This is a genomic window from Citrobacter sp. Cpo037 (genome assembly GCF_030332945.1).
In the GTDB taxonomy this organism is placed as follows: domain Bacteria; phylum Pseudomonadota; class Gammaproteobacteria; order Enterobacterales; family Enterobacteriaceae; genus Citrobacter; species Citrobacter portucalensis.
In genome coordinates this window covers 57,672-114,593 of sequence record NZ_JAOWGW010000063.1, presented here as the reverse complement: position 1 = coordinate 114,593, position 56,922 = coordinate 57,672, and the positions used below count along the sequence as shown (strand labels likewise).

At 50.6% G+C, this 56,922-nt stretch carries 59 protein-coding genes, 1 other RNA gene and 1 pseudogene (1 of these 61 cut by a window edge); 29 read left to right on the top strand and 32 right to left on the bottom strand.

The annotated features are described in order from the left end of the window. Both OGX94_RS13670 and mtr read left to right on the top strand, forming a co-directional pair. Positions 1–605 carry the end of a DEAD/DEAH family ATP-dependent RNA helicase gene (locus OGX94_RS13670; protein ID WP_003828643.1) on the top strand. 1,324 nt of this gene lie to the left of the window's left edge, so 605 of the gene's 1,929 nt are visible here — the last part of the coding sequence; its start codon lies beyond the left edge, outside the window; its stop codon occupies positions 603–605. Between the two features lie 146 nt (positions 606–751). Then, positions 752–1,996 (top strand): tryptophan permease, encoded by a 1,245-nt coding sequence (gene mtr / locus OGX94_RS13665; RefSeq protein ID WP_003828642.1) that lies wholly within the window; start codon positions 752–754, stop codon positions 1,994–1,996. 87 nt (positions 1,997–2,083) lie between these two features. Here the strand turns inward: mtr and OGX94_RS13660 are convergent, their stop codons facing one another. From OGX94_RS13660 to ubiU, 3 genes are all read right to left on the bottom strand, one after another. Beyond that, positions 2,084–3,091, bottom strand: coding sequence for a luciferase-like monooxygenase (locus OGX94_RS13660; protein ID WP_126956980.1), 1,008 nt, complete (start codon positions 3,089–3,091; stop codon positions 2,084–2,086). Between the two features lie 178 nt (positions 3,092–3,269). Next, positions 3,270–4,148 carry a U32 family peptidase gene (locus tag OGX94_RS13655; protein ID WP_412098584.1) on the bottom strand — a complete coding sequence of 293 codons (879 nt, stop codon included), beginning with the start codon at positions 4,146–4,148 and terminating at the stop codon, positions 3,270–3,272. 8 nt (positions 4,149–4,156) lie between these two features. After that, entirely contained in the window at positions 4,157–5,152 is a 996-nt protein-coding gene (ubiU, locus tag OGX94_RS13650) for a ubiquinone anaerobic biosynthesis protein UbiU (protein ID WP_003024971.1), read from the bottom strand. A 220-nt stretch (positions 5,153–5,372) separates the two neighbouring features. Here ubiU and ubiT point away from each other — a divergent pair, with 220 nt between their 5' ends. Next, positions 5,373–5,897: a ubiquinone anaerobic biosynthesis accessory factor UbiT gene (ubiT, locus tag OGX94_RS13645; RefSeq protein ID WP_003828637.1), complete on the top strand. Its 525-nt coding sequence runs from the start codon at positions 5,373–5,375 to the stop codon at positions 5,895–5,897. Continuing rightward, positions 5,891–6,394 carry a GNAT family N-acetyltransferase gene (locus OGX94_RS13640; protein ID WP_003024966.1) on the top strand — a complete coding sequence of 168 codons (504 nt, stop codon included), beginning with the start codon at positions 5,891–5,893 and terminating at the stop codon, positions 6,392–6,394. Before ubiT ends, OGX94_RS13640 begins: the two co-directional genes overlap by 7 nt. On the opposite strand, the gene OGX94_RS13635 is transcribed toward OGX94_RS13640, so the two are convergent. Further along, complete coding sequence (locus OGX94_RS13635; protein WP_003828636.1) at positions 6,381–6,680, bottom strand: GIY-YIG nuclease family protein; 300 nt, start codon at positions 6,678–6,680, stop codon at positions 6,381–6,383. The two genes, OGX94_RS13640 and OGX94_RS13635, sit on opposite strands and share 14 nt — an antisense overlap. Positions 6,681–6,732: 52 nt before the next feature. On the opposite strand from OGX94_RS13635, the gene OGX94_RS13630 reads away from it, so the two are divergent. Then, positions 6,733–7,161, top strand: coding sequence for a YhbP family protein (locus OGX94_RS13630; protein ID WP_003828634.1), 429 nt, complete (start codon positions 6,733–6,735; stop codon positions 7,159–7,161). A 37-nt stretch (positions 7,162–7,198) separates the two neighbouring features. Continuing rightward, positions 7,199–7,834 carry an NAD(P)H-binding protein gene (locus OGX94_RS13625; RefSeq protein ID WP_003828632.1) on the top strand — a complete coding sequence of 212 codons (636 nt, stop codon included), beginning with the start codon at positions 7,199–7,201 and terminating at the stop codon, positions 7,832–7,834. An 83-nt stretch (positions 7,835–7,917) separates the two neighbouring features. Here OGX94_RS13625 and dolP read toward each other — a convergent pair whose 3' ends face one another. The 4 genes from dolP to OGX94_RS13605 are packed head-to-tail and all read right to left on the bottom strand — an operon-like array spanning position 7,918 to position 11,532. Further along, positions 7,918–8,493, bottom strand: a complete 576-nt coding sequence (dolP, locus tag OGX94_RS13620) for a division/outer membrane stress-associated lipid-binding lipoprotein (protein WP_003024954.1) — start codon at positions 8,491–8,493, stop codon at positions 7,918–7,920. A 9-nt stretch (positions 8,494–8,502) separates the two neighbouring features. Further along, on the bottom strand, positions 8,503–9,093 hold the full coding sequence (gene diaA, locus OGX94_RS13615; RefSeq protein WP_003024948.1) for a DnaA initiator-associating protein DiaA: 591 nt from the start codon (positions 9,091–9,093) through the stop codon (positions 8,503–8,505). A 34-nt stretch (positions 9,094–9,127) separates the two neighbouring features. Next, a complete protein-coding gene (locus tag OGX94_RS13610) occupies positions 9,128–9,523 on the bottom strand; it encodes a YraN family protein (RefSeq protein ID WP_003828625.1) in 396 nt (131 codons plus the stop codon). After that, entirely contained in the window at positions 9,481–11,532 is a 2,052-nt protein-coding gene (locus OGX94_RS13605; RefSeq protein ID WP_197385473.1) for a penicillin-binding protein activator, read from the bottom strand. Before OGX94_RS13605 ends, OGX94_RS13610 begins: the two co-directional genes overlap by 43 nt. Before the next feature lie 63 nt (positions 11,533–11,595). Here OGX94_RS13605 and rsmI point away from each other — a divergent pair, with 63 nt between their 5' ends. The 3 genes and pseudogenes from rsmI to OGX94_RS13590 all read left to right on the top strand — a co-directional run bounded on the left by rsmI (position 11,596) and on the right by OGX94_RS13590 (position 12,819). Beyond that, positions 11,596–12,459: a 16S rRNA (cytidine(1402)-2'-O)-methyltransferase gene (gene rsmI / locus OGX94_RS13600; RefSeq protein WP_003024942.1), complete on the top strand. Its 864-nt coding sequence runs from the start codon at positions 11,596–11,598 to the stop codon at positions 12,457–12,459. A gap of 2 nt (positions 12,460–12,461) precedes the next feature. Next, positions 12,462–12,575 (top strand): annotated as a pseudogene (locus OGX94_RS24970) (Fic family protein); the annotation flags it as partial. A 52-nt stretch (positions 12,576–12,627) separates the two neighbouring features. Then, a complete protein-coding gene (locus OGX94_RS13590) occupies positions 12,628–12,819 on the top strand; it encodes a winged helix-turn-helix transcriptional regulator (protein WP_249420745.1) in 192 nt (63 codons plus the stop codon). Position 12,820: 1 nt separating this feature from the next. On the opposite strand, the gene OGX94_RS13585 is transcribed toward OGX94_RS13590, so the two are convergent. From OGX94_RS13585 to garD, 8 genes are all read right to left on the bottom strand, one after another. Further along, positions 12,821–13,594 (bottom strand): DeoR/GlpR family DNA-binding transcription regulator, encoded by a 774-nt coding sequence (locus OGX94_RS13585; RefSeq protein ID WP_003828620.1) that lies wholly within the window; start codon positions 13,592–13,594, stop codon positions 12,821–12,823. A gap of 111 nt (positions 13,595–13,705) precedes the next feature. After that, positions 13,706–14,749 (bottom strand): galactitol-1-phosphate 5-dehydrogenase, encoded by a 1,044-nt coding sequence (gatD, locus tag OGX94_RS13580; protein ID WP_003828619.1) that lies wholly within the window; start codon positions 14,747–14,749, stop codon positions 13,706–13,708. 44 nt (positions 14,750–14,793) lie between these two features. Next, on the bottom strand, positions 14,794–16,167 hold the full coding sequence (locus tag OGX94_RS13575; protein WP_003828618.1) for a galactitol-specific PTS transporter subunit IIC: 1,374 nt from the start codon (positions 16,165–16,167) through the stop codon (positions 14,794–14,796). Between the two features lie 4 nt (positions 16,168–16,171). Beyond that, positions 16,172–16,456 carry a PTS galactitol transporter subunit IIB gene (gatB, locus tag OGX94_RS13570; RefSeq protein WP_003828616.1) on the bottom strand — a complete coding sequence of 95 codons (285 nt, stop codon included), beginning with the start codon at positions 16,454–16,456 and terminating at the stop codon, positions 16,172–16,174. 29 nt (positions 16,457–16,485) lie between these two features. Further along, positions 16,486–16,950, bottom strand: a complete 465-nt coding sequence (gene gatA, locus OGX94_RS13565) for a PTS galactitol transporter subunit IIA (RefSeq protein ID WP_003828615.1) — start codon at positions 16,948–16,950, stop codon at positions 16,486–16,488. 14 nt (positions 16,951–16,964) lie between these two features. Then, on the bottom strand, positions 16,965–18,236 hold the full coding sequence (gene gatZ / locus OGX94_RS13560; RefSeq protein ID WP_003828612.1) for a tagatose-bisphosphate aldolase subunit GatZ: 1,272 nt from the start codon (positions 18,234–18,236) through the stop codon (positions 16,965–16,967). Between the two features lie 133 nt (positions 18,237–18,369). Then, on the bottom strand, positions 18,370–19,224 hold the full coding sequence (locus OGX94_RS13555; protein ID WP_257662132.1) for a tagatose bisphosphate family class II aldolase: 855 nt from the start codon (positions 19,222–19,224) through the stop codon (positions 18,370–18,372). Between the two features lie 177 nt (positions 19,225–19,401). After that, positions 19,402–20,973, bottom strand: a complete 1,572-nt coding sequence (garD, locus tag OGX94_RS13550) for a galactarate dehydratase (RefSeq protein ID WP_257662131.1) — start codon at positions 20,971–20,973, stop codon at positions 19,402–19,404. A 405-nt stretch (positions 20,974–21,378) separates the two neighbouring features. Here garD and garP point away from each other — a divergent pair, with 405 nt between their 5' ends. The 7 genes from garP (at position 21,379) to OGX94_RS13515 (ending at position 28,778) form a co-directional block, all read left to right on the top strand. Then, entirely contained in the window at positions 21,379–22,713 is a 1,335-nt protein-coding gene (gene garP / locus OGX94_RS13545; protein ID WP_003828604.1) for a galactarate/glucarate/glycerate transporter GarP, read from the top strand. A 15-nt stretch (positions 22,714–22,728) separates the two neighbouring features. Continuing rightward, complete coding sequence (gene garL / locus OGX94_RS13540) at positions 22,729–23,499, top strand: 2-dehydro-3-deoxyglucarate aldolase (protein WP_008785889.1); 771 nt, start codon at positions 22,729–22,731, stop codon at positions 23,497–23,499. A 30-nt stretch (positions 23,500–23,529) separates the two neighbouring features. After that, the gene (gene garR / locus OGX94_RS13535; protein WP_003828600.1) at positions 23,530–24,420 is read left to right on the top strand and encodes a 2-hydroxy-3-oxopropionate reductase; all 891 of its coding nucleotides are present in this window, start codon (positions 23,530–23,532) and stop codon (positions 24,418–24,420) included. A 65-nt stretch (positions 24,421–24,485) separates the two neighbouring features. Beyond that, positions 24,486–25,631 (top strand): glycerate 2-kinase, encoded by a 1,146-nt coding sequence (gene garK, locus OGX94_RS13530; RefSeq protein WP_032934186.1) that lies wholly within the window; start codon positions 24,486–24,488, stop codon positions 25,629–25,631. 32 nt (positions 25,632–25,663) lie between these two features. Then, positions 25,664–26,040: RNase P RNA component class A (rnpB, locus tag OGX94_RS13525), an RNA gene on the top strand. A gap of 289 nt (positions 26,041–26,329) precedes the next feature. Next, positions 26,330–27,724, top strand: a complete 1,395-nt coding sequence (locus OGX94_RS13520) for a tyrosine-type recombinase/integrase (RefSeq protein WP_230121644.1) — start codon at positions 26,330–26,332, stop codon at positions 27,722–27,724. Positions 27,725–28,079: 355 nt separating this feature from the next. Then, positions 28,080–28,778, top strand: coding sequence for a YagK/YfjJ domain-containing protein (locus OGX94_RS13515; protein ID WP_202633449.1), 699 nt, complete (start codon positions 28,080–28,082; stop codon positions 28,776–28,778). Positions 28,779–29,084: 306 nt separating this feature from the next. Here the strand turns inward: OGX94_RS13515 and OGX94_RS13510 are convergent, their stop codons facing one another. Beyond that, positions 29,085–29,663, bottom strand: coding sequence for a recombinase family protein (locus tag OGX94_RS13510; RefSeq protein ID WP_044701290.1), 579 nt, complete (start codon positions 29,661–29,663; stop codon positions 29,085–29,087). Between the two features lie 440 nt (positions 29,664–30,103). Here OGX94_RS13510 and OGX94_RS13505 point away from each other — a divergent pair, with 440 nt between their 5' ends. Both OGX94_RS13505 and OGX94_RS13500 read left to right on the top strand, forming a co-directional pair. Next, positions 30,104–31,624, top strand: coding sequence for a flagellin N-terminal helical domain-containing protein (locus OGX94_RS13505; RefSeq protein ID WP_161623116.1), 1,521 nt, complete (start codon positions 30,104–30,106; stop codon positions 31,622–31,624). Positions 31,625–31,704: 80 nt separating this feature from the next. Continuing rightward, positions 31,705–32,229: a phase 1 flagellin transcriptional repressor gene (locus OGX94_RS13500; RefSeq protein ID WP_161623115.1), complete on the top strand. Its 525-nt coding sequence runs from the start codon at positions 31,705–31,707 to the stop codon at positions 32,227–32,229. A 161-nt stretch (positions 32,230–32,390) separates the two neighbouring features. On the opposite strand, the gene OGX94_RS13495 is transcribed toward OGX94_RS13500, so the two are convergent. Together OGX94_RS13495 and OGX94_RS13490 are read right to left on the bottom strand one after the other, a co-directional pair. After that, the gene (locus OGX94_RS13495) at positions 32,391–33,026 is read right to left on the bottom strand and encodes a hypothetical protein (protein ID WP_237727468.1); all 636 of its coding nucleotides are present in this window, start codon (positions 33,024–33,026) and stop codon (positions 32,391–32,393) included. Positions 33,027–33,037: 11 nt separating this feature from the next. Then, positions 33,038–33,283, bottom strand: coding sequence for a hypothetical protein (locus tag OGX94_RS13490; protein WP_049016222.1), 246 nt, complete (start codon positions 33,281–33,283; stop codon positions 33,038–33,040). Between the two features lie 191 nt (positions 33,284–33,474). Between OGX94_RS13490 and OGX94_RS13485 the strand changes: the two genes are divergently transcribed. The 10 genes from OGX94_RS13485 (at position 33,475) to OGX94_RS13440 (ending at position 47,337) form a co-directional block, all read left to right on the top strand. Then, the gene (locus OGX94_RS13485) at positions 33,475–33,684 is read left to right on the top strand and encodes a hypothetical protein (protein ID WP_071941304.1); all 210 of its coding nucleotides are present in this window, start codon (positions 33,475–33,477) and stop codon (positions 33,682–33,684) included. A 1,191-nt stretch (positions 33,685–34,875) separates the two neighbouring features. Next, the gene (gene tdcA, locus OGX94_RS13480) at positions 34,876–35,814 is read left to right on the top strand and encodes a transcriptional regulator TdcA (protein ID WP_003828596.1); all 939 of its coding nucleotides are present in this window, start codon (positions 34,876–34,878) and stop codon (positions 35,812–35,814) included. 98 nt (positions 35,815–35,912) lie between these two features. Beyond that, complete coding sequence (gene tdcB / locus OGX94_RS13475; protein WP_003828594.1) at positions 35,913–36,902, top strand: bifunctional threonine ammonia-lyase/L-serine ammonia-lyase TdcB; 990 nt, start codon at positions 35,913–35,915, stop codon at positions 36,900–36,902. Between the two features lie 22 nt (positions 36,903–36,924). Next, positions 36,925–38,256 carry a threonine/serine transporter TdcC gene (tdcC, locus tag OGX94_RS13470; RefSeq protein ID WP_003828591.1) on the top strand — a complete coding sequence of 444 codons (1,332 nt, stop codon included), beginning with the start codon at positions 36,925–36,927 and terminating at the stop codon, positions 38,254–38,256. Positions 38,257–38,287: 31 nt separating this feature from the next. Beyond that, complete coding sequence (gene tdcD / locus OGX94_RS13465) at positions 38,288–39,496, top strand: propionate kinase (RefSeq protein WP_003828589.1); 1,209 nt, start codon at positions 38,288–38,290, stop codon at positions 39,494–39,496. Between the two features lie 28 nt (positions 39,497–39,524). Then, positions 39,525–41,819 carry a 2-ketobutyrate formate-lyase/pyruvate formate-lyase gene (gene tdcE, locus OGX94_RS13460; protein ID WP_003828587.1) on the top strand — a complete coding sequence of 765 codons (2,295 nt, stop codon included), beginning with the start codon at positions 39,525–39,527 and terminating at the stop codon, positions 41,817–41,819. A 13-nt stretch (positions 41,820–41,832) separates the two neighbouring features. Continuing rightward, a complete protein-coding gene (locus tag OGX94_RS13455) occupies positions 41,833–42,228 on the top strand; it encodes an enamine/imine deaminase (protein WP_003828585.1) in 396 nt (131 codons plus the stop codon). A gap of 87 nt (positions 42,229–42,315) precedes the next feature. Then, positions 42,316–43,680, top strand: a complete 1,365-nt coding sequence (tdcG, locus tag OGX94_RS13450) for an L-serine ammonia-lyase (RefSeq protein WP_063941817.1) — start codon at positions 42,316–42,318, stop codon at positions 43,678–43,680. A 990-nt stretch (positions 43,681–44,670) separates the two neighbouring features. Further along, positions 44,671–46,002: an SLC5/6 family protein gene (locus OGX94_RS13445; protein ID WP_003828582.1), complete on the top strand. Its 1,332-nt coding sequence runs from the start codon at positions 44,671–44,673 to the stop codon at positions 46,000–46,002. A gap of 24 nt (positions 46,003–46,026) precedes the next feature. Further along, positions 46,027–47,337 carry an L-cysteine desulfidase family protein gene (locus OGX94_RS13440; protein WP_063941816.1) on the top strand — a complete coding sequence of 437 codons (1,311 nt, stop codon included), beginning with the start codon at positions 46,027–46,029 and terminating at the stop codon, positions 47,335–47,337. Between the two features lie 54 nt (positions 47,338–47,391). Here the strand turns inward: OGX94_RS13440 and OGX94_RS13435 are convergent, their stop codons facing one another. After that, a complete protein-coding gene (locus OGX94_RS13435) occupies positions 47,392–47,541 on the bottom strand; it encodes a protein YhaL (protein ID WP_003828578.1) in 150 nt (49 codons plus the stop codon). Positions 47,542–47,567: 26 nt separating this feature from the next. Next, complete coding sequence (locus tag OGX94_RS13430) at positions 47,568–48,269, bottom strand: pirin family protein (RefSeq protein ID WP_003024860.1); 702 nt, start codon at positions 48,267–48,269, stop codon at positions 47,568–47,570. A 104-nt stretch (positions 48,270–48,373) separates the two neighbouring features. Between OGX94_RS13430 and yhaJ the strand changes: the two genes are divergently transcribed. Further along, positions 48,374–49,270, top strand: a complete 897-nt coding sequence (yhaJ, locus tag OGX94_RS13425) for a DNA-binding transcriptional regulator YhaJ (protein WP_003024855.1) — start codon at positions 48,374–48,376, stop codon at positions 49,268–49,270. 64 nt (positions 49,271–49,334) lie between these two features. Here yhaJ and OGX94_RS13420 read toward each other — a convergent pair whose 3' ends face one another. The 11 genes from OGX94_RS13420 to OGX94_RS13370 all read right to left on the bottom strand — a co-directional run bounded on the left by OGX94_RS13420 (position 49,335) and on the right by OGX94_RS13370 (position 56,614). Beyond that, a complete protein-coding gene (locus OGX94_RS13420) occupies positions 49,335–49,700 on the bottom strand; it encodes a DUF805 domain-containing protein (RefSeq protein WP_003828575.1) in 366 nt (121 codons plus the stop codon). A gap of 125 nt (positions 49,701–49,825) precedes the next feature. Then, the gene (gene yqjG / locus OGX94_RS13415) at positions 49,826–50,812 is read right to left on the bottom strand and encodes a glutathionyl-hydroquinone reductase YqjG (protein ID WP_257662130.1); all 987 of its coding nucleotides are present in this window, start codon (positions 50,810–50,812) and stop codon (positions 49,826–49,828) included. A 72-nt stretch (positions 50,813–50,884) separates the two neighbouring features. Next, positions 50,885–51,277, bottom strand: a complete 393-nt coding sequence (locus tag OGX94_RS13410; RefSeq protein WP_003024847.1) for a DoxX family protein — start codon at positions 51,275–51,277, stop codon at positions 50,885–50,887. 173 nt (positions 51,278–51,450) lie between these two features. Continuing rightward, the gene (locus tag OGX94_RS13405) at positions 51,451–51,750 is read right to left on the bottom strand and encodes a YqjK-like family protein (RefSeq protein ID WP_003828569.1); all 300 of its coding nucleotides are present in this window, start codon (positions 51,748–51,750) and stop codon (positions 51,451–51,453) included. Beyond that, positions 51,750–52,145, bottom strand: coding sequence for a phage holin family protein (locus OGX94_RS13400; protein ID WP_003828567.1), 396 nt, complete (start codon positions 52,143–52,145; stop codon positions 51,750–51,752). The genes OGX94_RS13405 and OGX94_RS13400 overlap by 1 nt, the downstream gene beginning before the upstream one ends. Positions 52,146–52,147: 2 nt before the next feature. Beyond that, the gene (locus OGX94_RS13395) at positions 52,148–52,453 is read right to left on the bottom strand and encodes an ElaB/YgaM/YqjD family protein (RefSeq protein ID WP_003024832.1); all 306 of its coding nucleotides are present in this window, start codon (positions 52,451–52,453) and stop codon (positions 52,148–52,150) included. Between the two features lie 33 nt (positions 52,454–52,486). After that, positions 52,487–52,855, bottom strand: a complete 369-nt coding sequence (locus OGX94_RS13390; RefSeq protein WP_032934183.1) for a DUF1090 domain-containing protein — start codon at positions 52,853–52,855, stop codon at positions 52,487–52,489. A 148-nt stretch (positions 52,856–53,003) separates the two neighbouring features. Next, a complete protein-coding gene (gene mzrA, locus OGX94_RS13385) occupies positions 53,004–53,372 on the bottom strand; it encodes an EnvZ/OmpR regulon moderator MzrA (RefSeq protein ID WP_162623447.1) in 369 nt (122 codons plus the stop codon). 18 nt (positions 53,373–53,390) lie between these two features. Continuing rightward, the gene (gene yqjA / locus OGX94_RS13380) at positions 53,391–54,053 is read right to left on the bottom strand and encodes a DedA family general envelope maintenance protein YqjA (protein ID WP_003828561.1); all 663 of its coding nucleotides are present in this window, start codon (positions 54,051–54,053) and stop codon (positions 53,391–53,393) included. A 348-nt stretch (positions 54,054–54,401) separates the two neighbouring features. After that, the gene (exuR, locus tag OGX94_RS13375) at positions 54,402–55,178 is read right to left on the bottom strand and encodes a transcriptional regulator ExuR (RefSeq protein WP_003828559.1); all 777 of its coding nucleotides are present in this window, start codon (positions 55,176–55,178) and stop codon (positions 54,402–54,404) included. 134 nt (positions 55,179–55,312) lie between these two features. Next, on the bottom strand, positions 55,313–56,614 hold the full coding sequence (locus OGX94_RS13370; protein ID WP_003828557.1) for an MFS transporter: 1,302 nt from the start codon (positions 56,612–56,614) through the stop codon (positions 55,313–55,315). Positions 56,615–56,922 lie beyond the last annotated feature (308 nt).

Sequence of the window (56,922 nt, the reverse complement as noted above, 5' to 3'; positions counted from 1 at the left end):
CGATGCGTCCGAAACGCGAATTCCGCGACCGTGATGACCGTGGTCCGCGTGACCGCAACGATCGTGGCCCTCGTGACCGTAATGACCGTGGTGGTGAAGACCGTCCGCGTCGTGAACGTCGTGACGTTGGTGACATGCAGCTGTACCGCATTGAAGTGGGCCGTGATGACGGTGTTGAAGTTCGTCATATCGTTGGTGCGATTGCTAACGAAGGTGATATCAGCAGCCGTTACATCGGTAACATCAAGCTGTTTGCTTCCCACTCCACCATCGAACTGCCGAAAGGTATGCCGGGCGACGTGCTGCAGCACTTTACCCGTACTCGCATCCTGAACAAGCCGATGAACATGCAGCTGGTTGGCGATGCAGTTCCGCACACCGGTGGTGAGCGTCGTGGCGGTGGTCGTTTCAGCGGTGAGCGTCGTGAAGGCGGTCGCGGTGAAGGTCGTAACTTTAGCGGTGAACGTCGTGAAGGCGGTCGTGGCGATGGTCGTCGTTTCAGCGGCGAACGTCGTGAAGGCAACCGTGGTCCGCGTCGTGACGATTCTTCTGCTCCGCGCCGTGATGACTCTGCTGGTCGTCGTCGTTTCGGCGGTGATGCATAAGCCTTTTAGCTTTATAGCTGTAAAGTAAAATATACGGCCCCGATCTCAACAATCGGGGCTTTTTTTATTTCAATTGTACTCGTGTACTGGTACAGTGCAGCACATTGAGATGTAGTCACAAGATAAATGACTGGAGAGATGGCTAAATGGCAACACTAACCACCACCCAAACGTCACCTTCGCTGCTCGGCGGCGTGGTGATCATCGGCGGCACCATTATTGGCGCGGGGATGTTTTCTCTGCCAGTGGTCATGTCCGGGGCGTGGTTCTTCTGGTCAATGGCGGCGCTGATCTTTACCTGGTTCTGCATGCTGCACTCCGGGCTGATGATCCTTGAAGCTAACCTCAATTACCGCATTGGCTCCAGTTTTGACACCATCACGAAAGATCTGCTGGGCAAAGGCTGGAACGTGGTGAACGGCATCTCGATTGCTTTCGTTCTCTATATTCTGACCTACGCGTATATCTCGGCGAGTGGATCAATCCTGCACCACACCTTCTCGGAGATGTCGTTGAACGTTCCTGCACGTGCGGCAGGTCTTGGTTTTGCGCTGCTGGTGGCGTTTGTGGTGTGGTTAAGCACCAAAGCGGTGAGCCGCATGACGGCGATTGTGCTGGGTGCGAAGGTAATTACCTTTTTCCTGACTTTCGGCAGTTTATTAGGGCACGTTCAGCCCACAACGTTGTTTAACGTGGCGGAAAGCAACGCTTCGTATACGCCGTACCTGCTGATGACGCTGCCGTTCTGTCTGGCCTCATTCGGCTATCACGGCAACGTCCCGAGCCTGATGAAGTACTACGGCAAAGATCCGAAGACCATCGTTAAGTGTCTGGTTTACGGCACGCTGCTGGCGCTGGTGCTGTATACCGTGTGGTTACTGGGGACGATGGGTAATATCCCGCGTCCGGAATTTATTGGTATTGCACAGCAAGGCGGTAACATTGATGTGCTGGTACAGGCGCTGAGCGGTGTGTTAAATAGCCGCAGTCTGGATCTGCTGCTGGTGGTGTTCTCCAACTTTGCGGTGGCGAGTTCATTCCTCGGTGTTACGCTCGGTCTGTTTGACTATCTGGCGGATCTGTTTGGCTTTGATGACTCGGCAATGGGACGTTTCAAAACGGCATTGCTGACGTTTGTCCCGCCAATTATCGGTGGCTTGCTATGGCCGAACGGTTTCCTGTACGCCATTGGCTATGCAGGACTCGCGGCAACCATCTGGGCCGCCATTGTTCCGGCGCTGCTGGCCCGTAAATCTCGCGAGCGTTTCGGTAGCCCGAAATTCCGTGTCTGGGGCGGTAAGCCGATGATTGCGCTGATCCTGGTATTCGGTATCGGCAACGCGGTTATCCATATTCTGTCGAGCGTTAATTTGTTACCGGTTTATCAGTAAAACCGTTGCCCGGTGGTGCTACGCTTACCGGGCCTACATCACCGTGTAGGCCGGATAAGGCGTAGCCGCCATCCGGCACAAATAGTACTATCCCAATAATTCCTGCTTCACATCCATCGCCAAATCAAACGAATGTAGACGTGCCTGATGATCAAAAATCTGGCCGTTAACCATAATCTCATCAGCCTGGGTTTCACGCAAAATGGCGTCGAGACCATGTCGCACTTTTGCCTTATCACCGACCAGCGACATGCTCAGCGCCTGTTGTACGCCGTACTGCTCAGAAGCGGACCACAGCTGATGCATATTCTCTACCGGCGGCGGTAGCTGGCCGGTTTCGCCACGACGCAGCTTCACAAATGCCTGCTGCATGGAGGTGAAAAGAAACTCGGCGTCGCGATTGCTGTCGGCGGCTATGATGTTGATGCACACCATCGCATACGGTTTTTCCAGCCGCACTGAGGGCTTGAATTGGCTGCGATACAGATGCAATGCCTGGTGCAGCATATCCGGAGCAAAGTGCGAGGCGAAGGCAAACGGCAGACCAAGCTGGGCCGCCAGTTGTGCGCTGTACAGGCTGGAGCCTAATAACCAGACGGGGATCTGCTCGCCGTAGCCGGGAACCGGGCGTACATGGGGATTAGGATCGCGGGCGTCGAACCAGTCCACCAGTTCAGCGACATCGCGTGGGAAGTTATCGATATCACCGCTCATATGGCGGCGCAGTGCGCGCATGGTTGGCTGATCGCTGCCCGGTGCGCGACCAAGCCCGAGATCGATTCGTCCCGGATACAGCGTATTCAGGGTACCGAACTGCTCGGCGATCACCAGCGGCGAATGGTTAGGCAGCATCACGCCGCCAGACCCGAGATGCAGCGTGGTGGTATTAGCAGCCAGATAACCAATCAGCACTGAGGTAGCAGCGCTGGCGATGCCGGTCATGTTGTGATGTTCCGCCAGCCAATAGCGGTGGTAACCGCGTTTTTCGGCCAGTTGAGCGAGATCAAGCGAGTGTGTGAAGGCCTCTTTTGCCGAGGATCCTTCAGGGATCGGCGCCAGATCCAGCACCGAGAACGGAATAGTTTTGTCAGTCATAATGGCTCACTTTGTTACCGGTTAATCTTTTAATACTGCATTAAAGATTAGCGAATGTTGTTAACAAAGTGAGCTTTATACGGCGGGTACCGAATATAACATGCCCGATGGCGCTGCGCTTATCGGACCTACGGGATCGCTATTTGTAGGCCCGATAAGGCATTTATGCCGTATCCGGCTAGTCCTGCAGCTCCAGTCCAGCCAGTCGCTTCCAGTAGCCGTTACAGTCACTGTGGGCAGCAAGCGGTAATGGGGCACTGCCATTTTCATTGGCGCGGAAGGCGTCGAGCATGGCGAATGTTTCAGTGCCTGAAGGGGACAGACGCACAATATCAACCAACCCCTGCATCGATGTCAGTTCGTTGCCGAGGTTGTAAACATAGCCGCTCATGGTCTGGATCCCGTTGAGGACAAAGACCTGCTGATTCTCCTGCGACAGCACATTGCGCCCGTTCGGATATTTTATGCAGCAGGTTTCACACTCGTCTTTTGGACGGTCTTCAGAGCGTGCGGTAAAGCAGCGGGCAGAGTACGCCAGCGGCAGATGCCCGTAGCTCAGCACCTCAACTTCAAACTGATTGCGAATACCCAGCTCATCACACTGGTTGAGCAGGTTTGCCAGCCAGTCGCGGGAAAGCTCTACCGGCATACACCAGCGCACCATGCCTTGTTTGAGCAGCATACGCAGGGTAACTGCGTTGTAGCAGTTGAGCGCATGCCCGGCGACAAACGGCAGCTTACGCTCGGCGCACATGTTTACCACCCCGAGGTCGCTGGCTTCCAGCAGGAAGTCACCGTTTTCGACATAGCGCTTCAGCTCTCCCAGTTCAGAAGAGGCCTGCACCAGCGCCAGTGTTGACAGCACAACTTGTTTACCGCTGCCAGCGAGCGATTTCGCCATATCGAGCCAGTCGCCCACTTTGGTGGCGCGGCGTTTACTGCATACCGCTTCACCAAGATAGATAACGTCGGCCTGGCTTACGGCAGCCTGCTGATAAAAATCTTCCAGCGTTTCTTTCGGCCAGTACCACAGCACCGGCCCTAAGGAATATTTCATTGCTTCTCTCACTGCCATTTACGGTGATACGCGCCAAGCGTGGTCTGTGTGCCTTCGGACATTGAACCGAGCGTTTCCATCCACGCGGCCTGCGGGACGTAGTTTTGCGGGTCGGCCATACAGCGGTCGATCGCCTGACGCCACACTTTCGCCACCTGACTGACATAGGCCGGGCTGCGCTGACGTCCTTCGATTTTCACCGAGGCAATATTGGCTGCCAGCAGTTCCGGCAGCAGCTCAAGCGTGTTCAGGCTGGTGGGTTCTTCCAGCGCATGATAACGCTCGCCGTCAACCAGATAGCGACCTTTACATAGCGTCGGATAACCGGCGTTTTCTCCGTCCTGGTAGCGGTCGATCAGCACTTCATTAAGACGGGATTCCAGCCCTTGTTGGGTCTGTTGCCAGCGGACAAAACGGGCAGGCGAGCAGGCACCAACCGTGTTAGGAGACTCACCCGTCAGATAGGATGAAAGATAGCAACGGCCTTCCGCCATAATGCACAGGCTACCGAAGGCGAACACTTCCAGGGGAACTGGCGTGACGCGAGCAAGCTGTTTCACCTGATGAATAGACAGCACGCGCGGCAGTACCACACGGGCGACGTCAAAGTTGCGATGATAGAAATTAATTGCCTCTTCATTGGTTGCAGATGCCTGAACAGAGACATGGCGCTCAATATGCGGGTAGCGCTCTGCGGCATACTCAAGCATGGCGAGGTCGGCAAGGATCAGCGCATCTGCACCGAGTTGTGCTGCCATATCCACGGCACGTTGCCAGCGCGCGTAACCATCCGGGTGCGCAAAGGTGTTAATCGCAATGTGCAGCTTACGGCGGTGCTGATGGACAAAACTCACCGCTTCCTGCAATTTTTTCTCGGTAAAATTAAGGCCGGCGAAATGACGGGCGTTGGTATCATCTTTCAGCCCGATGTAGACAGCATCAGCGCCGTTCTCGATGGCCGCCTTAAGCGCCGGTAGGTTTCCGGCAGGGCAGAGCAGCTCCATAATTTATCCTGACCGTTGCGCCGTGATGGGCGCAGAAATGTTAACGAATGGGGATTTTAGTTAACCTTGCTGAGACAATTTTTGATTTGAGGCAGTTAAAGTCGTATTGGTGACACCAATAAAGAGGTAACAATTTCGCATCGAATTGTTGATTTATGCCGCTATGTCGTTTATTTGATATGGCAAAATAGCAGGACTATTGAAACAGGGAGTAAAGCTCGTGTTGGATAAACTGCGTTCACGCTTAGTACAATTTGGTCCTTCTCTGATGAGTGTACCAGTTAAACTGACGCCCTTTGCGCTGAAGCGCCAGGTTCTGGAGCAGGTCCTGAGCTGGCAGTTTAGTCAGGCGCTGGCCGATGGGGAGCTGGAGTTTCTCGAAGGTCGCTGGCTGAGCATTCATGTGCGTGACATTGACCTCAAATGGTATACCTCTGTTGAGAACGATAAACTTATCGTCAGCCAGAATGCAGATGCGGATGTGAGTTTTAGCGCCGATGCCAGCGATCTGCTGATGATCGTGGCCCGCAAGCAGGATCCGGATACGCTTTTCTTCCAGCGTCGTCTGGTGATTGAAGGTGATACAGAATTAGGGCTATACGTAAAAAATCTGATGGATGCCATCGAACTGGAGCAGATGCCTAAAGCGTTGCGCGTCATGCTGATGCAGTTGGCAGATTTTGTTGAGGCGGGGATGAAAACGTCGCCAGAAACCAAACAGACCTCGGTAGGTGAGCCATGCTGATTCGAGTTGAAATTCCCATTGATGCCCCAGGTATTGATGCGCTGCTGCGCCGTTCATTTGAGAGCGATGCGGAAGCGAAATTAGTGCACGACCTGCGTGAAGATGGTTTCTTAACGCTGGGTCTGGTTGCTACCGATGACGAAGGTCAGGTAGTGGGTTACGTCGCGTTCAGCCCAGTCGATGTTCAGGGTGAAGATCTGCAATGGGTCGGCATGGCGCCGCTCGCGGTGGATGAAAACTACCGGGGGCAGGGCCTGGCGCGTCAGCTGGTCTATGAAGGACTCGATTCACTGAACGAGTTTGGCTACGCAGCTGTGGTTACGCTGGGGGATCCGGCCCTGTACAGCCGCTTTGGCTTTGAGCTGGCGGCCCATCATGACCTGCGTTGCCGCTGGCCGGGCACCGAAAGCGCGTTCCAGGTTCATCGCCTGGCGGACGATGCGCTGGAAGGCGTGACGGGCCTTGTGGAATACCACGACCACTTCAATCGTTTTTAAGCTCCGGGGTTTGCAGGCTGCTCAGTAGCGCCTCAAGCCCTTCGCCTTCGACAAGGCGCTCTTTCTGCCGCTTGGTGAGCTGTTTGACGCGATACTCTATGCGCAGGGCCAGTGAACGGTCGCCAACCTGCGCCGCAAATGCCAACGTGAGTTCCCCCTTTCCGCGTAGCGCCTTCGCGCCTTTCCCACTTTGATGCTGCTTATAGCGGCGCTGCACATCGGTGGTTATTCCGGTGTATAAGGCGTTGTCCGCGGTACGGATCAGGTACAGATACCAGGGTGTCATTGTCACCATCGACGTGATAATTTTCAGGCCTACAGTATAAAAGAGAACAGAAATGGAAACACTGACTGCGGTGTCTCGCTGGCTGGCAAAACAGCACGTCGTGACCTGGTGCGTACACCATGAAGGTGAATTGTGGTGCGCCAATGCGTTTTACCTGTTTGATGCGCAGAAGATGGTGTTCTATGTGCTGACTGAAGAGAAAACGCGTCATGCGCAGATGTCCGGACCCCGCGCGCCGATTGCCGGTACAGTAAACGGTCAGCCTAAAACCGTCGCTCTGATTCGTGGCGTACAGTTTAAAGGGGAAATCCGGCGTCTTGAGGGGCAGGAGAGCGAAGACGCGCGTAAAGCCTACAACCGCCGTTTCCCCGTTGCCAGAATGCTGCCAGCGCCCGTATGGGAGATTCGACTGGATGAAGTCAAATTTACGGACAACACGCTGGGTTTCGGTAAAAAGATGCACTGGCTGCGTGATCTATAGTTAGAAGAGTGATTGAAGACCCTGGGGAAGATAAGCGATGAGTCAGGTGTTAATAACGGGAGCCACGGGGCTGGTGGGCGGACATTTGCTGCGTATGCTGCTCAATGAACCCCGGGTCAATGCCATCACGGCACCAACGCGTCGACCGCTGGCAGATACGGTTGGTATCTATAACCCCCATGATCCGCAGCTAACCGATGCTCTGGCGCAGGTCACCGATCCGGTCGATATTGTCTTTTGTTGTTTGGGGACTACCCGGCGTGAAGCGGGCAGCAAAGAGGCGTTTATCCATGCTGACTATACGCTGGTGGTAGATACGGCCCTGACGGGACGTAGGTTAGGCGCCCAGCATATGCTGGTAGTGAGTTCGATGGGCGCCAATGCGAATTCACCGTTTTTTTATAATCGGGTGAAAGGTGAAATGGAGCAGGCGCTGATCGCGCAGAATTGGCCACGGCTGACGATTGTCCGGCCTTCAATGCTCCTGGGTGATAGGGACAAGCAGCGGACGAATGAGATGTTTTTAGCGCCGTTGTTCAGGCTGCTGCCGGGTAACTGGAAGTCGATTGAAGCGCGCGATGTTGCTCGGGCAATGCTGGCAGAAGCGCTGGCGCCTGGGCATGAAGGGGTTTCGATCCTGACCTCTTCCGAGCTACGCGAAAGGGCTAAATAAAAAATGCCGGATGGCGCTGACGCTTATCCGGCCTACAAACGATTACGTTCTATAGGCCGGATAAGATGCCATCTACAGGCGTGTTACTTAATAAACGTAAAGGCTGTCGTGACGCGTTTCACGCCGCTTACCCGGCTGGCGATATCCGCCGCCGCCTTCGCTTCACGCTCGGTCACCAGACCTAACAGGAACACTTCCCCGTTCTCAGTCGTTACTTTCACGTTAGAGGATTTCACCTGATCGCTGGTCAGTAACTGGGAACGTACTTTGGTGGTTATCCAGGTATCGTTGGACGCATCGCCCAGACCAATTGGCTGGCCCTGACGGATCTCATTAAAGACCTCAGTCGTACCTTCTACGCCCATCGCAATCTGTTTTGCACGTGCAGACAGTTCGCTATTCGGCGACTGGCCGACCAGCAGCACTTTACCCTGATAAGCGCTCACGTTGATTCGCGCTTCTTTCTTGATTTGGGCATCTTTCGACAACGCCGTATTGACGCGTAATTCCAGGGTTCCGTCATCTACCTGAGTGCCGACGCTGCGAGGATCCGTCGCGGCTTTGGTGCCGACAGCAGCAGTTCCGACAACGGCAGCAGCGACACAGCCTTGCAGCAGCAGTGCAGCGATAATCACAGCAAGCGGCGAAAATGCCTTCATGTGTACTCCTTAATCATCCTGGTGAGGGAAAAGCGTGTTATCGATAAGATCGCAAAGGCAGTTGACCGTCAGCATGTGCATTTCCTGAACGCGGGCGCTGTGGTGTGAGGGAATACGGATTTCAACATCCTGTGGCCCCAGTAATCCGGCCAGTTCCCCTCCGTCATACCCGGTCAGCGCGACGATTGTCATGTCGCGTGTCACGGCGGCTTCAACGGCTTTTACGATATCGCGGCTATTACCACGCGTAGAGATTGCCAGCAGAACATCACCTGCATGTCCCAGCGCACGGACTTGTTTTGCATAAACTTCGTCGTGCAGGCGATCGTTGGCAATCGCAGTTAAGACCACATTATCAGTATTTAGTGCAATCGCAGGTAAACTTGGGCGTTCTGTTTCAAAACGATTGATCATGCTGGCAGCAAAATGCTGTGCGTTGGCAGCGGACGTCCCATTACCACAACAGAGAATTTTGTTGCCATTGAGCAGGGACTGAACCAGCGTCATGGCGGCACGGGAGATTGCATCCGGAAGTGCTTCAGCCGCAGCTATCTGAGTTTGAATGCTTTCTGTAAAGCAGACTTTAATTCTATCTAACACGCTAATCCTTAAGAACCAGGCTCTGAATCTTCAACTATGAGCGGTCGTTGAACGCGTCCTTAAACCACTCAACATCATTTCCGGTGAAGGCTAACACATCGAACCGGCAATCCACAGTATCAAAACTCCCATTGTGGCGCGCAAGCCACAAGCGGGCGGTCTGTAATAATTTGTGTTGTTTGCTCCGGGTCACACTCGCCGCCGCACCGCCGAACTGTGCTGAGCGTCGGTAGCGAACCTCAACAAATACGGTGGTGTTGCCTTCACGCATTATCAAGTCGATTTCGCCGCCACGTTCACGCACGTTGGCGGCGATAAAATGCAGTCCCTTGCTCAGCAGCCAGTCACGCGCGGTGGATTCCCACGCGTCACCGGTCTGTTTACTCGTTAACTGGCGGGGACGACTTGTCCTTGCTGGTATTTGAGCCATGATAACTTCCTGTTAATCACACAATCCTGCGTTGCGGTTAAGGCCCCGGTATTACCGTTAATTTCGAAACCCTGCACCTGACGCATTTGCGAGAAGTGGTTGGCAAGCGACCAGGCATCGACACCCATGGCATACATACGCGCCAGCGAGTAGTCGTTACGAACCGCGCCAAGCGCCTGCTGCATGAGAGGCGCGTTAGCGCCTGCCAGCATCGGAATTTCGCTGTACTGCAAGCCTTCCATCTCCAGACGGAAATCCGGGCCGGCAGTGCCCTGCGCACTACGAGAGCTGGCGTACAGTGTTGCTCCGCTCTGGCTGCCGTTGCGCATGGCGATCATCGGCTTAATAAATGCAATTTCTTCCGGCGTCGCCAGAATATACACGGCATCAACACGACCGCTACCGCCGGTGATTTGCGCATCGGTAGGTGCTGCCGGGATGGTCAGACCGCCAATCGTCACGCCGGGTTGGGCTGGCACAGAGGAGGCCACCGGGCTGCCTGTCAGGGAAATCCCTGAGCCGCCGTTGACGCCCATTTTAAGTTCAGCGGTGGAGCCGAACTTCTGCTGCAATACCACGCCGCCACCCAGTTTTTGCCATTCCTGTGCAAAGGCGTTGGCAACGCGATCGCCTAATGAACTCCGTGGAATCAACAACAGCGGCGTCTGTTTTCCCTGATCGCGGATGTGGCGTGCGGCGTCGCGCGCTTCATCTTCTGGCGACAGGGCGAAGTAGCAGACGTTCGGCAGATTTTTCACCGACTCCGGCTGGTTAAGCGCCAGGACGTTCAATGGCGTGTTGCTTTTCATCAGCTCTTCAACATTGTTCTTCAACAGCGGGCCAACCACGATGCTGGCGCCATCCTGCTGAACCTGAGTCAGGATCTGGTTCAGCGGCTGTGATGAAGTGTCGTAGATTTTCAGCTCAGCGGACGGATTCGCCGGTGCGCTGGCGGTTGTTGGCTGAGCGGGTGCTGCGGGCTGCACAGCAGGTGTTTCTGGCTGAGCCGGCGTCTCGTTGGTCAGATCGCTTACTGACGCCTGAGACGGGCTGGCAACGCCGTCAGTCGTTTGCGGCTGTTCCGTAGTAGTCGTAGCTGCTGGAACTGCGGCAGGTGCGACAGCAACAGGGGCTGCGACAGGTTGAGTGCCCATGTTTTTCGCAGCTTCAAAGCCTTGCTGAATAGTACGGCCAAATACAGCGGCCTGACCGTTCAGCGGCAGCAGCAGGGCGATTTTGCTGGTGGAGGCGGGCTTAAAGCTCTGCACGTTAACCAACTGTGTTGGTAACAGTTTTGCCCCTGGGTTTTGCGGATAACGTTTCTGCCAGTCCGCAATACCGGCTTTCATCATGTCCGGATCGTTACGGTTATCGAACCAGACGCGCTGAAGATCCAACCAGCCTTGCAGCACATTTTCATCAGCATTGATGACCAGCGCCTGCGCTTGCTCCTGGGTCATGGACGACAGCGCCTGCCAGGTGGCGTCCATATTTTTCTGCTTAGCATTCGCGGCCAGCAGCGGTTCCTGGGCGATCAGGGCGCGCAGCAGCGTCAGAGATGGACGACCCTGGTTGACGTCGATTTGCGCCTGCCAGTAGCGTGCCTGTTGGTTTTGATCGAAATCGGCGGGAGTTAACTTATCCAGCAGGGCCTGTGCGCCAGCGACATCTTTCTGCGCGAGCTTAATCTCGACGGCCAGCAGTGACTGCTCACGCTGCTGGGTATCGCTTAGCTTCTGCGGTAGCTGGTTAAACAGTTCGATTGCCTGCTGGCTCTTGCCTTCTTTCAGCAGTGCACGAATGGCGAGTAATTGCCAGTTGGTCTTGCTATCATCTGAGCTTTGCTGCATTTGTTGCAGATAAAAGCCGGAATCAGCCTGCGCAGTGCCCTGCATATGGGCTGCACTCTGGTCTGGCGCCTGGGTGCCACAGCCTGCGAAAATCAGTGCTGCCAGAATGACTGGTAGCGCGCGTGCGGCTTTCAAACGAGAAAATGTTGAGGGTACCATACTGTATCCAGTGATATTTTTTTACTCAATGCTCAATATTAAATCGGCAATACGGACGACACAATGAAACAACACGAATCGGCGGATAATTCTCAAGGCCAACTCTTTATTGTACCTACTCCTATAGGAAATTTGGCTGATATTACCCAACGAGCGCTCGAAGTTTTACAAGCCGTTGATTTGATTGCCGCTGAAGACACTCGTCATACAGGATTATTGTTACAACACTTCGCGATTAACGCGCGTCTGTTCGCGCTACATGACCACAACGAGCAGCAAAAGGCCGAAACGCTGGTCGCGAAGCTCAAAGAAGGACAAAACATTGCGCTGGTTTCCGATGCCGGAACGCCGCTGATTAACGATCCTGGCTACCATCTGGTGCGTACCTGTCGCGAAGCGGGGATCCGCGTTGTTCCTCTGCCTGGTCCTTGTGCGGCGATTGCTGCCCTGAGCGCTGCAGGCCTGCCTTCAGACCGTTTTTGCTATGAAGGATTTCTGCCTGCCAAATCGAAAGGGCGTCGTGATGCGATGAAAGCCATTGAGGCCGAGCCGCGTACGCTTATTTTTTATGAATCTACCCACCGCTTGCTGGATAGCCTGGAAGACATGGTTGCCGTGTGGGGCGAATCCCGTTACGTGGTGCTGGCGCGCGAGCTGACCAAAACCTGGGAAACTATTCACGGTGCACCGGTCGGTGAATTGCTGGCGTGGGTCAAGGAAGATGAAAACCGTCGTAAAGGTGAAATGGTGCTGATTGTCGAAGGGCATAAAGCGCAGGAAGACGACCTTCCTGCCGATGCGCTGCGTACGTTGGCCTTATTGCAGGCAGAACTGCCGCTGAAAAAGGCCGCCGCGCTGGCTGCTGAAATCCATGGCGTGAAAAAAAATGCGTTGTATAAGCACGCGCTGGAACAGCAGGGAGAGTAAAAGTGAGCACCTACCAACCGCCTTTCGTGGTCACTCCATTGATCCTCATCCAGGTCATTGAAATTGGTGAGTTGATGGGGCATTGGGCTGCGATGGCTGGTAGGGCATCTCCTCTTTATCTCTGCTTTGCAGGAGGGATTGGGAAAACCATCAGCCTTGTCGGAAGAAATGTCGGCTGATTTACTGGATATAGACAAACGCATTCTACAAATATTGTCGAATCAGCCGAGCAGATCCGCCAAAAGTATCGCTAATGAGTGTGAAATCTCAGCCCGGACCGTAGAACGCTATCTGAAAGCGTTGCAGCTAAAAGGTAAACTGCAACGCGTTGGCGCGACAAAAGGGGGATGTGGCGGGTAATTTAAACGACCAGCAGTTCAACGCCTGTTTTGGCCAGCGCTGATTTATCCTGTTTGCTGATACTGTCGTCGGTTATTACGCAGTTAATCTTTTCCATTGGCAGCACCTGATTAAAACCACGTCGATTAAATTTTGTCGCGTCCAGTACGGCAATGACCTTATGTGCTGCCGCCGCCATCACGCTACTAATCGAATAACCTTCGTTGAAGGTCGTAATACCGTTAGTAGCATCAATCCCGTCAGCGCCCACGAACATCAGGTCAGCGCTTATTCCTTGTAGGGAACGTTCAGCGATAGTGCCATGCATTGAATGCGTTTTGTGGCGCACAGTGCCGCCGCAGACGACCAGCGTAATGTCTTTGTTTTCCGATAACGTGAACGCGGCAGGCAGGCTATTGGTAATAACGGTGATATTACTTTTTCGGTTTAGCGCTTCAGCAATCAATAAAGTGGTGCTTCCGCTATCCAGAATTACGGTCATTCCTTCCTCAACCATTGCCGTTGCGGCCTGGGCAATCCGTTTTTTGGGATCACTGGCAAGCTGATACCGATCTTCTAATAACACTTCCTGATTGTCACCTTCAGCCAGATGGCTTCCTGGTTTTGCCGCACCGCCGTGAAAACGGGTGACCAGACCCTTCTCTTCTAATAACCGTAGGTCGGCGCGAATGGTTACTTCAGAAATACCAAAGGTATTCGAAAGGTCCATTACCAGTACGCTGCCTTGCGTGTTAATCAGGTCGACAATTTTATTCCTTCTCTCAAATGAGTTCATATTGATTTGCCTGATAATTTAATTATCACTAGTTTAATCGAAGGATTGCGAAAGGTGAACGCTAAATTTCGAAAGTAAATGTGAGCCAGCGCAGGTTGCTGGCTCATGGGTTCAGGATAGTTTGAGTAGAATTTTTCCTTGCATCGGCGCGCCGTGGAGTGACTTGACGGCGCTGGCAAAGCTTTCGGCATCGCCAGTGTGAGCAATTAACGGCTCAAGCTGTAGGCGTTTTTCCGTCAATAAACGGGCAGCGGTTTCCCACTCTTCTCCAGGCCATGGGCTGGAATAGTTCATCCAACTGCCAAGAATGGTTAATTCTTTACGTAATATTTGCCCAAAGACACCTGAAGCAAGCGTCAGATCGTGATGCAATGTGCCGACTAACGCTAGTTGAGCACGAGGGCCTGCAATCTCAATCGACAGCGTCACAGTTTGCGGGGTTCCCGCTGTTTCCAGCACGAGTTGGTCAAACTGAATATTTTCCAGGCCCGCGTGGATCTCAGCCGCACTCATCTCACGACTATTAAACACATGGGTTGCCCCCAGTTCTTTTGCTAATGCCAGCTTTTGCGGGTTGATATCAATCGCCGTGATACTTTTTGCACCGAGTTCACGGGCACATTGCATTGCCAGCAAACCGATAGTACCAGCACCAACGATAATCACATTTTTCCCTTCGCATCCCTGAGCCAGATGAAAAGCATGCAGACCGACGGTAATCGGTTCAATGAATGCGCCATCATCAATCGGCATATCTGAAGGCAGGCGGAACAGGTTGGCGCGTTTTACAACCACATATTCCGCGTTCCCGCCTTCGCTTCGTGAACCGACAAACTGATATTGTTTACATAACGAGAAGTATCCCCGCTCGCACTGAGGGCAATGAAAGCAGGGAAGCAGCGGTACGCAGGCCACGGCATCACCGGGTTGTAAGTCGGTTACGCTTGCGCCGTAGGACTCAACATAACCACTGAACTCATGCCCGAGCGTGATTGGATAATAGTGCGCACCATGATTGAAGATACGGGGAATGTCTGAGCCGCAAAGCCCTGAACTGACCACTTTGACCAATACATCTTCATCAGTTTGCAGTTGTGGTATGGGACGTTCTTCAACGCGTACGTCGCCCTCAGCGTGAATAACCACTGATTTCATAAGTGTCTCCAGAAATGTGAAGGGGAGCAAATGCTCCCCAGAAATTAAGATGCGGTCTGGCTTTCCGTTATGGCTGCCGCTTTTTCAGCCGCCACGAAATTACGTGCCCGACGCCAGGTCAGCAATACACCCAACAGGTATATAGCAGCGATGATGATGAAGCCCACCACGTTCTGCCAGGTGAAGAGCTGGATTAGCAGCCAGGTGATTGGGGAGCCGCCCTGATCCATTGAGGCCACCATGCCACCGGCTTTCAATGCGCCTGCATTAGCGGCAAGCTGGGTATGTAAACCAATAGTTTGTGTGGCTATCCACAGGGTGATACCCATAATGATGACGCCAGAGATCAGCGTGCGGAACAGGTTCCCCTGATGAACGGCTACCGCCATGGCGACAAAGAAACCAATGGTCGCGAGATCGCCGAATGGCAGAACCTGGTTTCCGGGTACCAGAACAGCAATCAGAATGGTCAGCGGGATAAAGATTAGACTGGCGGAAACCACCGACGTATGGCCGAGCAGTAGTGCAGGATCCAGACCGATTAAGAACTCCTGCCCGCCAAATTTTGCCTGCAGGCGTTTACGGGCATGTTTAGCAATAGGAGTCAGGCCATCCATAATCGGTTTAATGACACGCGGCATGAGCAACATAACGGCAGCCGTTTTCACCGCCAGTTGCAGCACAGCTTTAACGTCATATCCAGCCAGCATGCCGATCACTAATCCCATCACAAAACCGACGGTTACAGGTTCGCCGAAGGGTCCGAAGCGTTTTTGGACATCATCCGCGCTGAAATGAATGCGGTTCAGTCCGGGGATTTTTTCAATGATCGTATCAACCAGGACAGCTATCGGGCCCAGGTATGCCGAGGAACCGTGTGGAATGGCAATGCCTTCCAGGCCAAAAAAGTCGCGCGTGTCTTTGGCAAACCAGTCACCCAGTTTATAGACGAAGGCGGCATGAACAACCACGCCGAGAATGCCCAGCCAGTATGAGCCGGTCGCCAGATGCAACATGGCACCGGTAAACGTCATATGCCAGATATTCCAGATGTCGACGTTCACCACACGGGTCATGCGGGTAACCAGCATCAGGATATTCACCCCAATGGCGACTGGAATCGCAATTAACGCAATTTGCGAAGCCCAGGTCATTGGTGATGAGCCTGGCCAACCGACATCGATGACATGCAGGTTGATTTGAAATTGTTCTGCCATTGCTTTTGCGGCAGGGCCAATAGAGTCCAGCATCAGGCCGATCACCAGACCGATACCGACGAAGCCAATCCCGATATGCAAACCTGATTTAAAACAATCCCCGAGCTTCATTCCCAGCAATTTTGAGAAGATGATGATCACTAACGGCAGCATAACCGTTGGACCTAAGTCGAGGATATAACGCATTATTTCGCTAAACATGGCGTTACCCCACGAGGATAGTCAGTATTTTTTGCTGTAATGCTTCGATACCCACACCTGAAACAAAAGGCATGCCGTGGACCACTGGGATATCGCCAAACGTACGGTCAACGCGGGCGGTGGTACAGATAAGATCCGCTCCATCCATATAGGTTTCGATTTCTGTTACCCGACATTGAACCAGGTCGAGTTGGATATTGTTGGCTTCACAGAGTTCTTTAATTTCTTCTGCCGCCATTGTTGAAGTTGCTACAGCACCGCCACAGGCCACAATTACTTTACGTTTCATAGGGTATTCCTTTTATTATCAGTTTTTTATCAAGCCTGTGCGCAGGGCTCAGACTCAAGGATTTTTTCCCGAAAGAGCATGGCCAGTTCTGCATCAGGCGCATTCAGCAATGCTTCAATGGTGTTCGGGTTTTGTAGCTCACTAAACAGACGACGCAGGAGCTTCAGCTGCGCAGTCGGGTTCTCAACGATTAAGGCGATAATTAAAGAGACGGCTATCTCTTCGTCATCATCTGCTTGTTGAAAGTTGACCGGTGTATCCGGGCGAATCAGATAGATAGCAGGGGATATCGCATGCACAGCTTCACAATGTGGAATCGCAACGGCATGACGTTCCAGCGCTATTCCGGTTGGAAAAGTTGCTTCACGCTCAATCAGGGCCTGCGGATAGCTTTCATACACGACCCCTTTGGCCAGCATCTCCTCCCCAATATGTGTCAGCGCATGCTGACACGAGCTAAAGTTAATTCCTGTTCGAACAAAAAGTTGGCTCATATATTCTCCAGATTTCAGGCAATTACTGGTGCGCAACCAAAGCGATAGGCGCGCAGAACGTCCTGGATTTTGTCGATAATCAGATTGTGTGGTGTGGCGGTTAACGTCCCTTCAGTCAGGCGTTCAAATTGCACGGGCATAAACTGGCTAATGAGTCCCAGTGGTAAAGCGATGTCATTAAGGTTGGTGATTAATTTCTCTACACTTTGACGAATGCGGGGATGCGGCCAGTAGTAACGAATACGGTCGGAGAGGCTGAAGTGAATATCGACCATCGCCTGGCTCCAGGTTGGGCGATAATATTTTTTCCAGTAGTCCGGTTCATTCAACATTACTTCGTCAATTACTTCCAGAACCCGGCTCCGTTGTTCTGGGGAGATCAGTTCATTTTCCATTTGCGCAAGAGCAAAAATAGCTTCGCGCAGGGCAAAGGTGAGTGCCGGACCCACTTTCAATATTGCATAGTGATCGCGTACCAGAGCACGGTATGCCTGGCGGGTTTGATAATCGGTAGAATGCGCTTCGTAGACCATTGGTGTCTCTTTTATCCAGGCGGATAGCGCTTCTGCTGCTTGTGGTTGGTAGTGAATGATTTGGGTGTGATCGAACTCGACGCCGGGTTGAACCACAATGGCGATTACACGAGTTAACGCCTCTTCAAGCCCTAATGCGCGGAAGGCAACCTGATGGGTTTCCAGTGTCCGGGCGGCATCTTCTTCGCGTGTGACATGAACGGTGCCAATGGTGCTGGCTTCTCCGCCTGGTACGGGAACTTCTGTTCCAATAACGTAAGTCAGATGGTGTTTCTGTTCTTCGGTTGCCGTTGTTTCTGCGGCCTGGCAAAGTACGGCTGCTCGCTGGGCAACAACCATTGGATCTAACGGCGTTGGGTCGTCAGCACAGGACATCGAAGCATCAAGATGGATTTTGCTGAACCCTGCGGCAACGTAAGCTTTGATTAAGGCTACGGATTTTTCCATCGCTTCTGCCGCAGGTTCGTTTTGCCAGCAGTTAGGGCCGAGATGATCGCCACCCAGAATCAGCCTTTCGCGAGGAAAACCAACCGCTTGTGCGATGCTATAGACAAAGTCACGGAAATCAGCGGGTTTCATCCCGGTATAACCACCAAACTGATTAACCTGATTAGAGGTCGCTTCGATTAGAACTTTCGTGTTCGTATTGAGATCAAAACGTAATGCAGATTCAATAACCAGCGGATGGGCTGAACAAACAGAACAAATACCTAAATGCTCACCTGCTTTATGACGAGAGATTATTTCTTTCACTTCTATCTCCGATATCTTTTGTTTATCTTCATAATATTTTTGGATTGAAGGCAAAGGGTAAAAGCATCTTTCGTGATCCAGCTTTAAAAACAGACCTTTGTCAGAACCCGTACAATTCGAATTAATTAATCAATTACAACTTTCCTTCGCAGCCGCAGTCGGCAATCACCTTACGTACTACCTCTTTCATGGCCGCTTTTGCTGGCATCATGTAATGCCGTGGGTCGTTCGCATCGGTATGTGCGCTCAGGTAGGTTTTGAGTGCGCCAGCAAAGGCGATTTTAAGTTCGGTAGCGACGTTAACTTTGCAGACCCCTAAGGAGATTGCGCGCTTAATATCATGTGTAGGCAGGCCAGATGCGCCATGTAAAACCAGTGGGATATCAACGTGCTGACGAATCTCGGCTAGTCGATCGAAATCCAGTTTAGGTTCAGCGTTATACAGACCATGAGCTGTGCCAATCGCGACAGCCAGTGAGTCGATACCCGTTTTTTCCACGAACTCCCGAGCCTGTTCTGGGTGGGTATATAGCGCGTCTTTTCCGTCCACGATCAGGTCATCTTCTTGCCCACCCAGCCGTCCCAGCTCAGCTTCAACGCTAACGTCATAGCGGTGGCAGTAGTCTGTTACGTGTTTAACTAATGCAATGTTGTCGGCAAACGGCAGATGGGAACCATCGATCATCACGGAGCGAATGCCTGTAGCGACTTTCGCTTCAATATCGGTGGCGCTTTCATGGTGATCGAGATGGATGGCGAGAGGATGGTTCCAGCTTCTTGCCAGTTCACTGGCGATTGCAACGATGTTACCGACCCCGGCATAACTAAAAGTGCTAGGTGTGCCGGCGACGATCAACGGAGAGCGTAGTTCGGCTGCTGTTTCCACGACAACCTGTAAGGTCTCCAGGTTGTGAATGTTAAACGCCGGTACGGCATAGCCTTCTTGCTGCGCCTTCTTCAGCATCATTTTGCTTGAGATGATAAACATACTTCCTCCGAAGTCTTTCGATTTCTTTCTTCGAAATAAAGTATATGGTTTCGTAACGTTTTTTGTGATTTCGATCTGATAAATGAAAGTTTCGAAAGAAATGGGAGGTTTACGAAAGGTTGCGGCGAAAAAAAAGCATGCCCGAAGGCATGCTCATTAAGAAAATACGGTAGATAATCAGGTCACTGGCGCCGGGTTAAACACCGCCAGCTGGTTATGCAGTCCCCACTGGTCCGAGAAGGTTTTCTTACGCCCGCTGGCGACGTCGAGAATAAATTCGAACAGTTTCAGACCCACATCTTCAATGGTTTCTTCTCCGGTGGCGATGGTGCCCGCGTTAATGTCCATCAGGTCAAACCAACGGTTGGCCAGCTCGGTGCGTGTCGCCATTTTAATCACCGGCACGGCCATCAGACCATACGGCGTACCGCGACCGGTGGTGAACACCTGCACGGTGATCCCGGAAGCGACCTGCTGTGTACCGCAAACAAAATCACTGGCGGGGGTTGCAGCGTAAATCAGGCCACGTTTGGTTGGGCGCTGACCCGGCGACAATACTTCGACAATCGCGCTCTTGCCAGACTTGGCAATCGAACCCAGCGCCTTTTCCACCACGTTTGCCAGACCGCCTTTCTTGTTGCCCGGAGAAGGGTTGGCACTGCGATCCGTTTTGCCCATATCAAGGTAGTTATCGTACCAGGCCATCTCTTCGAGCAGGCGTTTACCGACTTCTTCGTTAATCGCACGTGGGGTCAGAAGGTGGATGGCATCGCGCACTTCGGTTACTTCAGAGAACATTACGGTCGCGCCGCAGCGTACTAACAGGTCGGAGGCATAACCCACCGCCGGGTTGGCCGTCACGCCGGAGAACGCATCGCTACCGCCGCACTGCATGCCTACCACCAGTTCTGAAGCCGGGCAGGTTTCACGTTGGCGCTGATTGAGTTTTTCCAGATGACGTTCGACCACCTGCAGAATATCGGTGACCATCGATTGAAAGCCGACGTGCTTTTCATCCTGCAGGCTGACGATACTGGCGCTGTCGACCGGAATACTTTTCACATCGTGCGTGCCCTCCAGCAGCCGCTCTGGCTGCAGTTTTTCGCAACCGAGGCCGATGACCATCACTTCACCGCCAAAATTCGGGTTAAGCGCAATATTGTGAATGGTGCGAATCGGCACGATGGCGGCTGGAGCATTGATCGCCACGCCGCAGCCATACAGATGATTGAGCCCCACCACACCGTCAACGTTCGGGTATTTAGGCAGCAGATCGCGCTCAATGATTTTCACCACATAATCCACCACGCCCGCTACGCAGTGCACGCTGGTGGAGATACCGAGTAGATTTTTGGTACCTACGCTACCGTCAGCATTGCGGTAACCTTCGAAGGTATAGCCCTCTAGCGGTGGCAGCGGCTCTGGCACTTTAGTTGCCAGCGGCAGCGTCTCCAGCGGCGGGGCTTTGGGCAGCTCAACCATTGATTCATCAATCCAGCTGCCGCGTGGGATATCGCGAACGGCATAGCCTATCACTTCGCCATAACGCACGATTTCGCCATGAACAGGAATATCCAATAGCGCCACTTTATGACCCTGGGGAATATGTTCAATGAGTTCCAGTCCGTCCGGAAAACGCGTTCCGGCTTTCAGACCATTGTCATTGACAATTATCGCCACATTATCTGTTTCGTGAACTTTAATATAAAACGCCGTTGGCGATTCTTGTCTGATTTCGATGTCGGCCATTGTCCAGTATTCTCCAACAAGGTGGTGATAATAGTGTGGATATTTATATTTTGAATCTAATTGTAAGTAATAAAGATTCGGTATCGTGAAATAAGAATGTCAGGAGTTTAACGTGAAGAATGTGATGATGATCACTTAAACTCAGCAAGGCCGCGTCGCCGAGGGTAGCAATACGTAAATGTGTGCATTAGCGCCCAGGCATGTGTGCATATGCCCAAAACATTAATTAAATAACGCTAGTTTAATGAGCGTTTGAACAATGATTAACGTTGTGTTGATGATTATACTAAATCACGGTTTCATAACGCCTGATAAATTATTATCTATTTCTATTATCGGTAATTTATCACGAGAAATACCCACAAAATAATAATAAAAACCTTTTATGTGCCCGAGGTAAATAGAATGATATTGGATACAGTTGTCGAGAAAAAGAAAGGTACGCACACCCGTTATTTAATATTGCTGATAATATTTATTGTTACAGCCGTTAACTATGCGGACCGTGCGACGCTGTCTATTGCCGGAACTGAAGTGGCGAAAGAGTTACATCTCAGCGCCATCTCAATGGGTTACATTTTCTCCGCCTTCGGCTGGGCTTACCTGTTGATGCAAATCCCCGGCGGCTGGCTGCTGGATAAATTCGGCTCTAAGAAAGTCTACACCTACAGTTTGTTCTTCTGGTCACTGTTTACCTTCCTGCAGGGCTTTGTGGACATGTTCCCGCTGGCCTGGGCGGGTATTTCAATGTTCATCATGCGCTTTATGCTGGGCTTCTCGGAAGCGCCATCCTTCCCGGCTAATGCCCGTATCGTGGCGGCCTGGTTCCCAACGAAAGAGCGCGGTACGGCATCTGCGATTTTTAACTCTGCACAGTATTTCTCCCTGGCGCTGTTTTCCCCGCTGCTGGGCTGGCTGACCTTCGCCTGGGGCTGGGAGCACGTCTTTACCGTAATGGGCGTGATTGGTTTTGTGCTTACCGGACTGTGGGTAAAGTTTATTCATAACCCAACCGATCACCCGCGCATGTCGCAAGAAGAGTTGAAGTTTATCTCTGAAAACGGCGCGGTCGTGGATATGGACCATAAAAAGCCGGGCGATGTGAAGTCAGGTGGTCCTAAACTGCATTATATCAAGCAGTTGCTCACGAACCGTATGATGCTTGGTGTGTTCTTTGGCCAGTATTTTATCAACACAATTACCTGGTTTTTTCTCACCTGGTTCCCGATTTACCTGGTTCAGGAAAAAGGTATGTCGATCCTGAAAGTGGGCATGGTGGCTTCGATTCCGGCACTGTGCGGGTTTTTCGGTGGCGTGCTCGGCGGCGTGTTCTCTGATTATCTGATTAAACGTGGTTTCAGCATTACCCTGGCGCGAAAGCTGCCGATAGTGCTCGGCATGTTGCTCGCATCGACCATTATTCTGTGTAACTACACCGATAATACCGCTCTTGTGGTGGCGCTGATGGCGCTGGCTTTCTTCGGTAAAGGTTTCGGCGCGCTGGGTTGGCCGGTGATTTCCGATACCGCGCCGAAAGAGATTGTCGGTCTGTGCGGTGGGGTATTTAACGTATTTGGCAACGTGGCTTCCATCGTCACCCCGCTGGTGATTGGGTATCTGGTGAGCGAGCTGCACTCATTTAATGCTGCGCTGATGTTTGTAGGGTGCTCGGCGCTGATGGCAATGGTTTGCTACCTGTTTATTGTCGGTGACATTAAACGTATGGAATTGCAGAAATAAACAAAGGTATAGGCGATGAATAACACGATTTTCCCGAATAAGTTTAAAGCGGCCCTCGCGGCGCAACAAATTCAGATTGGCTGCTGGTCTGCATTGGCCAGCCCAATCAGTACCGAAGTTTTAGGTCTGGCAGGTTTTGACTGGCTGGTACTGGATGGCGAACATGCGCCGAATGATATCTCGACGTTTATTCCGCAATTAATGGCGCTGAAAGGCAGCGACAGCGCGGCGGTAGTGCGTGTACCAACCAACGAGCCAGTGATTATCAAGCGCCTGCTGGATATCGGGTTTTACAACTTCCTGATCCCGTTCGTTGAGACGGAAGAAGAAGCGGTTAACGCTGTGGCGTCGACCCGCTATCCGCCGGAAGGTATTCGTGGCGTGTCCGTATCCCATCGCGCCAATATGTTTGGCACCGTACCGGACTACTTTGCGCAGTCGAATAAGAACATCACCATCATCGTGCAGATCGAAAGTCAGCAGGGCGTTGATAACGTTGACGCAATCGCGGCGACAGAAGGCGTTGACGGTGTCTTCGTCGGACCAAGCGATCTGGCCGCGGCGCTAGGCCACCTCGGCAATGCGTCACATCCTGATGTGCAGAAAGCTATCCAGCACATTTTTGCCCGCGCGAAAGCACACGGCAAACCAAGCGGCATTCTGGCCCCGGTAGAGGCGGATGCGCGTCGTTATCTGGAGTGGGGCGCGACGTTTGTTGCCGTTGGCAGCGACCTTGGCGTGTTCCGTTCAGCCACGCAGAAACTGGCTGATTCTTTTAAGAAATAACCACCATCGACAGTAGAGAGAGATAAAGACATGACAATGAAAGTTGGTTTTATTGGCCTCGGTATTATGGGTAAACCAATGAGTAAAAACCTCCTCAAGGCAGGTTACTCGCTGGTGGTTGCTGACCGTAACCCGGAATCCATTGCGGAAGTAATTGCCGCAGGCGCTGAAACCGCCGCCACGGCGAAAGATATCGCTGAGCAGTGTGATGTGATCATCACCATGCTGCCGAACTCTCCGCATGTTAAGGAAGTGGCACTGGGTGAAGGCGGCATTATTGAAGGGGCGAAACCGGGCACAGTGCTTATCGACATGAGCTCCATCGCGCCGTTAGCCAGCCGTGAAATTAGCGATGCGCTGAAAGCGAAAGGCGTGGATATGCTGGATGCGCCGGTCAGCGGCGGCGAGCCAAAAGCGATTGACGGCACGTTGTCGGTGATGGTCGGCGGTGATAAAGCGATTTTCGACAAGTACTACGATCTGCTGAAAGCGATGGCAGGCTCCGTGGTGCATACCGGTGAAATTGGCGCGGGTAATGTCACCAAGCTGGCGAATCAGGTGATTGTGGCGCTGAACATTGCCGCGATGTCTGAAGCGCTGACGCTGGCGACCAAAGCGGGTGTGAATCCGGACCTGGTGTATCAGGCGATCCGTGGCGGGCTGGCAGGCAGCACCGTGCTGGATGCGAAAGCGCCGATGGTGATGGATCGCAACTTTAAACCAGGTTTCCGTATTGACCTGCATATCAAAGACCTGGCGAACGCGCTGGATACCTCTCATGGCGTTGGCGCTCAGTTGCCGCTGACTGCTGCAGTCATGGAGATGATGCAGGCGCTACGTGCAGATGGATTGGGTACAGCCGATCACAGTGCGCTCGCATGCTACTACGAAAAACTGGCGAAAGTGGAAGTCACTCGCTAACAAGAAGGGCGCGGATGCGCGCCCTGTATTTCTTGCCTTGCGCGGCACTGTCAGGCTACATAACTATGAAAATCGTAATTGCCCCAGACTCTTATAAAGAAAGCCTTTCTGCCACCGAGGTAGCTCAGGCAATAGAAAAAGGATTTCGGGAAATTTTCCCCGATGCGCAATATGTTTCTGTTCCGGTTGCCGATGGTGGCGAAGGAACGGTCGAAGCCATGATTGCCGCGACGCAAGGGAGTGAACATTCAGCGCAAGTAACGGGGCCGCTGGGCGAAAAAGTGAATGCCTGCTGGGGCATGTCTGGAGATGGTAAAACCGCGTTTATCGAAATGGCGGCAGCCAGCGGTCTGGCGTTGGTGCCTCCTGAAAAGCGCAACCCTTTAGTCACTACGTCACGCGGTACCGGAGAGTTGATTTTGCAGGCGCTGGATAGCGGTGCGCAGAGCATCATTATTGGCATCGGCGGCAGTGCGACCAACGACGGTGGCGCGGGTATGGTGCAGGCACTGGGGGCAAAACTTTGCGACGCCAACGGGACAGAGATTGGCTACGGTGGTGGAAGCCTGATGAGTCTGAACTCCATCGATATCTCGGGTCTGGATCCGCGCTTAAAAACCTGTTCCATTCGCGTGGCCTGCGATGTGACTAATCCTCTCATCGGCGATTCTGGCGCTTCGCGCATTTTTGGCCCGCAGAAAGGGGCGACGGAAGAACGCATTCTCGAACTGGACCGTAATCTGTCTCATTATGCCGACATCATTAAAAAATCGCTGCGGGTCGATGTGAAAGATGTGCCAGGCTCCGGTGCGGCAGGCGGAATGGGCGCGGCGTTAATGGCTTTTTTAGGCGCCGAGCTGCGCAGCGGTATCGAGATTGTGACCCAGGCGCTCAATCTGGAAGAGCATATTCACGACTGTACGCTGGTGGTGACCGGCGAAGGGCGGATCGACAGCCAGAGCATTCACGGCAAAGTGCCGGTAGGCGTGGCAAATGTCGCGAAGAAGTACCACAAACCGGTTATTGGTATTGGTGGTAGCCTGACGCGCGATGTGGAGGTAGTGCATCAATATGGTATCGATGCGGTGTTTAGCGTATTGACCAGCATCAGCACGCTGGAAGAGGCCTTCCGTGGGGCATTTGATAATATTTATCGCGCCTCAAGAAACATCGCTGCCACGTTAGCGATAGGAATGCGCAGTGCGGGGTGACATTGCCCCGCAAACCCTCTATACTGCGCGCCGAAGCTGACCAGACAGTCGCCGCTTCGTCGTCGTCCTCTTCGGGGGAGACGGGCGGAGGGGAGGAAAGTCCGGGCTCCATAGGGCAGGGTGCCAGGTAACGCCTGGGGGGGAAACCCACGACCAGTGCAACAGAGAGCAAACCGCCGATGGCCCACGCAAGTGGGATCAGGTAAGGGTGAAAGGGTGCGGTAAGAGCGCACCGCGCGGCTGGTAACAGTCCGTGGCACGGTAAACTCCACCCGGAGCAAGGCCAAATAGGGGTTCACAAGGTACGGCCCGTACTGAACCCGGGTAGGCTGCTTGAGCCAGTGAGCGATTGCTGGCCTAGATGAATGACTGTCCACGACAGAACCCGGCTTATCGGTCAGCTTCAACTTCTTCTAAAACAATACGTTGGTGTGTCTCAGGCCTTAATAGGTGAAAATGTGACACAGACTGTGATACAAACGAGACATACCAACGGTTGTTCCATCCCGAATATTATTAAGCGTGGCAATCGCTACCACCTTCATTTCAGGCTATCTACAGGCCGATTCTTTCGCATGTCTTTGGGTAGCGATTCAGCCAACAGAGCAAGATTTATATCTTCTCGCCTCTCTATGTTTATTTCTCTTGTAAAATCGTCCAAGATGGAAGCAACGCTATTAATGGATATAGTGCAGAAAATGAAGAAGTTAGAACAAAACGATATTGATAAGTATTTGCTTGAAATTCAGGCAGGTTTTTATGCCGCAGCGAAAAAAATCCCCTCTACTGTACGTACTACCTTGCGAAAATCAGGTTCATTGGCCCGTGAAAAACGTATTGCGCTTGATGTTGGATTGCTACTTGATGGAACCTTCAAACAAGATGTTGAGCCGCTATCGACAGATTCAGTTATAGAACAACTTGGTAGCCAGTTTGATCTTACGGGCATGGAGGATGAAATCGATAATGTGGCTTCACAGTATGACCTCCTCTGGAGACACTATTGCGATGCACATATAGCCTTTATGGATCAGCGACATTCTGATTACCAACAGATTGTTAACTCCATGCGTCCAGACAACCACTATGCGCCTACCGTAGCCGATAAACCTGAAGAATCATTGGCCTCTGGGATTACTTTATCTAAGGCATGGCAGGGATTTCTCGCATTTAAGCCTAATTGGGTGCCTAAGATTCGACAGGGTAATGAGAAATATTATGAAGTGATAGAGATGGTTCTTGGTGCTGATACGTTAGTTACTGAAATCACTCGGCGCGATATTAAACACTTGCTTGAAGTCGTTGAAGGTCTTCCTCGCCAAAACAAGAGCCCATACAACAAGATGACTATCCAGCAATGTTTAGATTTGGATGAAGTTCCAGAAGAAGACTTAGTTTCATCAAAAACGGTCAAAGATTATCTGAAACTTTGTCAGGGATTATTTTCAACCTACCTGACCAAAGAAGAGGATATTCTTGAATTACCGCCTACAAACAACGTCAAGTATGAAGCAAAAAGTCACAGCTACGGCCATTACAATCGTACAGAAATGAGAAAGTTGGTAGAACATTTCGCGACATTAGATGGTTGGAATAAATGGGGTTTTTTGTTGCTAGCGTATACAGGGGCCCGTCGTTCTGAAATCGCAAAACTGAAGGTTTCAGATGTGCGCTTGGACGACGATAGCCAACGGTATTACATCATGATCGGAGATAGTAAGACTGAGGCGGGGATTCGGCAGGTTCCTATATCAAAGCGTTTGATTAATATGGGGTTTTTGGGTTATTTGGATAGCAAAAAGGCAGATGCCAACTTGTTCCCAGAAATCACTAATACAAGTCAGGTAACGCGGCTTTTCCATGCAATACGTGAGCAATTGGGTATTGCTTATCTTGATGATTATAAAAATAGACGTATTGTGCATAGCTTACGTCACACTTTCGTAACTGAGATTCAGGCAAAGCACACCCTCACACTTGTTCAGCAAACGATAGGTCACGAACATTCAAATCAAGGGCAAACCAAGGTTTATACGGGCAAGATGAAAGTTTCGGATTTGCTTCCAGTTGTTGATAGTGTTGATTGGTTTTAGTGATAGTCATTCTAATTCAATGGGGTTACTGGACCATAGCCAAGCACTTATCGCTTGTGAAGCATTGAATTAGGCTATAGCAAAAGCGGAAAAATTGCAGAATCAAACCTGAAAAATACCGCAGATTAAAATAATCTTTGCACTGCTATGAATTGTGCGCTATTGTTACTTTGGGTTTTTACGCACAATGTAAACTTTCTTCGAAAAAATTTTATCAATCTTTTTTACCGTCAGCCTTTGGCTGATGGGGTTTGTGCTACCCGTAACCGTTCCGTTTTACGGTGGTCAGATGGTAATAACTTACGTGTGTGTACGCGAGGGGGGTGTTGTGTCAGAAGAAGGATCTATTCAGTCAATGCTCGCACGGGCTACGCCTTACACAACTACTGTTCATAAACACGGGCGTTACAGGGTCATCACAGGTGATGTTTTCATTCGTCATGGTTACGCCTACCCGATCAACGCCACCGACCAATCTGGTGTTCGCCTTGATATCCTTAACCCTATAGCAGAACAGCTTGATGCAATACTGTCCATCTACAGCCGGGTTTACTTCTCTCGCTTCGATTTACGTTTACCTGAGAATACCCCAATAGACACAGGCAACAGGTGGGTAAGCGACCTGTTTAAAAAACTACGTGAACGCCTGAGGGCTAAATTAAACAGGCCTGAGGGATTGGCAGAACCGATCCTCAACTTTGCTTATGGCTGGGTACGGGAGAAAGAGGAAGCAAAGCAGGTGCATTATCATTGCTGGATTGCTCTCCCGCATCGACAGGTTAGACGCCTTGGGACACCCACAAGCGGCATTGCCGGAAGTATTGTTGAAATCTGGATGGGCCTGACGGGCGGTAAAGCAGCGCTGGTGGAGCTGCCAAAAGCAACGGAAAGATATCCGAATCATTACGTTATCGAAAGAAATAGGCCGGAAACGCTAAAGGGTCCCTTTCTGTGGGTATCATATCTGGCGAAAGAGCGTGGGAAGTATCAGACCGGAAATGGGGATCGGGTACACTCAACATCAAAGTTGAGCAATAAAAACCATAATTGCTAAATCCTTCGTGTAACGCTCTCTACGGCCTTCAAATCAGGAGGCAGTACCTTCGCATTACCCACGCCAAAAAAAGCGCTCACGATAGCGCTCATTGCGTTTAACAATACCCTCTCTCACATATCACGGCTTAACTTTTAAATATAGCACCACATCTCTATCTTTTCCACGTAGATTTAAGCTGGTGTGCGGCTCCGCTGGATTTACTGTCGCCGGAATATTTCGGATTAATTGACCCGAAAATAGCCATAATTAAGCCTCACACGTTGGCAGGGCAGCATCTGAATCTGAGTGAAGACAGGTTAAATCTTACGCCTCTTTGATGTTCCAGTTTCGTTTGATAGTCGGGAGACTTAAATTCAATGCTAACGCCGCTTTGGACTGACTCAGCCCCTTAGCTCTGGCTTCCTGTACACGCTGAAGGGTATCTGACGCAACCGGACGGCCTAACTTCTTCCCTTCCTTCCTGGCTCTTACTAAACCCTCTTTTGTACGTTCAATGATGCGGGATTTTTCGAATTCTGCAAACGCAGAAAACATTTGCAGCATCAACTTCCCTTCCGCGCTGGAAAGGTTACGCACAGGCAGATCCAGTGAAACAACATCAATCCCTTTATCCACCAGCATCGTAATGGTTTGCTGCACGTCGATGTTGTCCCTTCCCAGGCGGTCCAGTTTCAATACTACAAGCTGATCCCCAGCCTCCAGTTTATGAGTCACCATATCAGCAAAGCCTTTGCGCTGCATTGCCTGTACTCCCCCTGACACGGTTTCTGATATCACCCTGCTATCATTCACTGCATAGCCAGCCTGACGAATCGCCATAATCTGGTTTTCTGTTGACTGTTCGCTGGTGGACACACGGCAATATGCAAATGTACGGCTCATAATCGCTCCCCTGATTGGTATCAAAAACGGTATCATAATTAACTAATGGTATCATAATGTCAATACGCTAATTTAATGACACCAATTTAAGGTAGGGTTTACTGGTATCATAAAACGTTCGATTGTTGATACTAACTAGGTCAATGCCATTGACCTGCATGATATTTGTAAAAGATCGAGAGTTATCTTTGTTCGCTGGTGGAACCCGCTTGACCGATCTGGCAATCGCTAGCCATTTTTTGTGAAGTAGCAAAAGAGAGCAAGACTTGATGAAAAAATACACATAATTGGTTGTGTGCTGTTAGTGGTCCCTAACCGGATAAAAAACAAATAAAAACAATAGATTGATGAAAATAAAAAAAAGATAAAGTTTAGGTCAAAGTTGTCGATAACTTGAATGACACAGGTAAGCCAGCTTATACACCCAAAAGGAAAATCTTATGGCACAAGTTATCAATACCAACAGTCTGTCGCTGTTGACTCAAAATAACCTGAACAAGTCACAGTCATCCCTGAGTTCAGCTATTGAACGTTTGTCTTCTGGTCTGCGTATTAACAGTGCGAAAGACGATGCTGCTGGCCAGGCGATTGCTAACCGCTTCACCTCGAACATCAAAGGTCTGACCCAGGCGTCCCGTAACGCTAACGACGGTATCTCATTAGCTCAGACTACTGAAGGTGCGTTGTCTGAAATTAACAACAACCTGCAACGTGTACGTGAGCTGTCTGTTCAGGCGACCAATGGCACTAACTCTCAGTCTGACCTTGATTCCATTCAGGCTGAAATCACCCAGCGTCTTGGCGAAATTGATCGTGTATCCGGTCAGACTCAGTTCAACGGCGTGAAAGTATTATCGCAAAGTGGCGAGCTTAAGATTCAAGTTGGTGCAAATGATAATGAAAACATTACCATTAACCTTAAAGAAATTAACTCCAAAACATTAGGTTTGGATGGTTTTAACGTTAACAATAAATTAGTAAAAGGTCCTGAAACTAGTAGCGGTATTTCAACCGTGAATCCTGAAGTTAATTTGGACATTGCTACATTAACCACTGACGTTGCAGCTATCGTTCCTACTGAAACTTCAATTGACGGTAATGGTATCCGCAAAGCCGATGACGGTAACTACTACGTCAAAGTTAAAGGTGCAACTACAGATGCTGATAAAAAAAATGGATACTATAAAGTTACTGTAAATGCAACAAATGGTCATGTGACCGTTGATACAACTGGGCCAGTAAAAACTGATCCTTCATTTGGTGCGGCGGCAGGAACTGGTTCTACAGCGCTTATTACTAGCGTTAAAGACACTTCAGTGAATCATGCTGTCACTCTTGATACTGCTAGTACAGCCGGTATTGCAAACGCGAAACTGGTTACACTGCAGGATAGTGAAGGTAATAACTTGAAAGGTGCCGATGGTAAAGAAATTTATGCTATCAAAGGTGACGATGGGAAACTTTATGCTGCAAAAGTAAATACTGCGACTGGCGACGCAAAAGTAATCCAACAGAATTACACCGATAAAAAGGGCAAGGCTCAAACAGCTAATGTAACCTATGGCGGTGAAGATGGATTAACTCAAGTCGTTAGTATTGACAGCAAAGTTTACAAGCAGGCTGATATAGCGTTACCGGCTAATAATGATTTACGTACAGCTAATTTAACTGAGCAAAAAGTTAATACTGCCAATCCTTTAGCTCAGCTCGATAAAGCTCTGGCGCAAGTCGACGCTCTGCGTTCTGACCTAGGTGCGGTACAGAACCGTTTCGATTCTGCTATCACCAACCTGGGCAATACCGTAAACAACCTGTCCTCTGCTCGTAGCCGTATCGAAGATGCTGACTATGCGACCGAAGTGTCCAACATGTCCCGCGCGCAGATCCTGCAGCAGGCTGGTACTTCTGTTCTGGCACAGGCTAACCAGACCACGCAGAACGTACTGTCTCTGCTGCGTTAATATAGTTTATAGTACTAAGCCCCGTGATTGCGGGGCTTTTTTGTTTAATGTGCTAAAACTGGTTCTAAGGTACAACTGTTATGAATGATATCTCATATGGTCGAGAAGCGGAAAAATGGCCCCGTGAATATTCTACGCTTGCTCGCAGGATACAATTTCTACGCTTCAATGATTATCCTGTAAAGTTGGTAAGCGGCAACGGGCAATCAATAATCGGTTATATTTCAAAGTTTAATCAGAAAGAAAATATGATCTTGGCATCTGATGAAGCTAAGGGAAGCAATAGGATTGAGGTAAAACTTGAGTTTCTCGCATCACTCGAAGAATTGCCGATTAGCGAAAATTTAACTGCAAGACTTATTGCTGCTGATGTTTTTAATGTTCAGCCATGTGACCCAACAAGGAAAGACTTTTTTTCTATCTGCAATAAGTGTTTCAAACAAGGAGTGGGTATAAAAGTACATATGTTAGATGGGCGCATTCTGATTGGGGAAACAACTGGTGTTAATGCTTGTCAGGTTGGAATGATTAGACCTAATGGCAACCATATGCAGATCATGTTTGATTGGGTTAGCAGAATAACCTCCTCAGATTACTCTGATTAAATTCTAATGGTATCAACTACTTATCAATATTTTCATAAGGATAATTGGTCAAGAGAATGTGTAACTACTTCAATAAATATGGATCCGTTTAGCTGATCTTGCATCTTGTTTTCAACATGATGTTACGAAAGGAGGCCGCTAGATGCAGCCCCTGAGATGGGTCATCGGAAATCTTTCATTCTGAATTTGTACGTTACATCGTCAGAGTCCGCGTGTAACTCTTTCAATGTGAGTTCGTCATCTCGAACCATAAACACCACATTAAATTCAACATTACCAGTGCCCTGCCAACGGTTAGAACTTTGACCTGACTCTTTCCAAATCACGTTGTCATCAGATAATTTACAGTCGAATGAAAAACGCTGGTTATCCGAAGGGCGCATGTATGAAACAGTAAACACTCCAGCAGTTTTTGTTTTGACTACATGAGTTTTATCCACACTCTTACCGAACATACCTGCAATTGCTGCCTTACAGACTTGAGATTGAGTGAATGGCGTAGTTGATGCTGGCATAAGGTTCACCGACGCAGCTTTCTTTACCTTTACTGCTTCAGGCGCAACAAATGGCTGACTTGTTGGAGCATCATTGCTAGCTACATCATTCGAGTAATAGGAGTTCCCAGTATTCTCACTACCGCCGCCACTACATCCTTTATAAATCGCTATCGCGATGATACCTAAAAAGATGAATCCTCTCACGGGAGACTGATATGGTTTTTTAACACCACACCCTGGACACACTTTCGCTTCTGAAGAAACCTTCTGCCCACACTCTCTGCAAGACCTCATTGCCATGATACAAGTCCTTAATCATTAACTGCGACGGTATACCGCCCGCCTTTGTCCTTAATTACATACTGGTAGACATCATCGCAGAACACAGTAACTGAGCCACCAAAAGCAGCAGGGAAGACACCATTCACTTTGTCACATTGATAACCAGCATTACGAATAACAGCTTGGCTTTCTGATTTCAGTTCAGGCGATCCATCACCCGCCAGCACGCAATTGGACATGCTAACCCCCAGAAATACCGCAACAATCTTTTTCATAATAGCCTCATTAGTTGAGTAAAATTTGTGCACCATAGGCAAACACAAAGATGTGATTAAATTACTTTAATCGATCGATACTATAAAATCGATCGGTAAAATTGATCAACATGGTTACTATAATCGTCTAAGGAGATTGAAGATTGCTAAGCAGTCGTGATTGGTGAAAAACGAACATTGAGGGGTTAAGGATGAAAGGTTCTGTATTGATATTTTGCAGTTTGTTGTTGCCGTTTAGCGCCAACGCGGGTCGAATAACGATGAGTAACCCGGATCAATCGACTATGGAAAATGGTCGGACTCTCTGTGTTTATAGCAATAGCGTTTACACGTTTACCTATATCACGAAGTCGAAACATTGCCCGTACAGCAAAAGCTTCGACACGGCTGACAGCGAGTAAATTTCAGGACTATCGTTGTGATACAAAGTGGGATACAGTCTGTGATACAAGACAACACAAACGCCACAGATGCCTGACGTATGGTTGATTTTTCCTGACTTATCGGTCAGCTTCACTCTTTATAAAACCCCGCTTCGGCGGGGTTTTTGCTTTCAGGGTAAGCCAGATGAATGACTGTCCACGACGCTATGCTCAAAAGAACGCGGCTTATCGGTCAGCTTCACTCTTTATAAAACCCCGCTTCGGCGGGGTTTTTGCTTTCAGGGTAAGCCAGATGAATGACTGTCCACGACGCTATGCTCAAAAGAACGCGGCTTATCGGTCAGCTTCACTCTTTATAAAACCTCACTTCGGTGAGGTTTTTGCTTTCTGGGCGGTTGCCATGCCTGATGGCGCTGTGCTTATCAGGCCTACTGGGGGAGAGACTGGTTTTGTAGGCCGGATAAGGTGTTTACACCGCCATCCGGCAGAGGTTTTACAGCGAGCATTGAGATTGGTTTTCGAGGATGCAGGCGCTTATTTCCTTCTTATCTAATTTTTATATCCCTATTATTTATGCACCGAATTTCTTTTATCTGAGGGGAATGTGTCGGTGGATATTTCTAATTTTGTGACGACCAACACAAAACGCTGCGCGATACGTTTTTATCGAGAATAATCGAACGCAATCGATCTCCATCACAAAATTACTTGCTAATAAATTGCACAAAATCAGTGTTAATATAATGTTATATATGATAATTGTTTGTATTTTTTAGATTGAATTTTAATAAATGTAATGTTTCTTTACAAACAAATATGGCGAAAAAATGTGATGCATAACGTTATTTAATCACCATAATCATTAAAATATAATTAAATTTGATAAGTTGTTTATTAAATTTAAGCGCCATCTTGCCTGATAATTGTTCTGTAATTGATTGAAATATAGCCTTTCATGGTTTTAAAAAATAGTGGAAAAAATGGAGGTGTTATAGCCATAAAAAATCGTTATCCCCCCATCTTTTTTTGATTAAAGTCAGGATAAAGCGAGATCGATAATTCATATCTATATGATTATTAAGTGATTTAAATTTTAACGATAGTCTTACAAAATGTAAGTCAAGGGGATTTGTGAGGGGTAGCACATATCCTTGTTCGCTTAATTTGGTACACTTCCTGCCGTCAACAAAGTAATTAACGCAGGTCGATATGAATACTATTACACTCCCTAAAACACAGCACTTAGTGGTCTTTCAGGAAGTCATTAGAAGCGGTTCTATCGGCTCAGCTGCAAAAGAATTAGGTTTAACTCAACCCGCTGTCAGTAAAATCATCAATGATGTTGAGGCTTATTTTGGTATTGAGTTGGTAGTACGTAAAAATACTGGTGTGACATTGACTCAGGCAGGTCAGGTGATGCTCTCATGGTCTGAATCTATTACCCGTGAAATGAAAAACATGGTTGATGAGATGAACAGCATGACGAGCAACGCGGTCGTTGATGTGTCGTTTGGCTTTCCTTCACTGATTGCCTTCACCATCATGTCCGGCATGATTAAAAAATTCAAAGAAGTGTTCCCGAAGGCGCAGGTTTCTATGTATGAAGCTCAGCTCTCCTCCTTCTTACCGGCGATTCGTGACGGACGTCTGGATTTCGCCATCGGTACGCTGAGTGATGAGATGAAACTGCATGATCTGCACGTTGAGCCGCTCTTTGAGTCAGACTTTATCCTGGTTGCCAGCAAGTCCCGAACATGCACCGGCATCACCTCGCTGAGCGCGTTGAAAAACGAACAGTGGGTGTTGCCACAAACGAATATGGGGTACTACAGCGAACTTCTTACCACGTTACAGAATAATGGCATCAGCAGTGAAAACATCGTTAAAACAGACTCTGTCGTTACGATTTATAATCTTGTTCTCAATGCTGATTTCTTAACAGTAATTCCCTGCGATATGACCACACCGTTTGGCTCAAACCAGTTTATTACTATCCCGGTAGAAGAAACTTTACCCGTCGCGCGTTATGCCGCCGTGTGGTCGAAAAATTATCGAATTAAAAAAGCAGCATCTATTTTGGTGGAATTAGCCAAAGAGTATTCATCATATAATTGTCGGAGACGAAGGCAATTAATTGAAATTGATTAAAAATTGAATTTGTTTTAACACGAAATAAACGCCATCTGTCTATATCTGACAATGTTCACGGCTATCTATTTACTTTAATACCCAGGTAAGAGGTTCTAATGCACATTACATACGATCTCCCAGTTGCAATTGAAGATATCCTCGAAGCGAAAAAAAGACTTGCGGGGAAAATTTATAAAACGGGAATGCCTCGCTCTAACTATTTTAGTGAACGTTGCAAAGGGGAAATTTTCCTCAAATTTGAAAACATGCAGCGTACCGGTTCATTTAAAATCCGTGGTGCTTTTAACAAGCTCAGTTCATTAACCGAAGCTGAAAGATGTAAGGGCGTGGTGGCTTGCTCTGCAGGTAACCATGCGCAAGGCGTTTCTCTCTCCTGCGCTATGCTCGGAATCGACGGCAAAGTGGTGATGCCGAAAGGCGCACCGAAGTCTAAAGTAGCGGCAACCTGCGATTATTCTGCAGAAGTTGTACTGCACGGCGACAACTTCAACGACACCATCGCTAAGGTTAGCGAGATTGTGGAAACTGAAGGCCGTATCTTTATTCCACCCTATGATGACCCGAAAGTTATTGCTGGTCAGGGCACTATTGGTCTGGAAATTCTGGAAGATCTGTACGATGTCGATAACGTGATTGTGCCAATTGGCGGTGGCGGACTGATTGCTGGTATTGCGGTGGCAATTAAATCTATTAACCCGACCATTAAAATTATTGGCGTGCAGTCTGAAAACGTTCACGGCATGGCGGCTTCTTTCCACGCTGGAGAAATAACCACGCACCGAACGACCGGCACCCTGGCGGATGGTTGTGACGTTTCCCGCCCGGGTACTTTAACGTATGAAATTGTTCGTGAGTTGGTGGATGACATTGTCCTGGTCAGCGAAGACGAAATTCGCAACAGCATGGTGGCATTAATTCAGCGAAATAAAGTTGTGACTGAAGGTGCCGGCGCGCTGGCATGCGCAGCATTATTAAGCGGGAAATTAGATAGCTATATCCAGAACAGAAAAACAGTCAGCATTATTTCTGGCGGTAATATCGACCTTTCTCGTGTATCTCAAATTACTGGTTTAGTTGACGCTTAATATACTTCGTTGAGGATAGGATATGAGTACTACTGATAGCATTGTATCCAGCCAGACAAAACAGTCGTCCTGGCGCAAATCGGACACCACCTGGACACTGGGTTTATTTGGTACAGCCATCGGCGCTGGGGTGCTGTTCTTCCCTATCCGCGCAGGTTTTGGCGGACTGATCCCCATTCTGATCATGCTGGTGCTAGCATACCCCATCGCCTTCTATTGCCACCGTGCGCTGGCACGCCTGTGTCTTTCCGGTTCTAACCCTTCCGGCAACATCACAGAAACGGTTGAAGAGCATTTTGGTAAAACGGGTGGCGTGGTTATCACGTTCCTCTACTTCTTTGCGATTTGTCCGCTGCTGTGGATTTATGGCGTCACCATTACCAACACCTTTATGACCTTCTGGGAAAACCAGCTGCAGATGCCAGCGTTAAACCGTGGCTTCGTGGCACTCTTCCTGCTGCTGTTGATGGCATTCGTCATCTGGTTTGGTAAAGATCTGATGGTTAAAGTGATGAGCTACCTGGTATGGCCGTTCATTGCCAGCCTGGTGCTTATTTCTCTGTCCCTGATCCCATACTGGAACTCTGCGGTTATCGATCAGGTTGATCTCAGCAATATCGCACTGACCGGCCATGACGGCATCCTGGTAACCGTGTGGCTGGGTATTTCCATCATGGTGTTCTCTTTCAACTTCTCACCGATTGTTTCTTCCTTCGTGGTCTCCAAACGTGAAGAGTATGAGAAAGATTTTGGTCGCGAGTTCACCGAGCAGAAGTGTTCTAAAATCATCTCTCGCGCCAGTATGCTGATGGTTGCCGTGGTTATGTTCTTCGCCTTTAGCTGCCTGTTCACGCTGTCTCCGGCAAACATGGCGGATGCGAAAGCACAGAACATTCCAGTACTGTCTTACCTGGCAAACCACTTCGCTTCACTGTCCGGTACGAAGTCCACCTTCGCGACCGTTCTGGAGTACGGTGCTTCAATCATCGCCCTGGTTGCTATCTTCAAATCTTTCTTCGGCCACTATCTGGGCACGCTGGAAGGTCTGAACGGTCTGGTGCTGAAGTTTGGTTACAAAGGCGATAAAACGAAAGTTTCTGCCGGCAAACTTAATACCATCAGCATGATCTTCATCATGGGCTCCACCTGGGTTGTGGCTTACGCCAACCCGAACATCCTGGACCTGATTGAAGCAATGGGCGCGCCGATTATTGCCTCTCTGCTCTGCCTGCTGCCGATGTATGCCATCCGTAAAGCGCCATCACTGGCGAAATACCGTGGCCGTCTGGATAACGTGTTTGTTACCGTGATTGGTCTGCTGACCATCCTGAACATCGTCTACAAACTGTTTTAATCCTTAAGCTCAGGATGAGCGGAGTAGTGAAATGAATGAGTTTCCGGTAGTACTGGTTATTAACTGTGGTTCGTCTTCCATTAAATTCTCAGTGCTGGATGCAGCAAACTGTGAAGTTTTAATGGCGGGAATTGCAGACGGTATTAACTCTGAAAATGCGTTCATAGCAATTAATGGAGGAGAGCCAGCTAAGCTGGCTCACCACAGCTACGAAGACGCATTAAAAGCAATTGCCGTTGAACTGGAGAAACGTAATTTAATGGACAGCGTGGCCTTAATTGGCCACCGCATTGCCCACGGCGGAAATATCTTTACCGAATCAGCAATTATTACTGACGAAGTTATCGATAATATTCGCCGGGTATCACCATTAGCACCGCTACATAATTATGCGAACCTGAGTGGGATCGAATCCGCTCAGCACCTTTTCCCGGGTGTGCAGCAGGTTGCGGTATTTGATACCAGCTTCCACCAGACGATGGCTCCTGAGGCCTATCTGTACGGTTTACCGTGGAAATATTTTGAGGAGTTGGGCGTTCGTCGTTATGGCTTCCACGGCACGTCGCATCGCTATGTTTCTCAGCGAGCGCATGAGCTTCTCGACCTGCAGAGTGATGACTCCGGTCTGGTTGTGGCGCACCTGGGCAACGGCGCGTCAATCTGTGCGGTACGTAATGGACAGAGCGTTGATACCTCAATGGGCATGACGCCGCTGGAAGGGCTGATGATGGGCACACGCAGCGGCGACGTCGATTTCGGCGCCATGGCGTGGATTGCCAGCGAAACCAACCAGACGCTGAGCGACCTTGAGCGCGTAGTGAATAAAGAGTCCGGTTTACTGGGTATTTCCGGTTTGTCCTCTGACTTACGTACGTTAGAAAAAGCCTGGCACGAGGGACATGAGCGTGCGCAGCTGGCGATTAAAACGTTTGTGCATCGTATTTCACGCCATATCGCCGGACATGCCGCATCGCTGCATCGTCTTGATGGGATTATTTTCACCGGTGGAATAGGTGAGAACTCGGTATTAATTCGTCGTCTGGTTATTGAACACCTTGCCGTTTTAGGTGTGAATATCGACAGCGAGATGAATAGCCTGCCAAATTCCCATGGCGAAAGAATTATCTCTAATAAAGATGCTCGTGTTATTTGTGCGGTAATTCCCACAAATGAAGAGAAAATGATTGCACGTGATGCCATTGCCTTAGGCAAAATTAATACACCAGTAGAATTTGCATAATTAATTTTCAGCAGAGAGATTATTTTTCATGAAGGTAAATATCGATACCAGCGATATGCTGTATGCCGAGGCCTGGAATGGCTTTAAAGGTACGGACTGGAAAGAAGAAATTAATGTCCGTGATTTTATTCAGCACAACTATACGCCTTATGAAGGGGATGAATCTTTCCTCGCCGAAGCAACGCCTGCGACCACTGCATTGTGGGAAAAAGTTATGGCGGGCATCCGTATTGAAAACTCGACGCACGCGCCGGTTGATTTCGATACCAATATTGCTACCACGATAACCGCGCATGATGCGGGTTATATTGAACAAGAACTGGAAAAAATCGTCGGTCTGCAAACGGATAAGCCGCTCAAGCGCGCTCTGCATCCTTTTGGCGGCATCAACATGATCAAAAGCTCTTTTGATGCTTATGGTCGTGAGATGGATGCTGATTTTGAATACCAGTTTACTGAACTGCGTAAAACCCATAACCAGGGCGTCTTCGACGCCTACTCTCCGGATATGCTGCGCTGCCGTAAATCCGGGGTGCTGACCGGCCTGCCGGATGGTTACGGTCGTGGTCGTATCATCGGTGACTATCGCCGCGTCGCGCTGTACGGTATCCGCTATCTGGTGCGTGAGCGTGAACTGCAGTTTGCCGATCTCCAGTCGAACCTGGAGTGGGGCCAGAATCTTGAAGCCACGATTCGTCTGCGCGAAGAGCTGTCTGAACACCGTCGCGCCCTGCTGCAAATGCAGGAAATGGCGGCGAAATACGGCTGCGATATCTCCCGTCCGGCGCGTAATGCGCAGGAAGCGGTGCAGTGGGTGTACTTTGCTTACCTGGCTGCGGTGAAATCTCAGAACGGTGGCGCTATGTCGCTGGGCCGTACCGCATCGTTCCTCGATATTTATATTGAGCGCGATTTCAAAGCGGGCGTGTTAAATGAGCAGCAGGCGCAGGAGCTGATCGACCACTTCATTATGAAGATCCGTATGGTGCGCTTCCTGCGTACGCCGGAATTCGACACCCTGTTCTCAGGCGACCCAATCTGGGCGACTGAAGTTATCGGCGGTATGGGGCTGGATGGCCGCACGCTGGTGACGAAAAACTCGTTCCGCTATCTGCATACGCTGCACACCATGGGCCCGGCACCTGAGCCGAACCTGACGGTGCTTTGGTCTGAGCAGCTACCGATTGCCTTCAAAAAGTACGCCGCCCAGGTGTCTATCATTACTTCGTCTTTGCAGTATGAAAACGACGATCTGATGCGGGCCGACTTTGACAGCGATGACTATGCCATTGCCTGCTGCGTCAGCCCGATGGTTATCGGCAAGCAAATGCAGTTCTTCGGGGCGCGTGCCAACCTCGCCAAAACGTTGCTGTATGCAATCAACGGCGGCGTGGATGAGAAGCTGAAAATCCAGGTCGGGCCGAAAACGGCACCGCTGATGGATGACGTGTTGGACTACGACACCGTGATGGAGAGCCTGGACCACTTTATGGACTGGCTGGCGGTGCAGTACATCAGCGCGCTGAACATCATCCACTATATGCACGACAAGTACAGCTACGAAGCTTCGCTGATGGCGCTGCACGATCGTGATGTCTATCGCACGATGGCCTGTGGTATGGCGGGTCTGTCCGTGGCGGCGGATTCTCTGTCGGCTATCAAATACGCTCGCGTGAAACCGATTCGCGATGAAAATGGTCTGGCGGTTGATTTCGAAATCGAAGGCGACTATCCGCAATACGGTAACAACGACGAGCGCGTAGACAGCATTGCCTGCGACCTGGTCGAACGCTTTATGAAGAAAATTAAGGTGTTGCCAACCTACCGTAACGCGGTGCCGACGCAGTCCATTCTGACCATTACCTCCAACGTGGTGTACGGACAGAAAACCGGTAACACGCCGGATGGACGTCGCGCAGGTACGCCGTTTGCGCCAGGGGCGAACCCGATGCACGGCCGCGATCGCAAAGGTGCGGTAGCGTCGTTAACCTCGGTTGCCAAACTGCCGTTCACCTATGCCAAAGACGGTATCTCGTACACCTTCTCCATTGTGCCGGCAGCGCTGGGCAAAGAGGATGGAGTGCGTAAAACCAACCTGGTCGGTCTGCTGGACGGTTACTTCCACCATGAAGCACATGTGGAAGGTGGTCAGCATCTGAACGTTAACGTTATGAACCGTGAAATGTTGATGGATGCCATTGAGCACCCGGAAAACTATCCGAACCTGACGATCCGCGTGTCTGGCTATGCGGTGCGCTTCAACGCGCTGACCCGCGAACAGCAGCAGGATGTTATTTCACGTACTTTCACCCAGGCGCTTTGACGCTGGAGGGGCTATGAGAAAAGTAATTGCAACCGAATGTGCGCCAGGGGCGATTGGGCCTTACGTACAGGGTGTGGATCTGGGCAGCATGGTGTTGACGTCAGGTCAAATCCCGGTGTGTCCACAGACCGGTGAAGTGGCTGAAAACGTGGCGGATCAGGCACGTCAAAGCCTGGAGAACGTGAAAGCGATCGTCGAGTCTGCAGGTTTGAAAGTGAGCGATATCGTGAAGACGACCGTTTTCGTTTCTGACCTGAACGACTTCGCCACCATTAATCAGGTGTACCAGCAGTTCTTTGATGAGCATAAGGCAATCTACCCCACGCGCAGTTGCGTGCAGGTCGCCCGCTTACCAAAGGATGTGAAGCTGGAGATTGAAGCCATCGCCGTACGTGGCGACACGCTGTAATCCCTTGCGGGGCGATCTCAGGATCGCCCCGATCCTTAATGAGTGTGAAACCTGGTCTTCACTGAACGGCAATCCGAGGGTGTGGATATGATTAGCGCATTCGATATTTTTAAGATTGGCATTGGACCTTCCAGCTCCCATACCGTGGGGCCAATGAACGCAGGTAAAAGCTTTATCGATCTGTTGGTCAGCAGCGGGGAACTTCCCAAAGCTACGCATATTGTGGTCGATCTTTATGGATCGCTTTCCCTGACCGGAAAAGGTCATGCGACAGATGTCGCCATCATGATGGGACTGGCCGGTAACACTCCGCAAAACGTTAATATAGATTCTATCGCTGGTTTTACTCAGGAAGTGGCCCGTACCGGACGTTTACCGGTTGCAGAGGGCACGCATATTGTCGATTTCTCCCCAGACAAAAATATCCTCTTTCACGCCGAAACGCTGCCGCGCCATGAAAATGGCATGCGTATCACCGCATGGAACGACACCGAGACGCTATTAAGCAAAACCTATTACTCCGTCGGCGGTGGTTTTATCGTTGAAGAGGAGCAATTTGGTCAGGCGCATGATGTTGAAGCACACGTGCCCTACAATTTTCATTCCGCCAGCGAACTGCTGAAATTGTGCGAGCGCAACGGGCTATCCGTTTCCGGCCTGATGATGCAGAACGAACTGGCGATGCGTAGCAAAGAAGAAATCGATGCTGGTTTTGCCGCCATCTGGGACGTCATGCACGCCGGAATCGAGCGCGGCATGAACACCGAAGGCGTCCTGCCGGGTCCATTGAACGTTCCGCGCCGCGCCGTGGCATTACGCCGGTTGCTGGTTTCCAGCGATAATCTGTCCAGCGACCCGATGAACGTTATCGACTGGATCAACATGTTCGCGCTGGCCGTGAGCGAAGAAAACGCCGCCGGATGCCGGGTTGTGACGGCACCGACCAACGGCGCATGTGGAATTATCCCTGCGGTCCTGGCCTATTACGACAAGTTCCGCCGTCCGGTGAATGCAAACTCCATTGCCCGCTACTTGCTGGCCGCGGGGGCGATAGGGGCGCTGTATAAGATGAACGCCTCTATTTCTGGTGCTGAAGTCGGCTGCCAGGGTGAAATTGGCGTAGCCTGTTCAATGGCGGCTGCCGGGCTGACCGAGTTGCTCGGCGGTAGCCCGTCGCAGGTTTGTATTGCGGCGGAAATCGCCATGGAGCATAACCTGGGGCTGACCTGCGATCCGGTTGCTGGACAGGTGCAAATACCGTGTATTGAACGCAATGCGATCAACGCGGTAAAAGCCGTCAATGCCGCGCGTATGGCGTTGCGTCGCACATCTGAGCCACGCGTTTCGCTCGATAAAGTGATCGAGACCATGTATGAAACGGGCAAAGATATGAACGACAAATACCGCGAAACGTCACGCGGTGGCCTGGCGATTAAAGTGGTTTGTACCTGAGATGAAAGGGTGCGTTTGTAGGCCGGATAAGGCGTAAGCGCCGCCATCCGGCAATGAATCAATCAACATCCACTGACCAGGATGATGAATCTGAGGCATTGTTCCGTTCACCTTATGTTCATTGCTTCTCTTATGTACCGGTTCCTGTGAACGTGTAAAGGGTGCTATCGCCGCACCCTTTACAATCCCGGCTCCCGGCAGGAAAATTGTTGCTGCGCAATACTCTCCGCTTATTCCTTCAGGCTACCGGGCCGGGCGCGAGGTAGCATCCATGCAAAGCGCGCCCTGAGCCAGCATCCATGCTGGCTCTCCCTGCCTTACGGAAACACGTCGGCAATTTTCAGCCGGACCAGCCCACACCTGACCATCTGCGTTTTTTTGTTTAAACAGCAAAACGGGTTTCACTGGAAGTCAGAGCATTGAAGCGATGACCCCGGTCCGGCTGAAAATCGATGAGGCGTTGACGGCTGACCGGGGCTGCCCGCAGGGATGCGGGCAGAGGGGATGGCCTGCAGGGATGCAGGCTCGGCCCCGACCCGACAGGCAGACGGCATAAGACGAATGAATCGCGCAGCGACGATTTTCCCGCCGGGAGCCTGGGTTGCAAGGGAGGCGGCGATGAGCCTCCCTTGCACGTTCACGGGTAACGGCGTTTCAGAGAAATGACACCGCTGAGGTGAACGGAATCCTGAACTAGAATCGCATGTTCTCGATAATGCTTAACTGACAAACATTAGCACTTTAGCGTACCTTTTTTTTGTTGTGATCCGCTTCAAAAACAGAAATTTAATACATTTATCGGTATTTAAAGAGAAAATATTTCTTAACTTTTAGAAATTACAGGGGTTTGTTTGTGAAGTTTTTCTCTGATCCTGCGCGTATGATTTCTTCATTACTCCAATAGCTCACCTGCACCTAAGTACTGCGTATCGCATTGATGCAGTACGAAAAAAATATAAAAACCTCTACCTACAAATTGAGCGGAAAATTATGGAAACGGCAACGAATAGTAGCGTAATACTCGACGCATCTGCTCCGGCACGTCGGGCGGGAATGACCGAAAGCGAATGGCGCGAAGCTATTAAATTCGACAGCACGGATACCGGCTGGGTCATTATGAGTATCGGTATGGCAATTGGCGCGGGGATTGTTTTTCTTCCTGTCCAGGTAGGATTGATGGGGCTGTGGGTGTTCTTGCTCTCCTCTATCATCGGTTACCCAGCCATGTACCTGTTCCAGCGCCTGTTTATCAACACGCTGGCTGAGTCCCCAGAGTGTAAAGACTACCCGAGCGTGATCAGCGGCTATCTGGGTAAGAACTGGGGCATCCTGTTAGGTGCGTTGTATTTTGTGATGCTGGTTATCTGGATGTTCGTTTATTCCACCGCCATCACCAATGACAGCGCCTCTTATCTGCACACGTTTGGCGTGACGGAAGGTTTACTGTCCGACAGCCCGTTCTATGGCCTGGTACTGATTTGCATCCTGGTGGCTATCTCGTCACGCGGGGAACAAATGCTGTTTAAAATCTCCACCGGTATGGTACTGACCAAGCTGCTGGTTGTGGCAGCGCTTGGCGTGTCGATGGTAGGGATGTGGCATCTGCATAACGCAGGTTCACTGCCGCCGATGGCGCTGCTGATCAAAAATGCGATCATCACTCTGCCGTTTACGCTGACCTCGATTCTGTTTATTCAGACCTTAAGCCCGATGGTTATCTCATACCGTTCACGCAACAAATCCATCGAAGTGGCGCGCCATAAAGCTCTGCGTGCCATGAACATCGCGTTCGGTATTCTGTTTGTTACCGTCTTTTTCTACGCCGTTTCCTTCACATTGGCGATGGGCCACGACGAAGCGGTTAAAGCTTATGAGCAGAACATTTCCGCTCTGGCGATTGCCGCGCAATTTATCAATGGTGCGGGTGCTGGCTGGGTGAAAATCGTCAGCGTTATTCTGAATATTTTCGCCGTTATGACCGCTTTCTTCGGTGTCTACTTAGGTTTCCGTGAAGCGACTCAAGGGATCGTGATGAACATTCTGCGCCGCTATATGCCGGCTGAGAAAATCAACGAAACCTTTGTTCAGCGCGGCATTATGATTTTTGCCATCCTGCTGGCCTGGAGCGCAATTGTGCTCAACGCGCCGGTACTGAGCTTCACCTCTATTTGTAGCCCTATCTTCGGCATGGTGGGTTGTCTGATCCCGGCCTGGCTGGTCTACAAAGTTCCTGCACTGCACAAATACAAAGGCGCTTCCCTGTATCTGATTATTTTCACGGGCCTGTTGCTGTGCGTTTCTCCGTTCCTGGCATTTTCCTGAGATATTTGAGCAAAGGTTGTTGTTATGTTTGAGACTACATTGAATCCATTATGGGATAGTTTTATCCGCGCGGTGCAGGAAGAAGTTAAGCCTGCGTTGGGCTGTACAGAACCTATCTCTCTGGCTCTGGCGGCGGCGGTTGCCTCCTCTGAGCTGGACGGCGCGGTTGAACGCATTGACGCGTGGGTCTCACCGAACCTGATGAAAAACGGCATGGGCGTTACCGTGCCGGGTACCGGAATGGTCGGGTTACCTGTCGCGGCGGCGCTGGGTGCGCTGGGGGGAAATGCCCGTGCCGGTTTAGAGGTACTGAAAGATGCGTCGCCACAAGCGATCGCCGATGCAAAAGCGATGCTGAGCGCTGGCAAGGTTGCAGTGATGCTGCAGGAGCCTTGCGAGGATATCCTCTTTTCCCGCGCGAAGGTTTACAGCGCTGAAGGATGGGCGTGCGTGACGATTGTGGGCGGTCATACCAACATAGTTCACATTGAGAGCAACAAAGGCGTGGTGTTCACCACAGAACAGAATGCTCAGGAAGAGGAACAGGAGTCGCCGCTGGCGGTGTTGTCTCACACCTCGCTGGAAGAGATTCTGGCGTTCGTGAACGCGGTACCGTTTGAGTCGATCCGCTTTATCCTCGATGCGGCAAAACTGAACGGTGCGCTGTCTCAGGAAGGACTGCGCGGTAACTGGGGATTGCACATCGGAACCACGCTTGAGAAGCAGTGTGCGCGTGGCCTGCTGGCGAACGATCTCTCCACCTCTATTCTAATCCGCACCAGTGCGGCATCGGATGCGCGAATGGGCGGGGCGACTCTGCCGGCCATGAGCAACTCCGGCTCCGGTAATCAGGGCATTACCGCGACTGTTCCAGTGATGGTGGTGGCCGAGCACTTTGGCGCGGATGAGGAGAAACTGGCGCGTGCGCTAATGTTGTCTCATCTGAGCGCTATCTACATCCATCATCAACTTCCGCGTTTGTCTGCACTGTGTGCAGCAACCACGGCGGCGATGGGGGCAGCAGCGGGGATGGCATGGATCGTAGATGGTCGCTACAACACCATCGCGATGGCGATCAGCAGCATGATTGGCGACGTGAGCGGAATGATATGCGATGGCGCTTCAAACAGCTGCGCGATGAAAGTCTCAACCAGTGCTTCCGCGGCGTGGAAAGCGGTGCTGATGGCGCTGGATGATACTGCTGTAACCGGCAACGAAGGGATTGTGGCGCATAACGTGGAACAATCTATCGCTAACCTGTGTGCGCTGGCGTGTCGTTCAATGCAGGAAACCGACAAGCAGATTATTGAGATCATGGCCAGTAAGGCACATTAATCTATAGGCCGGGTAAGGCGTTGCCGCCACCCGGCATAAGTCGAAGCCGCCTGTTCAGGCGGCTTCTTCGTCTTCCAGCCGTAGTTCGGCATCGGCCACAATCGCTTCCAGCTCTGTCAGCATTTCTTCATAGCCGAAGGTAACTGTTTCCTGTTTTTTCGGCTCAACCTGAGGCTGGCGTTTTTTTGATGATTTCTTGCTCAATAGTCGTACTCCATTGTTTTCCCTGACTATACGGGCAAATCTATCAGCAAAGCGCGCAGCGGGGTATCGGCGACTAACGTTATGTTAGTTTCGTCACGAATAAATGCCCCATCGCCACAGGTGAGTGCTTCTTTTTCGGCGCCAGACGTCACCGCATGGAATCTGCCGTGAATCGACTGTAAATAAGCACGTGGCCCATGTAACTGAAAACTTAACGATTCACCTTGCTGCAGCTCAACGTGGTGCACCCATACCTGTTGGCGCAGATGCAGGCTGCCTTGTTCACCGTCCGGCGAGGCCAGCAACTGATGCTTACCGGTGCCCAGCGTGGCTTTCTGTACACAGGCGTTTTCACGCTGCGGGCAGGCGTCCAGCCAGAGCTGCATCCGGGTTAACGGTTTGTCTTTGCTGATATTGTGTTCGCTATAGCTAATCCCGGGCTGTGTCGCGAGCAGCAAAACTTCACCTGCTTTGGCCTTGATATGGTTGCCTTCGCTGTCTCGGTACTCCGCTTCCCCTTCGAGGATCAGATTGACGATATCCACCTTCGGATAGGTCCGTGGCTGGAAAGAGGCCCCCGGTGCCAGAACTTCCTGGTTCAGAACACGCAGCGAGGCATAACCCAGCAGTTTAGGATCAAAATAGTGTCCAAAGGAGAAGGTATAACGGGCCTGCAGCCAGCCGTAGTCTGCTTGCCCGCATTGTTTGGCTGTACGGGTAGTAATCATAGTTCTTGACCTCTCTTTACTTCCTTTTATGTTAAATGGCTAGACGCTGCATTGTTAGACAGATATTCTGCCCGGTATGTTCAAATTTCCTGAATGAGAACGAGATGGCCAAAGAAAGGGCTTTAACGCTTGAAGCGTTACGCGTCATGGACGCAATAGACAGGCGCGGTAGTTTTGCTGCTGCGGCAGATGAACTGGGACGCGTTCCTTCCGCACTTAGCTATACCATGCAGAAGCTGGAGGAAGAGCTGGACGTGGTGCTGTTTGACCGTTCAGGCCACCGCACAAAATTCACTAACGTTGGGCGTATGCTGCTGGAGCGTGGGCGCGTACTGCTGGAAGCTGCGGATAAACTGACCACCGATGCCGAAGCATTGGCTCGCGGTTGGGAAACGCATCTGACCATCGTAACCGAAGCGCTGGTGCCGACGGCGGCGTTTTTCCCGCTGATCGACAGGCTTGCCGGGAAGGCCAATACCCAGCTTTCCGTTATTACCGAAGTTCTGGCCGGGGCGTGGGAGCGTCTTGAGCAGGGGCGGGCGGATATCGTGATTGCGCCGGATATGCATTTTCGCTCATCCTCAGAAATCAACTCGCGCAAGCTGTACTCGCTGATGAACGTCTATGTAGCGGCCCCGGATCATCCCATCCATCAGGAGCCGGAACCGTTATCGGAAGTCACCCGCGTTAAATACCGTGGGATCGCGGTGGCGGATACCGCCCGTGAACGTCCGGTGCTGACGGTTCAACTGCTGGATAAGCAGCCGCGTCTGACGGTGAGTACGATAGAAGATAAACGTCAGGCGCTGTTGGCCGGATTGGGCGTGGCGACGATGCCGTACCCGCTGGTGGAAGAGGATATTGCGGCTGGTCGGCTGCGGGTCGTTAGTCCGGAATCGACAAGCGAGATAGATATTATTATGGCCTGGCGTCGTGACAGCATGGGCGAGGCGAAATCCTGGTGTCTGCGGGAAATCCCCAAGCTGTTTGCGGGTAAGTAGTCTGACTGTTCCGCCGGATGCGGTGCAATTGCACCTTATCCGGCCTACAAAAGGGTGTATGACGTCAGGATGGTTGTTTAGGGTCAGCGCCGAAGCGGTTGCTCCCTTGAGTCCCGTTTTGGCAGTTGAAAATGATGATCACCAGCCAGCCTACGATCGGGATCAGCAGCACCAGTAGCCACCAGGCTGAACGATCGGTGTCATGTAAACGCCGGAACTGTACCGCCCACCACGGAATAAAGACCAGAACCCCGTAAATCGTCGTTAATATGCCTTCTCCACCGGCGCGCTCCCAGCCAAACATTCTGTCCAGAATACCCAGCACGAACGTGAAGATGATGTTGACCAGCACAAACATCCAGTATTCTTTACGACGCGCGCGGCCACCAAAACCAAAGTAATTCTTTAATACGTTTAAATACCAATCCATTTTTGCCTCGTTCTGCATTCAATTACTTGTTTTTAAAGCAATCAAATTAAGAATAGCTGTGAATGAAATGATGGTAAATATTTGCGGTATTAATTATTTAGCCCCCAGATGGGGGCCAGTGTAAATCAGGCGAAACGCTCGTCACGCCCGTGGGCTTCGTTGAGGTCCTGCCACGGCCCAACAGAAATAATGCCGGTTGGGTTAATGGTTTTGTGGCTACGGAAGTAGTGATTGCGGATATGATCGAAATTGACGGTTTCCGCAATACCCGGCATCTGGTAGATATCACGCAGGAAACCGTACAGGTTCAGATAGTCGCTAATCCGGTGTTTGTCGCACTTGAAGTGGGTGACATACACGGGATCAAAGCGTACCAGCGTGGTCCACAGGCGAATGTCGGCCTCGGTTAACTGGTCGCCGGTCAGGTAACGATGTTGCCCAAGGATCTGCTCCAGTCGTGCCAGAGATTGAAAGACGTTATCCACGGCGTCGTCGTAGGCTTCCTGACTGGTGGCAAATCCGGCTTTATACACACCGTTATTAACGTTGTCATAAATCCAGCCGTTCAGCTCGTCGATTTTGCTTTGCAGGGCAGGGGGATAGTAATCTCCGGCTTTCGCGCCCAGCGCATCAAACGCGGTGTTAAACATGCGGATGATTTCTGCAGATTCGTTGCTGACAATAGTGTGGTTCTTTTTGTCCCACAGTACCGGAACGGTCACCCGACCGCTGTAGTGCGGATCGGCGTGTAAATAGAGCTGATAAAGAAATTCGTGCTGATACAGGGTATCGCCGGTTGCCGCCGGGAAGTTGTCGTCAAAGGTCCAGCCGTTTTCCAGCATCAACGGATGCACAACGGACACGGAAATAAACGGTTCCAGCCCCTTGAGTTTGCGCAAAATCAGCGTGCGATGCGCCCACGGACAGGCCAGAGAAACGTAGAGATGATAGCGGTCTTTTTCGGCAGCAAAGCCACCTTCACCGGTTGGGCCAGGCGCGTCATCCGCGGTGAGCCAGTTACGGAAAGCCGATGCAGAACGTTGAAATTTTCCACCGGTTGATTTGGTATCGTACCAGGTGTCATGCCAGACGCCGTCAATCAGTTGTCCCATGATTTTCGCCTCCTCAGATAGCAAAAGCGAGGAGATATCTCCTCGCTTTTTGATGTGTTCAGTATAGCTTGATTACCACTTTTTATTCAGCACGCGGTCGATACTAAATGCGCCTGGACCGGTGATAGCCAGCAGCAGGAAACCACCTGCGATGGTCAGGTTTTTCATGAACATCAGAGAGTTCACACCTTCCGCAAAGTTGCTGTGGAAGAGGAACGCCGTCAGCAATGTGAAGCCTGCGGTGAACAGCGCAGTTGTACGGGTCAGGAAACCGAACAGAATTGCCAGACCGCCACCAAACTCAAGCAGAATCACCAGCGGCAGCATAAATCCTGGGACGCCCATGGCTTCCATGTACTGTTGGGTACCCGCATATCCGGTGATTTTTCCCCAACCTGCGGTAATAAACAGGATTGGCATCAGAATGCGCGCTACCAGTACACCAACATCTTCTAATTTCTTCATCATACTCTCCAGGAAACCACTCAGGCGGCTTATTGTGTTTTTTTGTGCATCGACGCTGCAGAGCACGTCGTTGCTGTCGATGGAGAGAATCATAAACGTGCTTAATGAGAATTGTTAGCAAGGAAAACTGTCAGTATTTTTCAAAAATTTTGAGGTTGGGGGTAAGTAAAGGATTAGCCGCGCAGTTGCTGCTGTCTGATGGTCGATTTCACCAGACGCCAGATACTCCAGACGCTAAAGCCGCGCTTAGCCCAGCGTACCAGCAGATTCGGGTTGCGGATGGTGCGAACCGCCATAATACTGCTCCCGACCAACACCCAGCCACGCAGGTTCAGTAGCGTCTTCCAGCCACGATCGTAGACCTCGGTGGCTTCCAGCCAGTCGCGGCGAGTCGCAGACAGATCCAGCCGTTGCTGCTGGATCTGTCCAAGCAGTTGCGCCTTACGCTTTTGACGTTCGACTTTGCTGCTCATTATGCATCATCCTCCAGGGCTTGCCTGTCATTAGCGAGTTCCTGGCGTGTATGGCGTAGCAGCGTTGTTTTACGTGCTTTACGCAGCGTCCATATCCCGCCAATCAGCGCTAACAGCAACAGCACAACGGTGGTGGCAATCATGGCGTTCAGGCGGTATTGAGGGTCAATGGCCCAGATGATAAGCACCATCAGGCTCATCAGGCCAAACGCCGCGAACAGCATAGTCAGCCCAAGCATCAGCAGGATCTGGATGAGATTGGCTTTTTCCTCTTCCAGCTCAACGACGGCCAGCCGCAGCCGTGTTTCTACGATCTCAACGAGAATCGTCAGGATCCGCTGTCCAATACCCAGTACGCCTTTGCCTGGACCTTGTGCGTGTTGAGAATCAGCCATTGTTAACGGCGCGACAGCAGTACACCAAGCACCACACCGACTGCAGCGCCAATGCCGACGCCTGTCCATGGGTTTTCGCGCACGTAGTTATCGGCTTTAGCCGCGGCCTCACGGGTCTGTTTGGCAATTACATCGCTGGTTTCACTCAGACGATGGCGGCTCTCGCGCAGCGCATGTTCGGCTTTGCTGCGAATTTTACTCATCTCTTCCTTCGACTTATCGCCAGAGGAGCTAAGTACTTCTTCAAGCGTATCCGCAAGAGATTTCAGCTCAGCGCGCAGGTTTTCCGTAGCATTATCTTTCGACATAGTTTTCTCCAGTTGAGTGGCTAGTTACCGTACTTAGTAATCGCGGGTCTCGAGTTCTTTTAGCTCTTGCTGAGCTTCAGCAAGCTTGTGTTCACGCTTTGCTACCTTCTCCGCATCGCCTTTTTGCTTAGCTTCGGCTAAGTCACGTTGACGCTCGGCAATCTCATTTTTCTGCTCGGCGATCTTTTTCTGATGGTTGGCGCGCAGTTTGCTGTCAGTACAGTTTGCTCTGACTTCGCTCAGCGCTTTGTTCAGCCCATTGATACGGCTCTGATTGTTGTGTTTTTCGGCATAGCTAATCTCCCGCTGAATGTCTTGTTCTTTTTCCTGACAGAGGGTGGTGGCGTAGCTGCCGGCACTGAGAGCGAAAAGGCTAATTGCCAAAGCGATGCGGTATTTCATTCTTGAACCTTCCATTGTGATTCGACCTCGTCGTTTAGGGTCGATGCTCCAGAATAATAAAACGTTGGGTCATAAACCCAGTTTATTAATCATAGGCGCTAAACGGTGAAATCACCAAAGTGAGTGATCTAATTCAGATTCCTGGAAATTAACCAAAACGGTGTGGGGTCTCACGTAAGCGGGATAACCACTGAACCGCCTGATTATTATCATCCTGCTGAGCGATAACGAAACCGTGCGGTAACGTTCGATCCAGTACGACCTTTGCCGCTGCGCTCTGTGCACTGGAATCAAAGGTAATCAGCAGGGCGTCATTTTGCGGAGTGATGCTTTTAAAACGAATGCCGTTGGCATCCAGGTGATGCCAGATAGAGAAGCCATCAGGCATGCTGGCTCCCTGGTTTACGGCACGAATGGCAAGCGTTGACTCCTGCTGGCGAATGACCGACCAGGTCAGGAGCAACGCGCCGATGAACAACATAAAAGTGGTGGACCAGGCAAGTCGTCGGAGCGTTATGCATGATTTCAGCATAATTTACCCTCGGTTCCCGTATTTCTTTTTCCAAAGAACAACCAGTGAACCTGCCAGACCAAACACCAGTAACACCACAGGAAGCAGCATCAGGCAAGACATCAGCTGATCTTCATATTTGAGAAACACCGGTGTTTTGCCCAGCAGATAGCCCAGCGATGTGAGAATAAGGACCCAAAGCAGTCCGCTCATCCAGTTAAAGAACTGAAAGCGCGCATTGTTCAGGCCGGACAATCCTGCGATGGTCGGCAGTAATGTTCTGACAAACGCGATAAAGCGGCCGACCAGCAGCGCAGACAAGCCATGCTTATGGAACAGATGATGCGCACGCTGATGATAATGTGCAGGAAGATGAGATAACCAGTTTTGCACGGTGCGGGTATTACCCAACCATCGACCTTGTATATAGCTGAGCCAGCAACCGAGGCTGGCTGCGGTGGTGAGTAGTAGCACCGTTTGCGGAAAACCCATTGCACCTTTGGCAATAAGTACGCCGACCAGTACCAGTAAACTGTCGCCAGGTAAAAAGGCTGCTGGCAGCAGTCCGTTTTCCAGAAACAAAATAGTAAAGAGTACAAAATAGAGCATGCCAATCATGGAAGGATTGGCCAGCGTTTCAAAATCCTGAGCCCATAAAGCATTTAGTAATTGAGTCAGTAGTTCCATTCAATATTCCTGGAGAATCGGTTGTCGTCATGCCGGTTTTCTGGATTTTGTAACACCACGATTTTATTAATATTTTTTACATGACTTGTGGTCTGTTACAAACTCACGGCCTGAACTATTCCCTGTAAAGTTGTGAAGTTAGCAAGCTCTTAAACACAAAAATTCAAACAGCATCTAATTGTAACAAAGGTCAACGTAGTCCGTTATAGAAATTACGGTTGTTGAACTGTGATTTTGCTTATCGCAATGGAGGGAGGCGAGAGGATTTACACAGGCTGACACTTTATACCTAACGCTTACCAAGTGTCAGAAACAGGCGCGTGGTCGCGCCTGCATTGATAAGATTGTTTATTTTGCGCTGTTAGCAGCTGTATCGAGGTGAACGACCGGATTTTCGGTAAATAGATAACGGTCCGCATTGAACTCAAAATCATCGCTGGTTTCGTTAAACAGCATCTGCTTCGTGTTCTCAAGATGCTGCCACATCGCCAGTTTGGCGGCATGAGGATCTTTGCGAATCAGCGCCCGAAGGATCTGGTCATGGTCATCACACCAGTTATCAACCGTGCGCAGGTCGATGTGGTCGTGCAATTTCTTCCAGTAGGGGTTGTGAATACGCTGAGTCCACATTTTTTCAACAATAGCGGCCAGAGCCGAGTTCTGCGTTGCCAGGGCGACCTGCACATGGAACTGGAGATCCCACTCGGAGTCACGAAAGCTTTTTTCGTTACGTGATTTCTCCTGAATCTCCATCAGCTTCATGATGTCCTGTTTGGTCACCTGGGTGGCGGCAAACTCGGCAATGTTACTCTCAATGAGCTGACGCGCCTGGAGCAGCTCGAAAGGACCGTAGCTGGCAAATTCCAGGTTTTCATCTGGCGCAACATAATGTCTGGGTTGGTTGGAAATGACGTGGATCCCCGATCCTTTGCGCACCTCAACGTAGCCCTCAACCTCAAGCATGATAATTGCTTCACGAACCACGGTACGGCTGACATTTTTTTCATCGGCGATAAAGCGCTCGGCGGGGAGTTTGTCACCCACCAGATAGACGCCCTGCTCAATGCGTTCTTTCAGATCAGCAGCAAGTTGTTGGTACAAACGTCGTGGTTCGGTGATTTCCATATGCGCTCCAGGCATGATACGGCAGACTATATTTGTTATACCACTTTTGCGATTACTGCTCCACTCGCGGCGATAAAAAAGCCGCCAGATAACTGGCGGCTTCGCATTATATACCCTTGATGAACAACAGCGGGTTAATTTTGCGGAGCGGGATCGCCTGTCTGTGAGCCCGAATCGACTTCGCTGGCCGATTTGTTTTGCAAGACCGTCCAGATAACGAGTGCGCCGAGCAGGTCGAATACCGCCAGTACGGCGAACAGCGGGCTAAAGCCGATAGTGTCAGCCAGTGCGCCAACAACCAGTGCAAACAGCGTACTTGCAAGCCAGGCGGACATACCGGTCAGGCCGTTTGCCGTTGCCACTTCATTACGACCAAATACGTCAGAAGAAAGCGTAATCAGCGCACCGGATAGCGCCTGGTGAGCAAAGCCGCCGACGCACAGCAGGGCGATAGCAATGTACGGGCTGGTGAACAGACCAATCATCCCTGGGCCAATCATCAGCAATGCGCCCATGGTAACGACCATTTTACGTGAAACGATCAGGTTAACGCCGAACCAGCGCTGGAACAGAGGCGGTAAGTAGCCCCCAACGATACAGCCCAGGTCAGCAAACAGCATCGGCATCCATGCAAACATCGCAATCTCTTTCAGGTTAAAGCCGTAGACTTTAAACATGAACAGCGGGATCCAGGCGTTGAAGGTACCCCAGGCCGGCTCAGCCAGGAAACGCGGCAGCGCGATGCCCCAGAACTGGCGGTTACGCAGGATCTGACCGAGCGACATTTTTTTCGAGGTCGCGTTTTTATGCTGTGATTCCTGACCATTCAGAATGTAATCACGTTCTTCATCAGACAGTTTTTTCTGGTCGCGCGGGTGTTTGTAGAACACAAGCCAGCACATCGCCCAGATGAAGCTCAACGCACCGGAAATAATGAATGCCATCTGCCAGCTGTGCATGACGATTGCCCAGACGACCAGCGGCGGAGCAATCATCGCACCGATTGAAGAGCCGACGTTAAAGTACCCCACGGCAATTGAACGTTCTTTTGCCGGGAACCACTCAGAACTGGCTTTCAGACCCGCAGGGATCATTGCGGCTTCAGCGGCACCTACTGCGCCACGCGCCAGTGCCAGTCCACCCCAACTGCCAGCCAGTGCGGTCGCGCCACAGAAGACGGCCCACAGAACGGCGAACATCGCGTAACCAACTTTTGTGCCGAGCACATCAAGCACGTAGCCGGCAACGGGTTGCATTACGGTGTAAGCAGCAGAATACGCTGCGATGATATAGGAATACTGTTGAGTGGAGATGTGTAACTCTTCCATCAGAGTTGGCGCAGCTGCCGCCACAGTGTTACGTGTCAGGTAACCCAGCACGGTGCCAAGCGTCACCAGTGCAATCATGTACCAACGTAACCCTTTAATTTTACGCATGTAAAACCTCATCGTTTTGTTATGTCCGCGAACGAGCGGTCATCTTCCAGTTCAGGGCGGAGGATGTTCTTTTACGAGGGGGGACCGAAAAAAAGCCGGTACTCCCCGAACTTTGCCATGTCAATAATTGTGCTAATTCGGTTTCCGTACCGGTCAATCCGATGGTTATACATCGGTAATTTGCATTCCGTCGGCTTATGTATCGCGACGGCCAAAAGATAACTTGTCATACAGCTTTAAAAGGTGAGTGCCATCACAAAAGTGTGAATCTTCGTGTGGTCATTATTTCGATTCAGCAAAGCCAGCAC

Coding starts and splice junctions, on each gene's coding strand:
- mtr (WP_003828642.1), top strand. CDS start 752: ATGGCAACACTAACCACCACCCAAACGTCACCTTCGCTGCTCGGCGGC.
- OGX94_RS13660 (WP_126956980.1), bottom strand. CDS start 3,091: ATGACTGACAAAACTATTCCGTTCTCGGTGCTGGATCTGGCGCCGATC.
- OGX94_RS13655 (WP_412098584.1), bottom strand. CDS start 4,148: ATGAAATATTCCTTAGGGCCGGTGCTGTGGTACTGGCCGAAAGAAACG.
- ubiU (WP_003024971.1), bottom strand. CDS start 5,152: ATGGAGCTGCTCTGCCCTGCCGGAAACCTACCGGCGCTTAAGGCGGCC.
- OGX94_RS13640 (WP_003024966.1), top strand. CDS start 5,891: ATGCTGATTCGAGTTGAAATTCCCATTGATGCCCCAGGTATTGATGCG.
- OGX94_RS13635 (WP_003828636.1), bottom strand. CDS start 6,680: ATGACACCCTGGTATCTGTACCTGATCCGTACCGCGGACAACGCCTTA.
- OGX94_RS13630 (WP_003828634.1), top strand. CDS start 6,733: ATGGAAACACTGACTGCGGTGTCTCGCTGGCTGGCAAAACAGCACGTC.
- OGX94_RS13625 (WP_003828632.1), top strand. CDS start 7,199: ATGAGTCAGGTGTTAATAACGGGAGCCACGGGGCTGGTGGGCGGACAT.
- dolP (WP_003024954.1), bottom strand. CDS start 8,493: ATGAAGGCATTTTCGCCGCTTGCTGTGATTATCGCTGCACTGCTGCTG.
- OGX94_RS13610 (WP_003828625.1), bottom strand. CDS start 9,523: ATGGCTCAAATACCAGCAAGGACAAGTCGTCCCCGCCAGTTAACGAGT.
- OGX94_RS13605 (WP_197385473.1), bottom strand. CDS start 11,532: ATGGTACCCTCAACATTTTCTCGTTTGAAAGCCGCACGCGCGCTACCA.
- rsmI (WP_003024942.1), top strand. CDS start 11,596: ATGAAACAACACGAATCGGCGGATAATTCTCAAGGCCAACTCTTTATT.
- OGX94_RS13590 (WP_249420745.1), top strand. CDS start 12,628: ATGTCGGCTGATTTACTGGATATAGACAAACGCATTCTACAAATATTG.
- OGX94_RS13585 (WP_003828620.1), bottom strand. CDS start 13,594: ATGAACTCATTTGAGAGAAGGAATAAAATTGTCGACCTGATTAACACG.
- gatD (WP_003828619.1), bottom strand. CDS start 14,749: ATGAAATCAGTGGTTATTCACGCTGAGGGCGACGTACGCGTTGAAGAA.
- OGX94_RS13575 (WP_003828618.1), bottom strand. CDS start 16,167: ATGTTTAGCGAAATAATGCGTTATATCCTCGACTTAGGTCCAACGGTT.
- gatB (WP_003828616.1), bottom strand. CDS start 16,456: ATGAAACGTAAAGTAATTGTGGCCTGTGGCGGTGCTGTAGCAACTTCA.
- gatA (WP_003828615.1), bottom strand. CDS start 16,950: ATGAGCCAACTTTTTGTTCGAACAGGAATTAACTTTAGCTCGTGTCAG.
- OGX94_RS13555 (WP_257662132.1), bottom strand. CDS start 19,224: ATGTTTATCATCTCAAGCAAAATGATGCTGAAGAAGGCGCAGCAAGAA.
- garD (WP_257662131.1), bottom strand. CDS start 20,973: ATGGCCGACATCGAAATCAGACAAGAATCGCCAACGGCGTTTTATATT.
- garP (WP_003828604.1), top strand. CDS start 21,379: ATGATATTGGATACAGTTGTCGAGAAAAAGAAAGGTACGCACACCCGT.
- garL (WP_008785889.1), top strand. CDS start 22,729: ATGAATAACACGATTTTCCCGAATAAGTTTAAAGCGGCCCTCGCGGCG.
- garR (WP_003828600.1), top strand. CDS start 23,530: ATGACAATGAAAGTTGGTTTTATTGGCCTCGGTATTATGGGTAAACCA.
- garK (WP_032934186.1), top strand. CDS start 24,486: ATGAAAATCGTAATTGCCCCAGACTCTTATAAAGAAAGCCTTTCTGCC.
- OGX94_RS13520 (WP_230121644.1), top strand. CDS start 26,330: ATGAAGAAGTTAGAACAAAACGATATTGATAAGTATTTGCTTGAAATT.
- OGX94_RS13515 (WP_202633449.1), top strand. CDS start 28,080: ATGCTCGCACGGGCTACGCCTTACACAACTACTGTTCATAAACACGGG.
- OGX94_RS13510 (WP_044701290.1), bottom strand. CDS start 29,663: ATGAGCCGTACATTTGCATATTGCCGTGTGTCCACCAGCGAACAGTCA.
- OGX94_RS13505 (WP_161623116.1), top strand. CDS start 30,104: ATGGCACAAGTTATCAATACCAACAGTCTGTCGCTGTTGACTCAAAAT.
- OGX94_RS13500 (WP_161623115.1), top strand. CDS start 31,705: ATGAATGATATCTCATATGGTCGAGAAGCGGAAAAATGGCCCCGTGAA.
- OGX94_RS13495 (WP_237727468.1), bottom strand. CDS start 33,026: ATGGCAATGAGGTCTTGCAGAGAGTGTGGGCAGAAGGTTTCTTCAGAA.
- OGX94_RS13490 (WP_049016222.1), bottom strand. CDS start 33,283: ATGAAAAAGATTGTTGCGGTATTTCTGGGGGTTAGCATGTCCAATTGC.
- OGX94_RS13485 (WP_071941304.1), top strand. CDS start 33,475: ATGAAAGGTTCTGTATTGATATTTTGCAGTTTGTTGTTGCCGTTTAGC.
- tdcA (WP_003828596.1), top strand. CDS start 34,876: ATGAATACTATTACACTCCCTAAAACACAGCACTTAGTGGTCTTTCAG.
- tdcB (WP_003828594.1), top strand. CDS start 35,913: ATGCACATTACATACGATCTCCCAGTTGCAATTGAAGATATCCTCGAA.
- tdcC (WP_003828591.1), top strand. CDS start 36,925: ATGAGTACTACTGATAGCATTGTATCCAGCCAGACAAAACAGTCGTCC.
- tdcD (WP_003828589.1), top strand. CDS start 38,288: ATGAATGAGTTTCCGGTAGTACTGGTTATTAACTGTGGTTCGTCTTCC.
- tdcE (WP_003828587.1), top strand. CDS start 39,525: ATGAAGGTAAATATCGATACCAGCGATATGCTGTATGCCGAGGCCTGG.
- OGX94_RS13455 (WP_003828585.1), top strand. CDS start 41,833: ATGAGAAAAGTAATTGCAACCGAATGTGCGCCAGGGGCGATTGGGCCT.
- tdcG (WP_063941817.1), top strand. CDS start 42,316: ATGATTAGCGCATTCGATATTTTTAAGATTGGCATTGGACCTTCCAGC.
- OGX94_RS13445 (WP_003828582.1), top strand. CDS start 44,671: ATGGAAACGGCAACGAATAGTAGCGTAATACTCGACGCATCTGCTCCG.
- OGX94_RS13440 (WP_063941816.1), top strand. CDS start 46,027: ATGTTTGAGACTACATTGAATCCATTATGGGATAGTTTTATCCGCGCG.
- OGX94_RS13430 (WP_003024860.1), bottom strand. CDS start 48,269: ATGATTACTACCCGTACAGCCAAACAATGCGGGCAAGCAGACTACGGC.
- yhaJ (WP_003024855.1), top strand. CDS start 48,374: ATGGCCAAAGAAAGGGCTTTAACGCTTGAAGCGTTACGCGTCATGGAC.
- OGX94_RS13420 (WP_003828575.1), bottom strand. CDS start 49,700: ATGGATTGGTATTTAAACGTATTAAAGAATTACTTTGGTTTTGGTGGC.
- yqjG (WP_257662130.1), bottom strand. CDS start 50,812: ATGGGACAACTGATTGACGGCGTCTGGCATGACACCTGGTACGATACC.
- OGX94_RS13410 (WP_003024847.1), bottom strand. CDS start 51,277: ATGAAGAAATTAGAAGATGTTGGTGTACTGGTAGCGCGCATTCTGATG.
- OGX94_RS13405 (WP_003828569.1), bottom strand. CDS start 51,750: ATGAGCAGCAAAGTCGAACGTCAAAAGCGTAAGGCGCAACTGCTTGGA.
- OGX94_RS13400 (WP_003828567.1), bottom strand. CDS start 52,145: ATGGCTGATTCTCAACACGCACAAGGTCCAGGCAAAGGCGTACTGGGT.
- OGX94_RS13395 (WP_003024832.1), bottom strand. CDS start 52,453: ATGTCGAAAGATAATGCTACGGAAAACCTGCGCGCTGAGCTGAAATCT.
- OGX94_RS13390 (WP_032934183.1), bottom strand. CDS start 52,855: ATGAAATACCGCATCGCTTTGGCAATTAGCCTTTTCGCTCTCAGTGCC.
- yqjA (WP_003828561.1), bottom strand. CDS start 54,053: ATGGAACTACTGACTCAATTACTAAATGCTTTATGGGCTCAGGATTTT.
- exuR (WP_003828559.1), bottom strand. CDS start 55,178: ATGGAAATCACCGAACCACGACGTTTGTACCAACAACTTGCTGCTGAT.
- OGX94_RS13370 (WP_003828557.1), bottom strand. CDS start 56,614: ATGCGTAAAATTAAAGGGTTACGTTGGTACATGATTGCACTGGTGACG.